This window comes from Cobetia sp. Dlab-2-AX, from assembly GCF_024124625.1.
Lineage (GTDB): Bacteria > Pseudomonadota > Gammaproteobacteria > Pseudomonadales > Halomonadaceae > Cobetia.
Map to the genome: position 1 here is coordinate 229,322 of NZ_JAMXRV010000003.1, position 56,526 is coordinate 285,847.

The window sequence follows — 56,526 nt, forward strand, 5'->3', positions numbered from 1 at the left end:
CCTGCGCCAGTGTGAGGTAGTCGGCAGCGCCGCGATCAAAGGCGCGGGCAACCTGCTGACGGCTCGTGGTAGGCGTAAATGTTGGCGTGAGCGGTGGCGTTGCAGGCTTTGCAGGCGGCATGCTGACGGCAATCGACATCTCAGGCCTCCTCGCTGATGCGCGTGGCGTGGTGGGTGGCGAGGCCCATGCGTGTGAGCAGGGCATCGGCAAGCGCCTCGGTCGCACTCAATGGCAGGCAGTGGCCGCCCTCGAATTCCTCAACCCTCTGACCCTGCGCGCGCAGCGCCGCACTCAGGCCCGGTGCCAGTAGCGGGTCCTGCTTGCCGAGCCAGAACTCGAGCGGTAGCTCTGATTGAGGCGCCAGCGACATCTGACGGCTAGCCAGTTCCGACAGTCCTGCCGCGAGCACCGCTTCGCGACTGACTGGGTGACGACCGATCAGTTCGCGCAAGTGTCTGAGGCAGTCACGTGCAGAGGCCTCACCACTGGCCTGCCAGCGCAGAAAGTGTTGCCAGCTGGCGGCAGGGTTGCGCGCGAAGGCTGCGCGGAAGTCCTCCAGCACCTCAGGTGCCAAGGCGGGGAGCGTCTGCTCCGCTGCGGCCTGATCGATGAAGCTTGGCCCCATCGCCAGCGAGACAAGGGCGGCCGGCGCTTGCTCTCTCGCCAGCGCCTCGGCCCGCAGGGCGCCCAGCGACCAGCCCAGCCACAGGGTATCGGCGCCGCCCAGTGAGGCTTGCGAGGTAGTCGGTTCTGAGCCTGCCCGTGACTCGGCCTGCGGACCTTCTTCTGGCCAGTCCGGCGTGATGACCTCCAGCGGGCGACTCTCTGTCTGATCATCTGCCCCGTCATTTGCCTCATCATCCGTTTCAGTGACGTGAGCGAGGCGTGCGTGCAGGCAGGTGATCAAGGGCTGCCAGATGCGCGCATCGATGCCCCAGCCGCTGAACAGCACCAGACGAGTCAGCGTCATGGCGTGACTCCTTCTGAGCTGATGGTTGGGGAGACGGAGCGGGGCTGGGCCTTTTCCGCTGTCAGTACCGCTTCGAGAGCCTCAAGCAGTTCCGCGATATCTTCGGCCGTGTGCTCGGCGGAGAAGGTGAAGCGCAGGCGCGAGCTGCCGGCGGGCACCGTGGGTGGACGGATGGCCGAGACCAGTACGCCGCGTTCGCGCAGTGCCGCGCTCCAGGCCAAGGCCCGCGCTTCGCTGCCCAGAATCAGCGGCTGAATCGGGGTCAGCGGAATGGAGGGTGAATCATTGATGTCGGCTGGCGACAGCCCGAGCGCGAGACCACTGCCCGCCAGCAGATGCGTGCAACCCTCACGGAACTGCTGCACACGCGCCTGCAATCGCTCACGGCGCTGCGGCTCGCCCGCGACGATTTCCAGCGCCGCCAGGCTAGCGGCGGCGACATGTGGCGGTTGCGCGGTGGTGTAGATGTAGGGGCGTGCCAGCTGGATCAGGCTCTCGATCAGCGCATCGCTGCCGGCGACGAAGGCGCCGCTGCTGCCGAGCGCCTTGCCCAGGGTGCCGACCAATACCGGCACGTCAGCCAGCGGGGTATCGCGCCCGACCAGTCCTTCGCCATGCTCGCCCAGCACGCCCAGTCCGTGGGCATCGTCGATCATCAGCCAGGCGCCGTGCCGGGCGCAGGCCTGGCTCAGGCCCGCGATATCGGCGCAGTCGCCATCCATGCTGAACACGCCATCGCTGATCACCAGCTTGTCATCGGCCCGGGAGCGCGCCAGCTGGCGCTCGAGGTCTTCAAGATCGCGATGGTGGAAGCGACGCGAGCGTACGGCAGTGGTGCCGGAGGACGCCAGGCGTGCGCCGTCGAGGAGGCTGGCGTGATTGAGGCGATCATGGAAGATCTCGAGGCTGCGACCGGCCTCGCGCGAGGCACTCGCCAGCGCATCGATCACGCCCAGATTGGCCATGAAGCCGGTGGAGAACAGCAGCGCGCGTGGTCGCCCGGTCAGCTCGGCCAGGCGAGCCTCCAGCTGGTGGTGAGCGCGCTGGTGGCCATTGACCAGGTGAGCGCTGCCGCTGCCGACACCGAAGTCACGCGCCGCGCGACAGCCGGCTTCGACTAGCGCCGGGTGGTTGGCCAGCCCTAGATAGTCGTTGGCGGTGAAGTTGAGCAGCGGGCGCGGCTCTGCATCGGCTACCTGCCCGGCGAGGCTGACGTGGGGCCCCTGTGGCGAATCCAGCGTCAGGCGCCGGCGATAGCGGCCGACCCGCTCACGCTGAGTGAGCAGGTCCTCCAGATGCGTGAAGCTTGCGCTGGATCGGGAGTTGGAGCGCGCGCTGATGGGCGTTTCGGTGGCCACGAGCGATCAGACCACCAGGCCGCAGGGCTTGCGTTCGCGCACCAGGCCTTCGCTGCTGGCGGGCGTCGCCTCGCGCGTGGCGTCATAGAACAGGCTGCCCTCGACATTGGCGCGTGCCTTTTCTTCCATGGCGGCCTTCAGGGCGGCCTCGCGCACTTCGTCACTGGCGACTTCCTGGCGGGTCTCCGGGTGCAGGCCGAGGCGCTCGAACAGCTCGCGGTCACGGTTGGCCTGCGGGTTGCCGGTGGTCAGCAGGCGCTCGCCATAGAAGATGGAGTTGGCGCCGGCGAGGAAGGCCAGTGCCTGGGTGGAATCGTCCATCTGCTCGCGGCCGGCGGACAGGCGCACGTGACTCTTCGGCATCATGATGCGTGCCACGGCGATGGCGCGGATGAACTCGATGGGATCGAGGTCATCGACATTCTCCAGCGGCGTGCCCGCCACCTTGACCAGCATGTTGATCGGCACCGATTCCGGCTGCGGCTCCAGATTGGCCAGCTGACGCAACAGGCCGGCACGGTCGGTGGTGGTCTCGCCCATGCCGAGGATGCCGCCGGAGCACACCTTCATGCCGGCTTCGCGCACGCTGGCCAAGGTATCCAGGCGCTCGCTGTAGCTGCGCGTGGTGATGATCTCGCCGTAGTATTCCGGTGAGGTGTCCAGATTATGGTTGTAGTAGTCGAGGCCGGCATCCGCGAGCTTCCTGGCCTGATCGGTATCGACCATCCCCAGCGTCATGCAGGTCTCGAGTCCCAGTGACTTCACCTGACGCACCATCTCGGTGACCACCTCGAGGTCACGCTCACGTGGGCTCTTCCAGGCCGCGCCCATGCAGAAGCGGCTGGCGCCGGCGTCCTTGGCGGCGCGTGCCTGTTCAACCACCTTCTCGATCTCCATCAGCTTTTCCTTGCCCAGGCCAGTGTTGTAATGGCCGGACTGCGGGCAGTACTTGCAGTCCTCCGGGCAGGCGCCGGTCTTGATGGACAGCAGGGTGGAGACCTGCACCGCATTCGGGTCGAAGTGCTGACGGTGCACCTGCTGGGCACGGAACAGCAGGTCATTGAAGGGCAGGGCGAACAGCGCCTCGATTTCCGCGACGCTCCAGTCATGGCGTACCACGCTGTCATCGCCAGGCGCAGGGATATTCGTGGCTTGTGTGGTCACGCGGGAGGCTTCTACGGTCATGAGCTTGAGGTCCTTCATCAGGCGGGCAGAGCGAGAGCGCGCTGGGCCGTTCATCCGTGGGTGAGTACGGGAGTCGGCAGCCGAGCTGGCAAGTGGCCAGTCAACGCATCGAGTAAAGTCAGGTTAACTGAGATGATAGAGTTTCCGCAGGCGCTGTCAACGATGAGAACTTTGCTGGTTGACCACTGGCAACTGTCGCGACCCTGTGCCTTCTGTCAACGTCAGCTGACGACGGCCATGCCCGGCGTGACCGAACGGCATAGCGCTTCAGTTTCACCTCCCCAGTCATTTTTCTCTCTAAAGACTGGTTCGCCTGATAAGCGAGAGCTGTCATCGCGCCGCGAGTGGTGCGACGCCTGCGAGGCGAGCATCGCGCGCAATCAGCATGCCTGTCCGCGCTGTGCTGAGCCTGTGGCCTCACTGGCCTTGAGTCAGCAGCCCTGTGCGCGGTGCCTGTCGTCACCGCCTGCCTTTGCACGCTGCTTTGCGCCGCTGCGTTATGAAGGGTTGCTGGCGGGGCTGTTCCAGCGCTACAAGGACCAGCATCAGCGCCGCGCCGGGCGACTGCTTCGCCAACTCATGCAGCGGGAGTTGACGCACTTCTGCCGCGACTGGCTTCAGGCGCACCCCTGCGGGGCAGTGCTGCTGGTGCCGGCTGACGCCTATCGTCGTCGCCAGCGCGGCCATGATGCGCTGGCGGAGCTGTGTCGCGGGCTGACACCGGTCATCGCCGGCCATCAGCGCGATATGGCGCGGGTGCGCGACAGACGCATGCCGCACGAGGCGTCTGTCGCGGTGGCCATGGCAGCGCCGGATCAGCGCCTGCGGGATAGGCGCGGGCGTCTGAAAGCGCAGCGTGGGCGTTATGACATTGACGGCCTGTTGTCCGAGCACGTGCTGCTGATCGATGACGTCATGACCAGTGGTGCGACGCTCGACAGTCTCGCTCAGGCCTGCCTGCGAGCCGGTGCGCGTGAGGTCGATGCCTGCGTGCTGGCGCGGACTCCGCTGTCCACGCGCGGGGTGCTGTGACCTGCAAACGCGACATGAAGGTGATCCGCACGACATGTGCCGCCAGGGCTCAACCTCCAAGCGGGCGTTGAACTCAGCGGGCAGGCGGGGTCAATCAGGCAGAAGACTGGCGTGCAGAGGGGCTAATCTCATAGCATGCAAGGTCCGGCAGCCGTTTGCTGGTCCATGCCCGAGGAGTTGCCATGCCTATTGATCCTGTTTCCCCCGATGACACGCAATCTTTTGGCACCTCGCGCGAGTTGGATGCGCGCTCCAATGGCAACACCTGGTCGACGACATCCGCGCCAGAGGGCCATGGAGACACGCGTTTTCATCCTTTCGATGCTCTCGCGCCGGACCGTGTCGTGGCCGCTGTCGAATCGCTGGGCTTCTGGTTGCCCGGCGAGCCGTTCGCGTTGAACAGTTACGAGAATCGTGTCTACCATCTCGCCGATGATGACCGACGCCGCTGGGTGGCCAAGTTCTATCGCCCCGAGCGCTGGAGCCGTGCCCAGATTCTCGAGGAGCACGCCTTCCTGGCCGAGCTGGATGAGGCCGGTGTGCCGGGCGCCCCCGCGTGGGCGAACGAAGCCGGCGAGACGCTGCATCGGTTCGAAGGCTTCGACTTCGCTCTCTTCCCGCATGTTGTGGGGCGCGCGCCGGAGCTCGAATCTGCCGAGCACCTCTATCAGTTGGGTGAGCTGATCGGCCGCGTGCACGCAGTGGGGCGCAAGAGCGCGTTTCGCGAGCGGGAGACGCTCTCGCCGCTGCGGATTCTGGAAGAGAGCTGCGCCAGCGTGCTGGCCTCTGACTGGCTGAGTGAGCGCCAGCGCTACAGCTACCAGCGCGTCATCGAGGCTTTGCGCCCGTTGATTGCGGAGCAGAGCTGGCCGGAAAGCGCCCTGATCCGTACCCACGGCGACTGCCACATCGGCAACATGCTGGGGCGTGATGACAGCTTCGCGCTGGTCGACTTCGATGACTGCCTGAGCGCCCCGGCGGTGCAGGACCTGTGGATGCTGTTGACCGGTCAGAGCGACCCGGAGCTGCACATGCAGCTGTCCGAGGTGCTGGAGGGCTACGAGCAGCATTGTGAGTTCAATCGCAGCGAGCTCAAGTGGGTCGAGACCCTGCGCACACTGCGCATGGTGCGTCACAGCGCCTGGGTGGTGCGGCGCTGGTCGGACCCCGCCTTCCCGCAGGCCTTCTCCCACGTGGCGAGCCTGGGCTACTGGGACGACCACATTCGCAGCCTGGAACAGCAGCGCGTCGCGCTGTCTGCGCCGCGTTGGCTGGCCTAGCGATCGCGACATGGCCTGGTAGTCGTGACAAGAGCTGGCAGTCGTGACATGACCTGAAGGTCGTCGCGAGGCTTGAGCCCCATTGGCGAAGTGAGTGACACCGTCCCTTCATGCGCCCCCATCGGTTACCGATGGGGGCGCATGTGTTGCACGGATACGACAATCGTGTGAACAGACCTGCGTTGACGGCACGCCTGAGGTAGAATCTGGCCCTGACATTGAACACGAAGTTATACGATTTCTTGCCATCTGATCGCTTTTGTATGACTTTTGTGCTTTACCCCTGCTGTGCGTGCGCTCGTACGCGCCCCTGACCGATACCATAGGCAGACGGATGACCGAAGAGATTGCCAACCACTACCGCCAGATCATCACCTCGTTGGGTGAGGATCCAGAGCGTGAGGGCCTGCTGGATACGCCCAAGCGCGCGGCCAAGGCCATGCAGTACCTGACTCATGGCTATCAACAGTCGTTGGAGGAGATCGTCAACGGCGCTGTCTTCACCTCCGAGACGGACGAGATGGTGCTGGTCAAGGACATCGAGCTTTATTCGATGTGCGAGCATCACCTGCTGCCGTTCATCGGCAAGTGCCACATCGCCTATCTGCCGTCTGGCAAGGTGCTCGGTCTGTCCAAGTTCGCGCGTATCGTCGACATGTATTCGCGTCGCATGCAGATTCAGGAAAACCTCACCAAACAGATCGCCGAGGCCGTTCAGCAGGTCACCGGTGCACGTGGTGTGGCCGTCGTGGTCGAAGCGCGTCACATGTGCATGATGATGCGTGGGGTGGAAAAGCAGAATTCCAGCATGAAGACCTCCGTGATGCTGGGCGCCTTCCGCGACAATCAGCCGACTCGCCAGGAATTCCTGACGCTGGTCAGCTGACAGCAGAGTGATGACGCCGCCTTTCGAGGCGGCGTTGTTGTATTGGAGTCATCTCGCGCGTTTCCCTGTTCAGGAGTTCCTGCCGATGCCGATGCATGCCTTGCACGATGAACATCTCGATCACGACCTCGCCACCATTCGCATCAAGAATCTGCGCCTGAGAACCTATATCGGGATCAATGAAGACGAGATCCAGAACCGCCAGGATGTCGTGATCAACGTGGTGATCCGCTATCGCGCGGCACGCGCCGTGCAGTTCAATCACATCAGTGAAGCGCTCAATTACCGCACCATCACCAAGCAGTTGATCCGTCATGTCGAGGAAGGGCGCTTCGCGCTGCTCGAGCGCATGACCCGTGAGGTACTGGATATCGTGATGGCGCATGAACAGGTGCTGACGGCGCAGGTCGAGATCGACAAGCCGCATGCCTTGCGCTTCTCGGACTCGGTGTCCGTCACCCTGTCGGACAGTCGCGAAGCGCATGATTAGTCGGCCCGTGCAGGCGTTGAGAAGCTCAGGCGTCGAGAAAGTCAGGTGTCGAGAAGCCCACATATCGAGAAAGTCATGCGCGTAAGCCAGGAGAGTCGGGAGACATGACGTGATCGGGGAAATCATCCATTTCGATGATGCAGAACAACAAGGCACCATTCGGGACGAGAAGGGCGGTGAGCACGCCTTCGATCTGGTCGGCTGGCGCGGGCGAGGTCTGCCGGGACCGGGAGTGGCCGTCGATTTCGAGGTGCGCGACGGGCGTGCAGTGCAGGTCTTCAATGCGCGTATCAAGCAGCAGAAGGCGCGTCGAGTCGTCTCGATGCCGCCCGAGAGCGAGTCCCCCGGGGCCACATCCAACGCTGCCAGGTCGGCGCTGCGCAAGCGCAGGTGGCTCGTCGGGCTGGCCATCGTGGTACTCGTACTGGCAGGGTTGTGGATCTAGCACCATGCCCGCATCTAAGCTATATCAGGTTAGTCTTGAGTAGTCCGGTCAAGTGACAGCGGCTGCCTCGACCCCCACGCATGCTTCTGGAGTCTTCATGGAACATCTCAACGATACCAGTCTGTTTCGTCCATTTGCCTATATCGACGGTGGCTGGGTAGCCGCGGATTCCGGCGAGCAGATCGAGGTCGACAATCCTGCCACCGGTGAGATCATCGGCCGCGTGCCTCGACTGGGGTACACCGAGACCCAGCGTGCCATCGAGGCCGCCCAGAATGCCTTCACCGACTGGAAGGAAACACCTGCGCTTGAGCGCGCCGACATCCTGATGAAGTGGTATGCCTTGATGCTGGAGCACAAGGATGATCTGGCGCAGATCATGACGCTGGAGCAGGGCAAGCCCCTCGCCGAAGCCGCCGGTGAAATCCAGTACGCGGCCAGCTTCCTGCGCTGGTTCGCCGAGGAGGGGCAGCGGGTCTACGGTGACACCATTCCCGCCGCCAAGCGTGATCAACGCATCCTCGTGCTCAAGCAGCCGGTCGGAGTGGTGGGGGCGATCACGCCATGGAACTTCCCGGCCTCGATGATTACCCGCAAGGCGGGTGCCGCGCTGGCCGCAGGCTGCCCGATCGTGGTCAAGCCGGCCAGCCAGACGCCGTTCTCGGCACTGGCGCTGGCGGTGCTGGCGGAACGCGCTGGCGTGCCGCGCGGCGTTTTCAACGTCGTGCCGGGCTCGGCCAAGGACATCGCCAAGGCGATGACCGATTCCAGCATCGTGCGCAAGGTGACCTTTACCGGCTCCACGGAAGTCGGGCGTGGCCTGATGGCAAATGCCGCTCAGCATATCCAGAAGATTTCGCTGGAGCTTGGCGGCAATGCGCCCTTCCTGGTGTTCGAAGACGCCGATCTCGATGCGGCGGTGGAAGGCGCGATGGCAGCCAAGTTCCGCAATGCGGGTCAGACCTGCGTCTGCACCAATCGCTTTTTGGTGCAGTCCAGCGTGGTCAATGCCTTCAGCGAGAAGCTGGCTGCCGCCATGAACGCCGAGCTGACCGTGGGCAATGGCTTGGAAGAGGGCGTCAAGGTCGGCCCGTTGATCGATGGCGACGCCGTCGAGAAGGTCACTGAGCACGTGCAGGATGCCCTCGACAAGGGTGCCGAATTGCTGCTGGGCGGCCATCCGCATCCGCTGGGGGGCAGCTTCTTCACGCCGACCCTGATCTCGCAGGTGACGCCGGAGATGAAGGTCGCCCGTGAGGAAACCTTCGGCCCGCTGGCAGCGATCTTCCCCTTCGAGAGCGAGGAAGAGGCCATCGAGATGGCCAACGACACCGAGTTCGGTCTGGCCAGCTATTTCTACAGCACGGATCTCAAGCGTGTCTGGCGCGTCTCGGAGGGGCTGGACTACGGCATGGTCGGCATCAATACCGGGCTGATCTCCAACGCCGCGGCGCCCTTCGGTGGCACCAAGGCATCGGGGCTGGGCCGTGAAGGCTCCAAGTATGGCCTCGAGGAGTACATGGAAACCAAGTATCTGTGTCTTTCGCTTGGCTGATTCATCGTCAACGGGTTTGCGCGGATGATCCTTGCGTGAGCCTTGCAACCTTGAGTTTTGCCTCCTGGAACCTTGCATCGCCGTTTGATGGCCAGTGCTCAAGGCAATGATCGGACACGCCATCAACTGGCAAAAAGCCCGCTCGGGAATCCGGGCGGGCTTTTTCATACCGTGCATTTCTCCCACCTGTCTGCGCCGAGTATGCCTGCAACTCGCCCATGGAATCTGCTCTGCTGATGAGAGCGACCTTTCGTTGCTGATGAGAGAGCGGCATGGACGAGAGGAGGGCAATCTCGCGTCAAGAGGCGCACAAGTCATTGGTCGTAGAGATGGAGTGTCTCGAGGGTCGATGGCACTATAAATGTCAGACCAAAGTGGCATGTCGCGGTCTTTTAGCGCAGATCAGGGCCAAAGACAGATGTGCTTTGTCGGCATTCTCTTACTTGTGGATATGCTTATTTACGCTACAGTCAAAGAGCGGGACCTGTGGTGATAGTCTTCAAGGATTGAAGACAGGGCGAGTGGCGTGGCGGACGCGACTCGCCCTTTTTTATGGCCGGATCTCGACTATCGTACCTCAACCCTCACGTCTCACCCCAATGGCGAAAGCCCCATTCCCGCCACCAGCCCTTCCAATGCATGCCGCCCGGCAATCGAGTTGCCGTAGCCGTCCAGGCGTGGTGACCAGACGCAGATGCTCATCTGCCCCGGCAGGATGGCGATGATGCCACCGCCGACGCCACTCTTGCCCGGCAGCCCCACTCGCCAGGCGAAGTCGCCTGCCGCATCGTAAAGCCCGCAGGTCAGCAACAACGCATTGAGCTGGCGTGTCTCCAGCGGCGAGACCACTTCCTTGCCATCCAGCGGATTGACGCCACGATTGGCCAGGAAGGCGAAGCTGCGCGCCAGTTCCACGCAGTTCATCGACACCGAGCAGCTGTGGAAGTAGGTATCCAGCAGGTCATCCACGTCGGAATGCACATTGCCGTAGGCCTGCATCAGGTAGGCGAGCGAGGCATTGCGTGCCTTGTGGTCCATTTCCGAGCGCGCGACCTTTTCATCGAAGCCGATATCGTCGCTGCCGGACAGACGCCTGAGCTGCTCACGCAGGGTGTTCTGGATCGAGACGATGCGCGACACCAGCAGGTCGGTGATCAGCAAGGCACCGGCATTGATGAAGGGATTGCGCGGAATGCCGTTCTCGACCTCCAGCTGCATGATCGAATTGAACGCCTGGCCGGAGGGTTCACGGCCAACGCGCGACCAGATCTCGTCGCTCTCCAGGCGCTGCATCGCCAGTACCAGCGCATGCACCTTGGAGATCGACTGGATCGAGAAGCGAGTATGCGCGCTGCCGGCGTACTGGACGCGGCCATCGACATGGCAGACGGCGATGCCGAACTGGTCAGGGTCAACCTGCGCCAGTGCCGGGATATAGTCCGCGACCTTGCCCTCGTTGAAGCAGCGGCTGGCATCATCGGACAGGCGTTCGAGCAGTGTCTGGAGAGCATCGGGGTCGAGTGGCGGCGTCATGGCAACCTTGAAGCAGCGGTAGAGGGAAAAGGGCGTGAAGCTGGCCCGGCCATCGTGACAAAGGCGCCATCGGGTGACAGGCCGATAATGGCGCCAGAGACCGGCAGAGCATTCTAGCGGATATGACCGCAGCTGGCGCGCTCGATGCCGCTGGCAGTCCCTGCCCTCAGGCCGGCTCAATCGCGTGATAGTTGACGCTTATCAGCCAGGTAGTGCAAAGTGATTTCTACATGCAGTTGAGAATCGTTATTGTTGGTACGTCAAAGCAGCACGCAGCTGCCTGACCCCATGACATGCGACGCGCTGAGGCTCAGCGTCTCGCTGAGTAGACCGCCCGGAGGGCAGCCAACATGATCAAGACATTGACCTTTGCCAGCATGCACTTCTCCATCGCCTTCGGTGTCACCTACCTGCTGACCGGCGATATCGTGGTCGGCGGCTTGGTCGCCATCGTCGAGCCGGCGGTCAACACCGTCGCCTTCTTCTTCCACGAGAAGGTCTGGAATCGCGTCACCGCGCGCCGCCAGCAGGCAGCTGAGCGCGAGGCAGACTCGCGAAATCCCATGAGCGGGGCGGCGCTGGCGGGCTGAAGCCGCTTGCGCGTGGCGAGGATGCGCCGCAGAATCGAGCGACCTTTTCCCGGAGCTCCCCATGCTGAAGCTTGCCCCTCGCACCGCCCGTTCCTCTCTCCCTGCCAGGGCCTCTTGTCCTGCCCGCGCCCGCCAGCGTCCTCTCGTCCAGGGGGCGTTGGCGTTGCTGCTGGGGCTTGCCGGCAGCCTGACTGCTCTCGAATCCGTGTCAGCCGACGAGACGCGCGATTATCACTACAGTGACGCCCATCTGCACTTCGTGGACTTCTTCCAGCAGGGTGAGGGGCTGGGGGCCTTGCTGGATGCCATGGACGAGGCGCAGGTCGATCACGCCCTGGTCACGGGCATCGGCGTCGCCAAGAAATGGCAGCAGGACGCACCCAAGAAACCACGTTACTACATGGGCGATGATGCGCCGGTCTACTGGTATTCCGGTACCGATTACATCCTGGCCGAGGCGCTGACTCGCGCGCCCGAGCCGGTACAGGCGCGTTTCTCGCCATTCATCACCGGCTTCAACCCCACCGATTTGAACGCCGCCGACGAGATCCGCCAGTTGATGGCGATCTATCCCGGCTTCTGGAAGGGTATCGGGGAGGTCTTCACGCGCCATGATGATCTGACGCGTCTGACCGAAGGCGAGACGCCGCGCGCCAATCATCCTGCCTTGATGAAGGTCTATGCGCTGGCGGCAGAGAAAGGCCTGCCGGTGATGATCCATTCCAATATCACCAGCAAACGGGAAGGGCATGAGGGCCTGTACCTCGAGGAATTCGAGAGTGCGGTGCGCGACAATCCGAACACGACCTTCATCTGGGCGCACGCCGGGACCAGTGCCGAGCTCAATCGCCGTCTGGGGCGCATGACCTGGCTATACGGCGAGGTCGAGCGCATGCTGGAAACCTATCCCAACCTGAATATCGACCTGTCCTGGTCAGTGCTGGAACCCTACCTGCTGGACGATGAAGGGCAGCCGCGCGCGCGCTGGGTCAAGCTGGTCGAGCGCTTCCCACAGCGCTTCGTGCTCGGCAGTGACGTGGTCGGGCGCTTCGGCTCGGTGGGCGATATCCTCGCCAGCTATACGCCCTTCCTCGATGCGCTGTCGCCACAGGCGGCGCGCAATGTTGCGCGCGACAACTTCCTGCGCTGGGTCAATCTGCCGGTCGAATGACCTCGTTCCTTGCCGTCTGCGCATGAAAAAGCCCCCGCCAGCGATTATTCGCTGACGGGGGCTTTTGCGTGAGCGCTAGTCTATACGCTCGTGCAAGTCACCGTGCTCGTGCATGCCACTGAAGTACTGACATCTGATCAGTGACGGAAGTGACGCATGCCGGTGAATACCATGGCGATGCCGGCTTCGTTGGCCGCATCGATGACTTCCTGATCGCGCATGGAGCCACCCGGCTGGATGACGGCAGTGATGCCGGCTGCCGCGGCGGCGTCGATACCGTCGCGGAACGGGAAGAAGGCATCGGAGGCCATCACGGAGCCCGGCACTTCCAGACCTTCATCGGCGGCCTTGATGCCGGCGATCCTGGCGGAGTACACACGGCTCATCTGGCCGGCGCCCACACCGATGGTCTGGCCATCCTTGATGTAGACGATGGCGTTGGACTTGACGAACTTGGCGACTTTCCAGGCGAAGGTCAGGTCGTTGAGTTCCTGCTCGCTCGGCGCACGCTCGGTGACGACCTTGAGCTCATCACGGCCGACCATGCCCTGGTCGCGGTCCTGGACCAGCAGGCCGCCGGTGACACGCTTGAAGTCATGACCGCCGGTACGCTCGGCCGCCCAGGCATCCGCGACGTCGAGCAGGCGCACATTGGCCTTGGTAGCGACGATGGCCGCCGCCTCTTCACTGATGCCCGGGGCGATGATCACCTCGACGAACTGACGCGAGACGATCGCCTGTGCGGTCTCGGCATCCAGCGGCACGTTGAAGGCGATGATGCCACCGAAGGCGCTGGTCGGGTCGGTCTGATAGGCACGCTCGTAGGCGGCCAGGGCAGACTCGCCGATGGCGACGCCACACGGGTTGGCGTGCTTGACGATGACACAGGCGGTCTCGTCGAAGGCCTTGACGCACTCGAAGGCGGCATCGGTGTCGGCGACGTTGTTGTAGGACAACGCCTTGCCCTGCACCTGCACGGCCGTGGCGACGCTGGCCTCGGTGGCACCGTCCTCGACGTAGAAGGCCGCATTCTGGTGCGGGTTCTCGCCGTAACGCATGTCCTGCTTCTTGCTCAGACTGACGTTGTACTGACGCGGCAGGCCTTCGCTGCCGCCTTCGACGCGCTGGCCCAGCCAGTTGGCGATGGCGCCATCGTAGGCCGCGGTGTGCTCGAAGGCGGCCACGGCGAGGTCGAAGCGCGCGCCATCGCTGACGGCGTTGTCATTGGCATCCATCTCGGCGATCACGCGGTCATAATCCGAGGCGTTGACGACAATGGTGGTGTGGGCGTGGTTCTTGGCGCAGGAGCGCACCATGGTCGGGCCGCCGATATCGATGTTCTCGATGGCATCTTCCAGCGAGCAATCCGGGTTGGCCACGGTAGCGGCGAACGGGTACAGATTGACGATGACCATATCGATGGGGTCGATGCCGTGCTCGGCCATCACCGCATCATCCTGGCCGCGACGACCGAGGATGCCGCCGTGGATCTTCGGGTGCAGGGTCTTGACCCGGCCATCCATCATTTCCGGGAAACCGGTGTGCTCGGACACTTCCGTCACGGCAAGGCCGTTGTCCTTGAGCAGGCGGAAGGTACCGCCAGTGGACAGCAGGGCGACGCCGCGGGCGTCCAGGGCACGAGCGAATTCGACGATTCCGGTCTTGTCGGAAACACTCAGGAGGGCGCGACGGATGGCTTGGGGCTTGGCTTGCATGATGCTCCACTCGTGGATCAACAAAAAGACGCCGGGGCACCTGTAAAGGTGCCCCGGCGGGGTCAGATCAGATCAAACTGCTTGAGCTTCTTGCGCAACGTGCCTCGGTTGAGGCCCAGCATGTCGGCGGCGCGAGTCTGGTTGCCCTGTGCGTGGGCCATCACCGCCTCCAGCAGCGGCGCCTCGACCTCGGCCATCACCATGGCATGCAGGTCGGTGACCTGCTCACCATCCAGGTGGGCGAAGTAGCGCGCCATGGAGTGCTCGACCGCCTCGCGCAGGGTCTGATGGTGCCGCACGGGCGTCATCAGGGTGGCCTGACTTGCGTCGTCGGGTGAAAGAGGGTGCCTGCTGGTCATGCTGCGTGACTTCCTTGCGTCTCTGTGCGGGCGATGCCTTCCGGCTCGCCGAACAGGCGGGTCAGGAACTGGCGCTGTTCTTCCGGCTCCTCGAGGGGATTGAAGTGGCGCTTGAGCTCACTGCCATCCTCGCGCGTCGCCAGATACCAGCCCACATGCTTGCGCGCGATGCGCACGCCCATGTAGTCACCGTAGAATTCGTACAGGGCCTCGAGGTGGGTGCGCATCACTAGGGCGCGTTCCGCATCGCTCGGGCCACAGGCTACCTGGCCGGTGGCCAGATAGTGATTGATCTCGCGGAAGATCCAGGGGTTGCCCTGGGCCGCACGGCCGACCATCACGGCGTCGGCGCCCGTATAGTCAAGCACATGTCGCGCCTTCTCGCCGCTGTCGATATCGCCATTGGCGAAGACCGGAATCGACACTGCGGCCTTCACGGCGGCGATGGTGTCGTATTCGGCTTCACCGGTATATTTCTGCTGGCGAGTGCGACCATGCACGGACAACGCCTGGATGCCGGCGTTTTCGGCCATGCGCGCGATAGTGATGGCGTTGCGTGTCTCTTCGCACCAGCCGGTGCGCATCTTGAGCGTGACTGGCACGTCCACGGCGCGCACCACGGCATCGAGAATCTCGCCGACGAGCTTCTCGTCGCGCATCAGGGCAGAGCCGGAGGCCTTGTTACAGACCTTCTTGGCTGGGCAGCCCATGTTGATGTCGATGATCTCGGCACCCATCTCGGCGTTGAGCGCCGCGGCCTCGGCCAGCATGGCGGCGTCACCGCCGGCGATCTGCACGGCACGCGGGCCGGGTTCGCCGGCATGGTTCATGCGCGTGCGGGACTTGACGGTATTCCACAGCCGCTTGTCACTGGTCACCATCTCCGATACCACCAGCCCGGCGCCCAGCTCACGACATTGCTGTCGAAACGGGCGATCGGTGACACCGGCCATCGGGGCCAGAATCACGCGATTGGGAAGCTGGTGTACGCCGATGCGGGGCAGGTCGGCGGGAAGCGGGGTATCGGTCATGGGGCTCGTGTCATGCGTGTGGTGTCAGGCGCGCGATTCGCCTTGGTGCCAACGGATTCGCGGGGGCGTCATGATACCTAGAGCACCGCAGGGTTTGAAGGGCTATTTCATCCACAATGCATCGCGGATGCGTTCTCCCTGTGCGGCTGCGGCGCTCACGGCGTGGCTCATACGTGTTTTATGGCGTGTCTTATAGCGAGCTTCAGCCCATCAGCGGACGCTGACCATTGAGGCGTACCCAGCCATCGCGCTCGGTGGGCTCTTCCATGATCAGGCCAGCCTCACGATAGGCGTCGAGCACCTCCCCCGCCTGGGGCGCGAGAATGCCGGAGAGCGCCAGCCGGCCGCCCGGGGCGACACTGGCAGCAATCTGCGGAGCCAGTTCGACCAGCGGGCCGGCCAGGATGTTGGCGACCACGATCTGATAGCCCGCGTCCGGCAGGCGGTCCGGGTAGCACAGGGTCAGCTGGTCGCTGACGTCATTGCGCTGGGCGTTCTCACGCGAGGCCTGCAGGGCCTGCGGGTCGATGTCGGTGCCCATGGCGTCCACCGCGCCGAGCTTCAGTGCGGCGATGGCGAGAATGCCGGAGCCACAGCCGAAGTCGAGCACGCTGTGCTGGGCGAGCTTGCCATCGACGGCCAGACCATCGAGCCATTCCAGGCACAGGGCGGTGGTCGGATGGGTGCCGGTACCGAAGGCCAGGCCGGGGTCGAGCATCAGATTGACGGCGTCGTGCTCCGGGGCATCGTGCCAGCTGGGCACGATCCACAGGCGCTGGCCCATCTTGAGCGGCTCGAAGCCATCCATCCATTCACGGGCCCAGTCACGGTCCTCGAGGATCTCGACCTCGATCTCCGGGCAGGGCTCATCGGGAATCAATGCCGCCCAGCCGGCCTTGACCCGCTCGCGCATGGCCTCGATGCCTTCGGTGCCATCCCACAGGCCGGTGAGGACAGTCTCGCTCCACAGCGGCGTGCTGCCGAGGTCCGGCTCGAACAGCGGTTGGTCTTCAGCATCCTGCAGCGTGATGGCGCAGGCGCCCTCTTCCATCAGCAGATGCTCGAGAATCTCGGCGTGGTCGGGGGCGATACGCGCCTTGAGTTGCAGCCAGGACATGGTGACTCCTGTCGATGGGCGATAAGAAAGGGGAGGAGGGCACAGACGACAGAAGGGCAGCCGAGGCCACCCTTCTGTCGTGCGTCCATCGGCAACCAGGTCACCGATCTCAAGCGGGGCGTCTTACAGGCCCAGCTTCTTCTCCAGATAATGGATGTTGACGCCACCTTCCTGGAAGCCGGCATCACGCACCAGATCCTTCTGCAGGTCAGTGTTGGTCTTGATACCTTCCACCAGCAGCTCGTCGAGGGCATTGCGCATGCGCGTCAGTGCGATCTCGCGGCTTTCGCCCCAGGTGATCAGCTTGCCGATCAGGGAGTCGTAGTGCGGCGGAACGGTGTAGCCGGAGTACAGGTGCGAGTCCATGCGCACGCCCAGACCGCCCGGCGCGTGATAGAGCTCGACCTTGCCCGGAGACGGCATGAAGGTGCGCGAATCCTCGGCATTGATGCGGCACTCGAAGGCGTGACCGCGCAGCTCGATATCTTCCTGCTTCACGGACAGCGGCAGGCCGGAGGCGATGCGCAGCTGTTCCTTGACGATATCGATGCCAGTGACCATCTCGGTCACCGGGTGCTCGACCTGAACACGAGTGTTCATCTCGATGAAGTAGAAGCCGCCGTTCTCGTACAGGAACTCGAAGGTGCCGGCGCCACGGTAGCCGATCTCGATGCAGGCATCGGTGCACGCCTTGAGTACCTTGGCACGCGCTTCTTCGTCCAGCTGCGGCGCCGGTGCTTCTTCCAGCACCTTCTGGTGACGACGCTGCAGGGAACAGTCGCGGTCATACAGATGGATGGCGTTGCCCTGGCCATCGGCCAGTACCTGGACTTCGACGTGGCGCGGGTTCTGGAGGAATTTCTCCATGTACACCGTGCCGTCGCCGAAGGCCGCGGCCGCTTCACCTTGAGTGATGCTCACCGAGGACAGCAGGCTGGCCTTGGAGTGCACCACGCGCATGCCGCGACCACCGCCGCCAGCGGCAGCCTTGATGATCACCGGATAGCCGATGCGCTCGGCGATGGCGTGCATCTCGTCTTCGTCTTCCGGCACCGGGCCGTCGGAACCCGGCACGGTCGGAACGCCGGCCAGCTTCATCGCCTCGATGGCCGCGACCTTGTCACCCATCATGCGGATGGTGTCAGCGCGCGGGCCGATGAAGGCGAAGCCTGAACGTTCGACCTGTTCGGCGAAGTTGGCATTTTCCGACAGGAAGCCGTAGCCCGGGTGGATGGCGTCGGCGTCCGTCACTTCGGCGGCTGCGATCAGCGCCGGGATGTGGAGATAGGATTTGGTAGAGGAGGCCGGGCCGATGCACACAGCTTCATCCGCCAGGCGGACGTGCATCAGGTCGCGGTCGGCCTTGGAGTGCACCGCTACCGTCTTGATGCCCAGTTCCTTGCAGGCGCGAAGGATGCGAAGGGCGATCTCGCCGCGGTTGGCAATCAGTACCTTGTCGAGCATGGTGACGTGTCCGTTGGGATCAGGAAATGACGATCATGGGCTGGTCGAATTCAACCGGCTCGCCGTCTTCGATCAGAATGGCTTCGACGACGCCATCCTTGTCGGCTTCGATCTGGTTCATCATCTTCATGGCCTCGACGATGCAGACGGTATCACCTTTCTTGACGCTCTGGCCGACTTCGATGAAGGCCTTGGAGCCGGGTGCCGGAGACCGGTAGAAGGAGCCGACCATCGGGGAGTTGATGGTGTGACCCTGCGGTGCAGCCGGTGCAGCCGGAGCGGCCGGTGCTTCAGCGGCGCCAGCGGCTGCCGGAGCGGCCTGCTGCATCGGCTGCTGCTGCATCATCGGGGCCTGCATCATCGGCTGCTGGGCGAAGCCCTGCGGATGGCGGCTGATGCGAACGGACTCTTCGCCTTCCTGGATCTCGATTTCGCTGATGTTGGACTCTTCGAGCAGCTCGATCAGCTTCTTGACCTTGCGGATATCCATGAAATTAATCCCGATGTGAATGTGGCTGGAAATGGGGTGTGCAGCCGTGATGGCGGCGGCTACGGGCGACAGCCCCGACGGCTGTCCCGACCATGGCGATGGCCGGTGAATCCTGGTGTCAGGCGGTGATGATGCCTGATGGTGGTGCGTGAACACCTCTCTGGACGTGCCCTTACTGCGCGAGATCGTCCAGGGCGGCGTCAAGCGCCATGTCATAGCTTCGAGCGCCAAAGCCCATGATCACGCCGCGTGCCACATCGGAAAGATACGAATGGTGGCGGAACGGCTCGCGGGCATGGGTGTTGGAAAGGTGCAGCTCGATGAACGGGAGTGCGATGCCGAGTAGCGCATCGCGCAGCGCAACGCTGGTATGGGTAAAGGCCGCCGGATTGATCAGGATGATGGCGGTGCCATCTTCACGGGCAAGGTGGATTCGCTCGATCAGTACATGCTCGGCATTGGACTGCAGCCAGTCCAGCTGATGGCCGGCCGCGCTGGCGCGCTGGACCAGACGCTGGTGGATATCCTCCAGCGTGGTGGTGCCATACACCTCGGGTTCACGGGTCCCCAGCAGATTGAGATTGGGGCCGTTGAGTACCAGGATGCGCGCCATGAAAGTCCCTTGTGTCAGCCGTGCTCGAGCACCAGGCTCATTGAGCTGTTAACCCATGAAGAAAATGCAAAGATACCGTCACTATCCACGACGTTTACCTATTGAGCGTAGGCTGTTGCCGTAGTGACGCGGATTTTGCCGAAATTCTCGAACGCTGTCCAGTTTGGCACTGAACCGAAGATTTTGCCGCATTCTTCGTCCTCGCGTGCGCCTCGGCAGCAACTGCCCCGCGCCGGGCGTGTGGCAGACACGCCGCTCAGTTCGCGCGCTGTGACGTGCCGCGCTGCTGATCCAGCACCGATGTCAGGTGCTGGCCGAGCTGGCTGGCGTTGACCTCCCCCTGAATGCGCGCCTCCTTGAGCTCGCGTTCATCGGCGAAGAACAGCAGGCTTGGAGGGCCGAACAGACCGTATTGCTTGAGCAGCGCCTGGGTCGCGGCCGCAGTACTGGTGACGTCGGCGCGAATCAGGTGGAACTGGCGCAACTGGCTGGCGACTTTGGGGAAGACCTCGCGCTCCATCACCTTGCACGAGATGCACCAGTCAGCGTAGTAGTCGACGAAGACCGGCTGGCCGCGGCTGGCGGCCAGTGCCAGTTCTCGCTCGAGCTCGCTCATGTTGCTGACGGTGGTGAAATCCAGTGACGTCTCGGTGGCCTGTCCGGGTGATGTGCCGCCAGTGAAGGGGGCCAGCGGGCGTAGCGGGTCACCTGCGCCGCCTGCCACGCCCAGCAGGCTGATCATGCCCCAGCCCAGCGCGACCAGTCCCAGTGCCTGACGGGCACGCGCCCAGCCTCGGGTCTGTGCGCTGAGCGCCCCCAGCGCCACGCCGGTGCCGATGGCCAGAATGGCCCAACCCAGCACCGCCAGAGAGGCCGGCAGCAAGCGCTCGATCAACCACAGTGCCACCCCCATCAGCAGGATACCGAAGGCCTGCTTGATGCCCTCCATCCAGGCGCCCGCGCGCGGCAGCAGGCTGGCACCGAAGGTGCCGACCAGAATCAACGGCACGCCCATGCCCAGCCCCAAAGCGAAGAGTGCCAGCCCGCCGGTCATGGCATCGCCACTGGCGGAAAGATAGACCAGTGCACCGGCCAGAGGTGCCGAGACGCAGGGCGATACCACGAGTACCGATAACGCGCCCGCCAGTGCCAGCCCGCCGGGGCCGGCGTTCATCAGGCGGCCTTGCAGCGTGTCGAGCCGTGAGTGCATGCCGCTGGGCAGGCGTAGAGTGAAGGCGCCGAACATGGCCAGCGCGAACAGCACGAACAAGGCAGCGAAGGGGATCAACACGGCAGGCGCCTGTAGATGCGCCTGCAGGTTGAGCCCCGCGCCGAACAGGCCCATCAAGGTGCCGGCCGCGGCGTAGGTCAGGGCCATGCCCAGGGCGTAGCTCGTCGACAGCAGCAAGGCGCGCGGGCGGCTGGGGCGCTGACCGACGATGATCGAACTCAGGATCGGAATCATCGGCAGCACGCAGGGCGTGAAGGTCAGCCCGAGACCGGCGAGGAAGAACAGCCCCAGAGCCGTCAGCAGGCTGGCATCCGCGAACAATGCGCTGAAGCCGGCATCGGTGCCGCTGATCGGGGCTGTTGTGGTGCGACTGTCCGTCGACGCCGTCGTATCGCTCGACTGGCTGGCGGTTGGCATCAGCTGCGTGAAGGGGGCAGGGGCACTCTGCTCGCCGGCCTGCAGAGTGACGGTCTCCGGTGGATAGCAGAGCCCGGCATCGGCGCAGCCCTGGAAAGTGATGGAGAGCGGGATCGGGCCGCTGGCTGGTGTGTCATCACGCACTGCCTTGCCAGCGGAGGCGCTCATGAGCGGGATACGAATGACCAGCGCATCGTGGAAGACATGCACCTCGCCCATGTAGGGATCGTTCTTCAGCTCTCCCGGCGGAAGGTCGGCGTCGCCCAGAGCGACCTGGTCGCTGGTGGTCGCGAAGCTGAACTGATGCCGGTAGAGGTAATAGCCTTCGGCACTGGTGAAGCCGACATACAGGGTGTCGCCCTCGCGCCAGCTACGCGGCTTGAAGGCTTCATTGACCGGCAGGAAATCGCCCTGATTGCCGCTGCCGAACAGGCTGGACGCCGCACTGCTGGAGCCGCTGCCGGCGTTTGAACTTGAGCCTGAACTGAACAGACCGGCATTGGCGGGCAGCGCCGTCATTGCCTGCGCGATCACCAGAGCGATTGCCAGCAGGGTTGCCAGCAATGCAGGGCCCAGCAGGCGTGAGAACGCGGAGGGGCGTGCGCGGCCCGTTGGCAGCGCCATGCTGACTTTCAAGAACGAACGAAGCACGGAAGCATCCTTATACAGTGCCGAAAGAACATCCTGCAGGCCTCAAGGCACCGCAGTCTCGCGCCGCCATCATCCTGCTCTGGGGTGAGCGCTGGATCGAGAGCAGGCCCATCATCGCCGCGCACGACTTGCACGCGGATGAATGTGCCACCATGTAGCAGACATCCCGCTCATGTGAGGGCGTGTGAGGACGTATCGGGGTCGAGTGGTGAAGCCGCCTGCGCGGTTGGCAGTCTGGCCCTCGGCTCTTACCGCGGCTCGGTCCTCGGCTCGGTTCACGACCAGGCCCGTGACCCAGCCCACAGTCCGGAGCGCATCGCACCTTGCTACAGAACCGGCACTTCACCGAGTGCGGCTGGCACGTGCAGGGGCGCATGATAGGATAGGACGTACGTCATGAGTACCGGCGCTGGATGCATCGGCGCGGCTCATATCCGTTCAGGCAGGTCTGACTCGTCTCTCACACGGCTTTTTCTACAAGGCTTCATACAAGGAAGAACGCATGGCCCTATTCGGTAAAGGCAGCAAGCGCGGCGCCAATCGCGATGTGCTGGAAACGCCTCAGTATGGCTGGATCTGGAAACCACTGATCGGGCTGTTCGTCATTTACCTGCTGGTCTGTGTTGGCCTTGGTATCTACTGGAGCAGTGAACCGGACGAGTTCAACATCGATCAGGCCACGCGCACCGAACTGGCTCGCGTGCATGGTCTGGCCGCGCCGGTGGCCAAGGTCGAGGGTGAAGAGCCGGCACCGGCTTTCGAGACCCTGCCGACAGGCACCGCGACCGTCGCCACCCTGATGACACTCAACGATACTCTGCTGCACAAGCCGGGTGGTTATCTCAAGAATGATGTGGCGCCGCCGGGGCTGATGCTCGACAACATGCCCAACTGGGAATATGGCGTGCTGGTGCAGGTACGTGACATGACGCGTGAGCTGCGCAAGGAATTCAGCCGCTCGCAGTCCCAGTCCAGCGATGACAAGGCACTGGGCAAGGCCGAATCCCTGCTGTTCATCGATGCCAATGCCTGGATGCTGCCGGAAGCCGAGCACGAATATGCCGACGCCAACCGTGAGCTGGGCGACTACCTGAAGCGTCTGAGCGATGACGCCCAGAACAACGGCCAGTTCTACGCGCGTGCCGACAACCTGGTAGCCTGGCTGTCGGATGTCGAGAATCGCCTCGGCTCCCTGTCCCAGCGCCTGTCGGCCAGTGTCGGCAAGTCGCAGCTCAACCTGAGCCTGGCCGGCGACAAGAGCGCCACCTCGGCCAAGAGCACCCAGACGGAAGAAGAGATCAAGACGCCGTGGCTCGAGATCGACGATGTCTTCTATCAGGCACGCGGCACCTCCTGGGCGCTGATCCATCTGCTCAAGGCGGTGCGTCACGACTTCCAGGGCGTGCTGGAAGACAAGAACGCGCTGACCTCTATCGATCAGATCATCCGTGAGCTGGAAGCGACCCAGACCGACATCGGCAGCCCGATCATCCTCAATGGCTCCGGCTTCGGCTTCTTCGCCAACCATTCGCTGGTGATGGCCAACTACGTCGCGCGTGCCAACTCCGCGATCAGTGACCTGCGCAGCCTGCTCGAGAAGGGCTGATCCCGTGACGTTCGATGCCGGCTGACGGTTCTCCCCACCGGTGTCGGGCGTGAGCTGGAAACGAAAAAGCCCCCGTCAATGACGGGGGCTTTTTGCATCGTGATGCCTGAATAGCGCATCACTTCGAAAGGACTCAGTCCTTCTGGTAGGCAGCGGCTGCCTTCTGGATCGCGGCACGGGCTGCATCAGCACCGTCCCAGGAATCGATCTTGACCCACTTGCCTTTCTCGAGATCCTTGTAGTTCTCGAAGAAGTGCGCGATCTGCTGACGCAGCAGTTCCGGCAGATCAGTGACTTCCTGGACGTCGTCGTACAGGGAGGTCAGCTTCTGGTGCGGGACGCAGACCAGCTTGGCGTCTTCACCGGCTTCGTCGCTCATGTTGAGCACGCCGACCGGACGCGCACGGATGACGCTGCCCGGTGCGACCGGATACGGGGTCACGACCAGCGCGTCGAGGGCATCGCCATCGTCGGCCAGGGTGTTCGGGATGTAGCCGTAGTTGGCCGGGTAGAACATCGGGGTGGCCATGAAACGATCCACCATGAGCGCATCGATGTCCTTGTCGATCTCGTACTTGATCGGCGCGTGATTGGCCGGAATCTCGATCGCTACGTAGACGTCGTTCGGCAATTCCTTGCCAGCGGGGATCTTGTCGAAACTCATTGTCGAGTCCTTGGGTTTGCGGGTTGAAGGCCTGCGGGTCAAAATTCCGCTGAATTATACGAACTGGCAGACCGTTTTGCCATCATGCCACGCTCGATCGCCTTGCGTTGCACCAACGAGTGGTGGCACTGCAGGCTGACTCGGGTAACACTTGGGGCCGTCCAGCGCGGCGCAACGGCGATTGCGCCTTTTAGCGTCGGGCTGACGCTGCGTCACCACCGCATGCATGAAACGTAACGGCAGGATCGAGACGCAAGGAGACCGCCTTGGCGGATGCAGAGCTTTCACTCAGTTACGGTCAGGCCTTCGTGGCTCCCGACCGCAAGCGTCATCGCAGCTCGATGTCGCTGGAGATACCGCTGGAGCGCGGCCCGCTGGCGGCCAAGGGTGGCTGCGCGCTGATCGCCGACACCACCAGCAAGAATGCGATTGCCAAGCAGGCCGGCGACCTTGCCGTGCGTGGCTTTCTGGCCGACTACTTCGCCACGCCTGACAACTGGAGCGTCAAGTATTCCGCGACCCGCGTGCTGCGGGCGCTGAACAGCTGGTGTTACAGCCAGAGTCGCTTCGTGCGGGGCGGCAGCTACGTGACCTCGATTTCCGCGGTCGTCTTCCGGGGCCAGTCGGCGCATCTGTTCCATGCCGGTGACACGGTGGTCTTCCGGCTGCGTGGCGGCGAATTCGAGCAGATCTCGCGTGATCATGTCACCGATCTCGGCGGCTATCGTTATCCGTCGCGGGCGCTGGGCATGGATGTCAGCCTCGACATCGACTACATCGAGCTGCCGCTCAAGCAGGGCGATATCTTCCTGTTCACCACCCAGGCGGTGCGCGGCACTCTGCTGCCTTCCGATTTCGTGTCACTGATCCGTGATGACGTCTCGGATCTCGACGCCGCCAGTGAGCGCCTGGCCCATGCCGCGGCGGACCGCGCCGATGAGCGCGGCTACACGGCCGATCAGTTCTGCTTCCAGCTGGTGCGCATTGACCGCCTGGCGACTGCCTCTGACGATACGCCGGGGCGCGTCTATGGCGACCTTCCGGTACCGCGTGAGCTGGAGCCGGGCGACCGCATCGATGGTCTGGAAGTGCTGGAAGTCATGTCACGCAGCGCGCGGGTACGCGTCTACAAGGTGCGTGACCTCAAGAGCCGACGCGTGATGGTGATGAAGGCGCCCAGCCCGGAGTTGTCGCTCAAGAACGCCTATCTGGAGCACTTCCTGCTCCAGCAGTGGGTGGTGGACCGTGTCAGCTCGCCCTTCGTGGTCAAGGTGGTGGAGCCGTCACGTCCGCGTGATCACCTCTACTACCTGCTCGAGCACCTTGAGGCGCAGACATTGACCGAATGGGCGCGCATGCACCCGCAGGCCAATCTCGAGCAGCGCCTCGACATCGCGCGCCAGCTCGGCAAGGCCGTGCATGCTCTCAATCGTCGTGAGGTGCTGCACCAGCTGATTCACCCCGACAACGTGATGATCGACCGGCATGGCAAGGTGGTGCTGGTCGATTTCGGCGCCTGCCATCTGCGTGAGGGGGATGGCCATGAGAGCGCCGGTCCGCTGGCACGTCAGGTCGGCCTCACCGAGCACAGCGCGCCGGAATATGCCCTTGGTGCCGATGTCAGTCGGCGCAGCGATCAATACGGCCTGGCTTCGGTGATCTACTGGTTGCTGACTGGCATGCAGCCCTACGCCCAGTCGATGGAGCAGCTGCGCACCCATACCGACCTCGAACTGCTGGAGTATCAGCCGGCCCGCATGCGCAATCCCCAGGTGCCACAGATACTGGATGATGCCCTCAGGCGCGCCCTGGACCCGCAACGTACCCTGCGCTATCGCCGCCTGTCTGAGCTGCTCTACGCGCTGCGGCTGCCGCAGCAGGACCCCGGCAAGGCGCTGACGCCCTCGGAAGCGATACGTGAACCGGCCAATTTCTGGCAGGGCGTCGCCGGCATCCTGTTGTTGCTGCTGGTGCTGTCCTGGCTGCTCAAGTGAGCGCGGAGACTGATGGGGGGCAAGGCCATGGTAGGAGGAGTAGGTGCATGGGCCAGACCGCGATCGTGATCGGGGCGACCGGCGTGGTCGGGCGCGAGGTGGTGACTGAACTCATCGCGTGCGAGGCCGTCGCCCGAGTCGTCACGCTGACGCGCCGGGCGGCGCCTTGCGACTCTGACAAGGTCGAGAACCATGTGGTCGACTTCGCGCGACTGGAAGACTGGGCCGATTGCTTCCAGGCTGACCTGCTGTTCTCGTGCCTGGGCACCACGCTCAAGCAGGCGGGGTCGCTCGAGGCGCAGCGGCGTGTCGACATCGATCATCAACTGAGTGCCGCCCGGCTGGCGGCCGCCCAGGGAGTGGCGCACTACCTGCTGGTCTCCTCCAGCGGCGCCAATCACGCGAGCCGCAATGACTATCTCAGGATGAAGGGCGAGCTGGAAGTGGCCATCAAGGCGCTGCCCTTTGCGCGTATCAGTGTCTTCCAGCCGTCATTGCTGGTGGGGGAGCGCAGCGAGTTCCGTCTGGGCGAGACGCTGGCGCGCCATCTGTTGCCGGCGCTTACCCGCTTGCCGGGCTTGCAGCGCTACCGGCCGATCCGTGGCGCTCAGGTAGCGGCGCGTATGGTCGAGGTCAGCCAGCGTCAGCAGCAGGCGCATGCGGTGTACCGGCTGGAGGAGGTGTTCCCCTCTACATCTGCATGACAACTGACAGCCATCAAAAAGCCCCGCACAGTCGCCTGTGCGGGGCTTTTTTACACTCGCTTCACTGTCAGCGACGGATCGCTCAGACGCGTCAGCGCCAGGCGATCAGACCGTGAACGGTGTCAGCTTCTTCTCGACCTTGGCCAGCGTGAGCCTGGCGACCGCCGGCAGGCCATTGACGAACGGCGGGAAGTCCTCGCCCTGGATCAGCGGCGACAGATATTCGCGGCAGGCGTCGGTGATGTAGAAGCCATCTTCGCTGATGAACTCCAGCGGCATGAACTTCTCATGGTTGGCGATCTTCTCCAGTGGCGCCTCGATGATATCCCAGGCGTAGTCAGCGCCATCGCCGAGGCGACGGATCGCCGGCATCACGGCGTTCTTGCCGGCCAGGGCCATCTCGACGGCGGCACGACCCGTGGCGTAGGCCTGCTCGACGTCGGTCTTCGAGGCGATGTGACGCGCTGCGCGCTGCAGGTAATCGGCCACCGCCCAGTGGTACTTGTAGCCCAGGTCCTGCTTGACCATGCCGGCCAGTGTCGGCGCGACGCCGCCCAGCTGACGGTGGCCGAAGGCGTCGGTGTTGCCGGCATCGGCCAGGAAGGTGCCATCTTCGTAACGCGCACCTTCAGAGACCACCACCACGCAGTAGCCGTGTTCCTTGACGCAGGCATCGACGCGCGCCATGAATTCCTTGCGGTGGAAGGCGACTTCCGGGAAGACGACGATGTGCGGCGGCTGGGTGGCATCTTCACCGGCCAGAGCACCGGCAGCGGCGATCCAGCCGGCGTGACGGCCCATGACTTCCAGAATGAACACCTTGGTGGAGGTGGCGCACATGGAGGCGATGTCGAGGCCGGCCTCGCGGGTGGAGGTAGCGATGTACTTGGCCACGCTGCCGAAGCCCGGCGAGTTGTCGGTGATCGGCAGGTCGTTGTCCACGGTCTTCGGCACGTGGATGGCCTGGATCGGGTAGCCCATGGTCTCGGCCAGCTGGGAGACCTTCAGGCAGGTATCGGCGCTGTCGCCGCCACCGTTGTAGAAGAAGTAACGGATGTCGTGGGCCTTGAACACTTCGATCAGACGCTCGTACTGGGTACGGTGGTCCTCGATGCTCTTGAGCTTGTAGCGGCAGGAGCCGAAGGCACCGCCCGGCGTGTGGCGCAGCGCGGCGATGTTCTCGTCGCTTTCCTGGCTGACGTCGATCAGGTCTTCGGTCAGGGCACCGATGATGCCGTTGTGACCGGCATACAGCTTGCCGATCTGGTCGCCGTTTTCACGAGCGGCTTCAATGACGCCACAGGCACTGGCGTTGATGACGGCGGTAACGCCACCGGACTGGGCGTAGAAGGCATTGTGCTGGGGCATGGGCTTCTCGTCTCTGCTTCCTTGTCATGGTCTTGAACGGGCTGGCGCTTACCCGCCGCATCATATCCGAAAGACATGACCCCTGCACGACGCCCGAATGCCACCGGGGGTGTCGTCCATCCCTGACAGGTCGCGTGCTACTCGCCGCCTGACGGGCATGCTAGGCTGCTCGGGCTTCCGGATTGGAGAAACAGATGCACCTTCACGTCATCGGTATTTGCGGTACCTTCATGGGCTCCCTTGCGCTTCTGGCGCGCGCGCGCGGTCATCGCGTCACGGGGAGCGATGCCAACGTCTATCCGCCCATGAGCACACAGCTGGCCGAGGCCGGTATCACTTTGATGGAAGGCTATGCGGCCGACAATCTCGTCCCCGCGCCTGATCTTACGGTGGTCGGCAATGCCGTCTCGCGCGGCAACCCTGAAGTCGAGGCGCTGCTCGAGCGTGGGCTGGCCTATACCTCCGGCCCGCAATGGCTGTGTGACGAGGTGCTGACCGGCCGCCCAGTGATCGCCATCGCCGGCACCCACGGCAAGACCACCACCGCGACCATGACCGCCTGGATTCTTGAATGTGCAGGCCTCGCACCGGGCTATCTGATCGGTGGCGTGCCGCCACAGTTGGGCGATTCCGCGCGTATCGGCGATCCTCAAGCGCCCTTTGTGGTCGAGGCCGATGAATATGACACGGCCTTCTTCGACAAGCGCTCCAAGTTCGTGCATTACCGGCCGCGCATCGCCGTGCTCAACAACCTCGAGTTCGATCACGCCGACATCTTCCCGGATCTCGCCGCCATCGAGCGTCAGTTCCACCACCTGGTACGTACCGTGCCGGCAGGCGGCAAGCTGGTGGTCGCGGCGGACGCCGTCGCCGGTGCCCAGGCACTGGAGCGCGTGCTGGATCAAGGCTGCTGGACGCCGGTGACGCGCTTCGGCGATGAGAGCGGTATCGAGAATGCCGGTGGCGACTGGCGCTATCGCCTGATCAGTGCCGACGGCAGCCACTTCGCGCTGGCATCGCCGTTTGATGACTCAGGCGAGGCGGAGCGCTTCGTCGAGTGCCAGTGGGCGATGCGCGGACGCCACAACGTGGCCAATGCCTGTGCTGCGGTGGCCGCGGCCGTCGAGTGCGGCGTGAGTGTCGAGGCGGCCCTGCAGGCGCTCGCACGCTTCGCCCCGCCCAGGCGTCGGCAGGAGCTGCGCGGTGAGGTGGCGGGCGTCAAGGTCATCGATGACTTCGCGCACCACCCGACCGCCATCGCCACCACGCTTGAGGGCCTCGCGCCCGGCGTGGCAGCTGAAGGGCAGGGCGGTCGCCTGTGGGCGGTGATCGAACCGCGCTCCAACACCATGAAGCTCGGCACCATGAAGGCGCGTCTGCCGGCTTCAGTGACCGCGGCCGACCGCGTCAGCTGGTTCGCGGGCCCCAGCCTCGGCTGGTCGTTGGAGGAAACGGTCAGCGAGTGCCGTGCGCTTGGCGTGGAGGCGGAGGTCGAGCAGGACATCGACGCCCTGATCGCGAAGATCGCCCATCAATCCCGCGCCGGCGACTGGGTGGTCGTGATGTCCAATGGCGGCTTCGGCGGTATCCACGAGCGCCTTCTGGCGGCGCTGGCAGCACGTGAAGGTGACGCATGAAAACGCAAGCGACAGCCCCGGAGGGCGAGTTCAAGTCGGCGGTCACCGTCGCGCTGACCGGGGCCTCCGGCGCCCAGTACGGTCTGCGTCTGATCGAGTGCCTGGTCGCGGCCGGGCATGAAGTGATGGTGATGGTCTCCAAGGCGGCGCACATGGTGATCGCCACCGAGACCGACGAGGAGCTGCCGGCGCGCCCGGCGCGTCTCACCGAGGTGCTCACGCAGCGCTACGCCGCCAGGTCCGGCCAGATTCGCTGCTTCGGGCGCGAGGACTGGATGGCCCCGGTGGCCTCCGGCTCCGGCGCGCCGAGCGCCATGGTGGTGTGCCCGTGTTCCACGGGCTCACTGTCCGCGATCGCGACCGGGGCCAGCAACAATCTGATCGAACGCGCGGCCGACGTGGCCCTCAAGGAACGCCGCACGCTGATTCTGGTGCCGCGCGAGACGCCGTTCTCGGCCATCCACCTCGAGCACATGCTGAGTCTGACGCGCATGGGTGCCGTCATCCTGCCCGCCGCGCCCGGCTTCTATCATCGTCCGCAGACCCTCGATGACATGATCGATTTCATCGTCGCGCGCATTCTCAACCAGCTGGGAATCTCGCATGCGCTGATGCCGCGCTGGGGCGAGGGGCATGTCAGCGGCGATTGAGGGGCGCTCGGTCGATCCGCTCAGGGGAGAGTCCGTCGGTGAGAGCTTGTCAGAGGCACCCCTCTGGCACTGCATCAGACTGTGCAAGGAGAGCAGGGAATGCTGAATTGGTCATTGTTGTCGGTGTTCGTACCGACGTTCTTTCTGGTCTCGCTGACGCCGGGCATGTGCATGACGCTGGCGATGACCCTGGGAATGACCCAGGGCGTCAAGCGCACGCTGTGGATGATGATGGGCGAGCTGCTGGGTGTCGGGTTGGTGGCGGTATCGGCGGTGATCGGCGTCGCGACCATCATGCTGCGCTATCCGATGGTGTTCTCGGCCTTCAAGCTGGCGGGTGGTGCTTACCTGGCCTGGCTGGGGATCCAGATGTGGCGCTCACGTGGTCGCCTGGCCCTGGGGGTAGCAGGGGAGGATGCGGAGGCACCGCGCGCCTCGCGCCGCGCGCTGGCGGCACAGGGCTTCGTTACCGCGATCGCCAACCCCAAGGGATGGGCGTTCTTCATTGCGCTGTTGCCGCCGTTTCTGGATGCCAGCCTGCCGCTGGCGCCGCAGCTGATCGCGCTGGTCGGCATCATCCTGACGCTGGAATTCACCTGCCTGCTGCTCTATGCCGGCGGTGGCAGCAGCCTGGCGCGTTGGCTGGGGCGTGGCTCGCGTGTGCGCCTGATGAACCGCGTGGCGGGCACGCTGATGATCGGCGTGGGAGTCTGGCTCGCAACCGGTTGATGTCGGCATGACCGAGCGAAGAATTTCATCTTGTGAACACACCAAGGCCCGCCAATGGCGGGCCTTGATGTGTTCAGGGGAGGTGTTGATTCAGCAGCCCCACTTCGAGTCAGTTGTGACTTCGGTTCAGCTGCGACGCAGGGTCTCAAGTGCTGCCGCCGCCACGATGAAGCTGCCGCCGACCAGTGTCAGCCAGGTGGGCACCTCGCCGAGAATCAGCCACGCCAGCAATACGCCGTAGACGGGTTGCAGGCAGCCGATCATGCCGACGGTCTTGGCCTTGAGGCCACCGAGGGCGAAGGTCATCAGCGCATGCGGCGCAGCCGTGAAGACGATGGCCAGCACCAGCATGGCGATCCCCGTCGAGGGGCTGGCATCCATGATCTCACCGGAGACGAACGGCAGCGTCAGCACCACGACCCCCAGCGCCTGCAGGCTCATCGACAGCACTGGATTGAGATGGCCGAGACGGTAGCGCACCAGTAGATTGCGTGCCGCGAACAACAGGCCCGAGAACACGCCCCATAACACTCCCGCCAGGCTGTCGCCCTGCGCGCTGCTGTCGCCGCCGGGAACGAGCAGCCAGACGCCTGCGCAGACCAGCCCCGCTGCCGCCAGGTCCTTCGCTTTCAGGCGCGTGCCTTCCACCCAGGGTTCCAGCAGCACGATGAAGATGGGATAGGTGAACAGCGCCAGCATTCCGGTGGCCACGGAAGACACCTGCATCGAGTGAAAGTAGCTCACCCAGTGCGCGGCCATCAGCGCGGCGGCGATGCCCAGCAAGGCCCAGTCGCGCCCACTCAGGCGCAGCGAGACATGCCACTTCAGGCGCGCCAGCCACAGCAGGAACAATCCTGCCAGCAGGCTGCGCCAGGTGGTGATGTCGAGCGCCGAGAGAGGCACGCCTTTCGAGAACAGCGCCGTACCGCCGAGCAGCGCGATGCCGAGATGAATCGACATCAGTGCCTGGGGCTGGTTGGCGGGAGGGGCAGCAGGGCCGGGCATGAGGTTCCTCGTCATCAGGGGGTAGTGATAAAGCCGCCATCCCAGGCGGCTCATCGGTTTACCGCGTTATCACGGCAACGTTATCGCGAAGGCCTGAGCGGCAGCAGTCTGATCGCGACAGCCTAGAGCGGCAGCCAGACGAAGCGTGCCGCCAACAGCAACAGGCTCGCCATACTCAACCACAGCAGCGGGGCCGGCGAGTCTAGGGGGGGCGAGGGCTGGCGCACGAAGGCGGGGTAGCTGATGCGCACCAGCGCACAGACCAGCAGACCCAGGCAGGCGCCGCCCAGCACATCGCTGAGGTAATGGACGCCAAGCGTGATGCGCGACAGGCCCATCAGCGTACAGGCGGCGATGGCTGCCCAGTAGATCCAGCGGCGTCGCGAGGAGGGCTGGCGCTCGGCGATGAAGGCGGCGGCCAGTCCGAACACCGCTACGCTGCCGGCGGCGTGGGCGCTTGGGAATGACATCGACCCTTCCAGGAAGGCGGGGGTGTCCGGACGCGGGCGCTGAATCAGGTGCTTGAGCACGGTATTGGCGCTGGCGATGCCCAGCCAGGCCGCCGTCAGATGCAACCATACCGCGTGGCGACCCTTGAGCAGCAGCCATACCAGCCACGGAGCCACGAGCGCCGCCAGGCCGGTACCATCGGCGAGGCGAGACAGCCCGAGGCTTGCCTCGCGCAGCCAGTCCTGGGGCAACAGTGAGGAGAGGCTAGCGGCCAGCGAGGCGGCCACGCGGTCGATCCACCAGGGCTCGGGATGGGCCAGCACCGCCAGACTCATGGCGGGCACGCTGATCACCGCGAAGATCAGCAGTGCCATCGAGGCGAGCGGGAATTCGCCCTCGGGGTCGGGATGGCGCAGCTGCCACCACAGACGCCGCCCGGAGGGGCTGCGACGCATGCGACGCGCCAGCCAATGATAGAGGCGGCCCTCGCGGCCCAGCTGGCGGCGTAGGAAGGAGAAGGCGAAGGCACAGGCGATCAGGCCGCTGGCCAGTCCGACCAGCAGGCCGTCGGCGCCTTCCGGAAGGGTAAATAGCGACTGCCAGGTCTGGCCCAGCAGATAGCCCGGCAGCAGGTAGGCCGGTGCCCAGGCCAGTGCCGAGAGGCCATTGACCAGGAAGAAGCGCGCCGGCGGCATGTCGAGCATGCCGGCGACCAGCGGGATGATCGGGCGCACCGGGCCGACGAAGCGCCCGAAGGCGATCGACCAGCTGCCGTGGCGATGAAAGAACTGCTGACCATGCTCGATCCACTCTGGATGGCGCGAGAAGGGCCAGCGGCCGGGCAGTTGATCGCGATAGCGGATGCCCAGCCAGAAGCTCACGCCATCGCCGATGATGGCGCCCAGCGCACCGACAGCCAGCAATATCGGCAGCGAGAGTTCGAGGTGGCCGGCCAGTGAGGCGCCGGCGGTGAGAATGACCACGCCCGGCACCAGCAGGCCGATGATGGCGAGCGATTCAAGCAGTGAGACCAGGCCGATGACGGCGACAAGGGCTGCCGGGTGATCGCTCAGCGTGGTCATCAGGATATCGATCATCACACTGGGGTTCAGCCAATGCAGCAGTGACGCAAGGGTGTCGCTCATTCATTGAGATCCATCAGGGCAAGCTGGCTGGCCAGCAGGCGTTGCTCGAGTTTCTGGGTGGTGTCATCGGCCTTGTACGTCACCAGGCGCGCGCGGGCAATGATGGAGCCGGTTTCCGGCTGTGTGGCCGCTGCCAGCGCCGCGGTCAGGCGCTCGCGCATGATCAGTGCTCCCGCCTCGCCGGTATTGGGCAGCATCAGCCAGAAGGAGGACTTGTCGCTGCGGCACAGCAGGTCGCCCTGGCGCGAGACCTCCTGCATCACGTTGCAGGCCATCGCCAGGCATTCGACGCGCCTGTCCTCGCCGAACTGCTCGCCGAGCATGTCCAGTTGCGGCAGATAGACGACCAGAATGCTGAACGGTTGGTCCAGCGCCCGCGCACGCGCCGCCTCACTGATCAGTCGTTGCTGACCGGTGCGGGCGTTGAAGGCGTTGCACTCGGTTTCCTCGCTGGCGGTCAGGCTCATGATCCCCGCCTGCAGGCTGTTGATGACGAACGGCTGGCTGGCCACCAGCAGCAGACACAGGTAGCGCAGTATCTCGCCGAAGTTGTCTTCCTGCTGACCCAATAGCCATAGCCACAGCGGTGCCAGCACCAGATTGAGCAACATCGCCGGTGCCAGGGGCAGCAGCAGCAGCGTCAGCACGCTGGGCAGCCCCAGCCACAGCGACATGCCCGGATAGGTGCCCGGCGCCTCGAGTGCCAGCATCAGATAGCTGGCGATCAGCGTCAGGTAGGAAGGCAGCGGCTGCTCATCATCGAGGTGATTGAGGCCGGCGGCAATCGCCATCAGCAGGGTGGCCAGCACCGGCGTCAGGATATGCTCGAAATCGCCCACCAGGTAGCGCCACAGGGCGTAGGTGGCGATCACCGCGGCGGCCAGCAGCATGATCAGTGTCTTGCGATTGGCGAGTTCCCGACGCTCGCTGTGCGCCAGACTGTGCAGAGGAGACATCAGTGATCATTCCCCCGCGATGGTGCCACGGCGACCTTGTCTGCCGCGCTGGCCTGTTTCAGGGTGTCTCGTCCGTCGTCTGACCGGGCTTCGTCTGAAAAAGCATCAGCATCGGCAGGCTTGCGAGGCAGTGGCGGCAGCAAGGTGATCGGATGAGGTTCATCGCTCAGATGGGCACTGAGGCGCTTGAGGTCCAGCGCTCCGGGATCACTGTCGTTGAGAGGCTGCACACGGGCGCGGACCGGCATCGCGAGATGCTCGATCAACTGGCGACGACGTAGGCTGGCCATGCGCTCGCCGCGGGTGACCAGCAAGACGGCCAGTGCCCCGTCATCGAGCTGGTAGCGGGTTTCATGCGGCAATGCGGCGCTGTCGAGGGTATTCATCAGGCGACGGTTGGCCAGGCGGCCGGTCTTGACCGGTGCGAGCAGGATCAATTCGATATGGATGTCCTCGCGATCGGCACGGGCAATTTCCCGCGGCAGGTCTCGCATCAGCTGGTACTGTGACCAGATCGCGCGGCTGGAATCACGCCGACCACGACGCTCCAGCTGCATCCAGACCTGCTGCTGGCGTCGCCCACCGATGGCACCGAGCGCCATCAGGGTCGCGGTGATACCGATGCCCAGGCTCAGCCAGTCACTGCCCAGCTGGCTGAGCGCCAGCCAGGTGGTGACCAGCCCGATCAGTGCGCAGGCCGGTGCCAGCCAGCGTGGGCGCGGATAAAGCAGCAGGACGGCAAAGCCCCACAGCCACATCAGGTGCTGTTGCGGGGCCAGCAGCACCAGTGCACTCATGATCAGCGCGACGCTGAGCATCACCAGCGTACGGAACCAGCGCAGGGTGAACAGCTCGTGGGCGAGAGAGACCACCAGCAACATCGTGCCGCCCACCGCCAGCAACAGGGCAGTGAGCGTCAGGCCGATACTGATCTGTCGTGCCGCTTCCAGCAGCAGCAATACAGAGCCGAGCAGACAGACGAACTGACTGAGACGGACTTTGAACTTGATCTCCATGGTGACTTATATTGGCACCTTTGCCGTGGATGGCGCGAAATCGGCCGAATTCCCTGGCCGAACGGTCTGTGACGTGGGTATTGCCTGCACGCTTGCAGGATGCGACGGTGCTCCGATCATGCAACGTCGTCTGCAATAATGGCAGCATACCCCAAACGGCGAGTGACAAAAGTGTCTACGCCTCTCGGGTCTTCACATAAGACCTTCACATCAGGTCTTCACGTCAGGGCTTCTCTGGGGAATGCCCTCGCGGGGCCCGGGCGATGATGAAATGAGTGCGTGGACACTGACAACCAGCGAGATTAGGCACATGAGTGAGCAGGGCAAGCACGACACCACGGACGTCGTGGCGTACATGAATCGTCTGGGGCACGCAGCGCGCGCGGCAAGCGTCGTGATGCGTCGCGTCGACAGCGGCATCAAGAATCGTGCTCTGCAGTCCATGGCGCGTCTGATCGATGAGCGTCGCGAGGCACTGGCAGAGGCCAACGCCGAGGACCTGACGCGTGCACGCGCCAATGGGCTCTCGGAGGCGATGGTCGATCGTCTCGCGCTGACGCCTGCGCGTATCGACGCCATGATCGAAGGGCTCGAGCAGGTCGCGGCGCTGCCGGACCCGGTCGGCGAGGTCGATGGTCTGCGCTCGCGTCCGAGCGGCATTCAGGTCGGCCACATGCGCGTGCCGCTGGGCGTGATCGGCATCATCTTCGAGTCACGCCCCAACGTGACCATCGAGGCGGCCAGTCTGTGCCTGAAGTCCGGCAATGCCTGCATTCTGCGCGGTGGCTCCGAGGCCGCGTCCAGCAACCGTGCGTTGAGCGAGATCATCAGCGAGGCGTTGGTGCTCTCCGAGCTGCCGGCCACGGCAGTGCAGGTCGTCGCCACCACGGACCGCGCCGCGGTCGGCGAGCTGATCGCGATGCCCGAGTTCGTCGATGTCATCATCCCGCGTGGTGGCAAGAGCCTCATCTCGCGTATCTCGCGTGACGCACGCGTGCCGGTCATCAAGCACCTTGATGGCATCTGCCACGTCTATATCGATGCCACGGCAGACCTGGCGATGGCGGTCCGGATCGCCGAGAACGCCAAGACCCATCGCTATGGCACCTGCAACACCATGGAGACCCTGCTGGTCGATGCGCCGGTTGCCGCCGAGGTCCTGCCGCGTATCGCCGAGCGTCTGGCGGCACATGAGGTCGAGATTCGCGGTTGCGAGCGTACCTGCGAAGTGCTGCCGCAGGCCGTGGTTGCCAGTGCAGAAGACTGGGACACCGAATATCTCGCGCCGATTCTGTCGATTCGCGTCGTGGAAGGCGTCGATGAGGCGATGGCGCATATCGAGCGTCACAGCTCCGGGCACACCGAGGCCATCATCACCGAGAACTATGCGCTGGCGCGTCGCTTCATGGCGGAGGTCGATTCCAGCTCGGTGATGGTCAACGCCTCCACCCGCTTCGCCGATGGCTTCGAATATGGCCTGGGTGCCGAGATCGGCATCTCCACCGACAAGCTGCATGCGCGTGGCCCGGTCGGGCTTGAGGGCCTGACGACCCGCAAGTACATCGTGTTCGGTGATGGGCAGATTCGCCAGTGAAGGATCAGGTCTCACCCGCCGAGGATCAGGCCGCGCCCGCGCAGACCTTGACGAACGAGAAGGCCCTGTCGCCCGAGGCGCTGGAGGACACCCAGTGCCCCTTGAATGCCGATGGTCTCGCGCAGGAGCGTGAGGCCCTGCATCACGGCGCCGAGTCGGCACATGATTCGCGCTCAAGGACTGACACGGCAGCGGAGCCGAGTTTCGAGGGCTGCCTCGGCCCGGTACCGCGTGTCGCCATGCTCGGTGGTACCTTCGATCCCATCCATCACGGCCATCTGCGCAGTGCCATCGAGCTGCGCGAAGCGCTGGGGCTGGATCATGTGCTGCTGGTGCCTTCGCATCAGCCGCCGCATCGCGCCGCGCCCGGCGTCAGCAGTGACCAGCGGCTGGCGATGCTGGAAGCCGCGATAGAGGCAGAGCCGGGCCTCAAGGCCGATGGGCGTGAGCTGCTGCGCGGTGGGCCTTCCTACAGTGCCGACACCTTGGCCAGTCTGCGCGCCGAATACGGCCCGCAGGCGCGGCTGGTGATGGCCATCGGCCATGACGCCTTCCTCAAGCTCGGGGAGTGGCATGCCGCCGATCGTCTGTTCGATGACGCCCATGTGGTGGTGATCGAGCGACCGGACCATGATGCACCGCTGCCCCGGGCGCTCGAAGCGTTGATCCAGGGGCGCGAGGTCGACTCGGTGGCGGCCTTGATGGCGCGCCCGGGTGGCCACCTGTTGCGCCTGTCGCTGCCGACACGCATGGCCATCAGCGCCACCTTCGTGCGTGAGCGTCTCGCGCTGGGCGACAGCGTGCGCTACCTGCTGCCGGAAGCGGTGATCCGTCATATCGAGGCGCATGGCCTCTACTGTCCGTCATCGAGCTGAGCCCACTATCGAGCTGAGCGTTGTGGCTCTGAACGTCCTGTCGCGTGCGAGCGTGGCACCATGAGAGGGGCGTCACTGCCGCGATCCCTCATCGCCGTGCGTGGCGCTCCTTTGGCGAGTAAATGACGATGCCCATAGGCGCGCGCATCGCCAACGGGTAGAATGCGCCCCCTGCCGAACAAACTCCCGAGGAATCATGCAGACCGAAGCTCTTAAAAACCTGGTTGTCGACGCCCTTGAAGAACTCAAGGCCCAGGAAATCAGCGAGATCAATGTCTCCAAGCTGACCAGCGTCACCGATGTGATGGTGATCGCGACCGGTACGTCCAGCCGCCATATCTCCGCGCTGGCCAACAACGTGCAGGTCACCGTGAAAGAAGCCGGCGTCAAGCCGCTGGGCTGTGAAGGCGAAAACGGCTCCGACTGGGTGCTGCTGGATCTGGGCGATGTCGTCGTCCACGTCATGCTGGCCGAAACCCGTGCCCTGTACGACCTCGAGCGCCTGTGGAGCGATCTGCCCCGCGAGACGCGTGAAGAGTACGAGCAGAGTCATTGATCCTGCCAGCCTGACCCGACGGGTTGCTCGTCGGGGCATGCCAACCGCGCGTTACGTCCTTGCCGGTCGCGATGTCGCGGGCAGGGAGTATCCGATGGAAGGACCGCGGGCTTGCCCGGCGTTCTGACACAGCACGGGACAGGACATGAAGATCCGAGTTTTGGCGGTCGGGCAGAAGATGCCGGACTGGGTGGAGAAGGGTAGCCGGGAATATCTCAAGCGCATGCCGCGGGATTTTTCGCTTGAGTTCATCGAACTGGCGCCCGGCAATCGCGGCAAGAATGCGGATATTGCCCGTGCCATGGCCAGTGAAGGCGACCGGATGCTTGAAAAACTCAAGGGAAATGAACATGTTGTCGCCCTTGATGTCCTAGGTAAGGCTTGGAGTACCGAGCAGCTTGCCCAGCATGCCGATGATTGGCGGCAGGGAGGGCGAGACGTGGCCATCCTCATCGGTGGCCCGGATGGGCTCGACCCACGCCTGCTGGCACGTGCCGATCAGCGCTGGTCGCTCTCGGCACTGACGCTGCCGCACCCCCTGGTGCGCATCGTGCTGGCGGAACAGCTTTACCGCGCCTGGACATTGCTGGTCGGGCACCCCTATCACCGGTAAGCGCCTGCCGCTTGCGACACGACACTGGTTGCGAGACCCGCCATGCGCCAACGCCGGGCGACGATAAAGAATCCTCAACAGGAAGTGCGGATCTTTCGCCTTCGCAGCATCGTGGCTGCCGGCCTCGTGCTGGTGCTGGCCGGATGTCTGCTGGCGCGACTGCTCTTTCTGCAGGTCGTGGAACACGACATCTACACCACGCGCTCGGACAAGAACCGTGTGCGTGTCGAGCCCTTGCCGCCTACTCGCGGCCTGATATATGACCGCAACGGTCAGCTGCTCGCCGAGAATCGTCCCAACTACAATCTCACCATCGTGCGCGAACGCGCCGGTGATCTCGAGACGACGCTGGAACGCCTGGTCGAGATTCTCGATCTGCCGCCCGATGAAGTCGAAGACTTCAAGGAGCGCTCGCGTCAGCGTCAACGCCCCTATCAGCCCGCCCTGTTGATGAGTGAATTGAGCCAGGAGCAGATCGCTCGTCTGGCCGTCAATCGCTATCGCCTGCCCGGCGTCGAGGTCGAGGCGCAGCTGCTGCGCTACTACCCGGATGCCAAGCCGCTCTCGCACACCCTGGGCTATGTGGGGCGCATCAATCAGGCCGAGCTCAAGACCCTCGACAAGGGCAACTATTCGGGCACCCACTTCATCGGCAAGACCGGCATCGAGCGCTTCTATGAAGAGGAGCTGCACGGCCAGGCCGGCCTGCGCAAGGTGGAAACCAATGCGCGGGGTCGCGTGCTGCGTGAGCTGTCGCGGATCGACCCGGTGCCGGGCAAGGACCTGACGCTGACCATCGACCGCGGCCTGCAGGATCTCGCCTATCGGCTGCTCAAGGGGCGGCGTGGTGCCATCGTGGCCATCGAGCCCGAGACGGGTGACATCTTGGCGATGGCCTCCGTGCCGGGCTTCAACTCCAATGAGTTCGTCACCGGCATCAGCGTCAAGAGTTATCGCGCGTTGCAGAATGATATCGACCTGCCGCTGTTCAACCGTGCCATTCGCGGCCAGTACCCGCCGGCCTCGACCGTGAAGCCCTTCATGTCGCTGGCGGGGCTGGAGAACGGTGTCATCACCACCAGCACTTCCTTCTACGATCCCGGCTATTTCCAGCTGCCCAATGACAGCCACAAGTACCGCAACTGGCTGCGCTGGGGGCATGGGCGCGTCAACATGCGGCGTGGCATCGCGGTCTCCAATGACACCTTCTTCTACAACGTTGCCTATCGCCTGGGGATCGACCGCATCAGCGAGTACATGCACAAGTTCGGTTTCGGTGAGCAGACGGCGCTGGACGTGCAGGGCGCGCTGCCCGGTCTGATGCCGTCCAAGCAATGGAAGCGCAATCGCTACGACAAGCCCTGGTACCCCGGCGAGACCATCTCCATCGGTATCGGTCAGGGCTACTGGCTTGCCACACCGTTGCAGCTCGCCTCGGCGGAGGCCGTGCTGGCCAATCGCGGCAGGCACGTGACGCCTCACCTGGCCAAGCGCATCGGCGACGAGACGGTATTGCTGCCCAGAAGCGAGGAAAAACCGGATGTGGTGCTGGACAATCCGGCGTGGTGGGACGATGTCATCGCCGCGCTCGAGGACGTGGTCAGCGGGCGAGAAGGCACGGCGCGCAAGTATGTCGGGCCCGGTCTCAAGTACCGCATGGCCGGCAAGTCCGGTACCGCCCAAGTCTTCACCCTCGGACAGGACCAGAAATACAACGGCGAGGAGCTTGCGGAGCGTCTGCGTGACCACGCCCTGTTCGCCGCCTTTGCGCCGGTCGAGCACCCGGAGATAGCCGTCTCCGTGGTGATCGAGAACGGCCAGGGCGGCAGCTCCGTGGCGGGTCCGATGGCACGCGCCGTCACCGATTACTGGCTGTTGCCGCGCATTGACCCCGAAGCGCGTGAGGCGGCGCTCACGCTGGCTGCCGCTCTGGCACCGCCGGAGGCACCGGCGGGCGAGAGTGAGCAAGGAGAGAACGATGCCGACTGATTATCAGCGCTCGATGCGTGGTGTAGGTGGGGATCTCAGTCATCGCCGCCGCACCAGTCTATGGGAGCGTATCCACCTCGACCCCTGGCTGCTGCTGCTGTTGTTGGCCGTGCTCGGCTGCGGGCTGATCGTGCTCTATAGCGCCAGCGGTCAGGATATCGATTTCACGCTGCGCCAGGCCTCACGCCAGGCGCTGGCGCTGGTGATCATGATCGGGCTCGCCCAGTTGTCACCCGCCACGCTTTACCGTTGGGCGCCGGTCGCCTATGGCGCTGGCTTCCTGATGCTGGTGGCAGTGGAGGTGCTGGGGGATGTCGGCATGGGCGCCCAGCGCTGGCTGGTCATCCCCGGGGTGGTGCGCTTTCAGCCCTCTGAGCTGATGAAGCTGGCGATGCCGATGATGGTCGCCTGCTGGCTCGGGCAGCGCCCGTTGCCCCCTCGCTGGCGAGATCTGGTCATCTGCGCCGTGATCATCGTCGCGCCGGTGCTGCTGATCGCGCGCCAGCCGGACCTCGGCACCTCGTTGCTGGTCGCTGCGGCGGGCGTGTTCGTGATCCTGCTGGCAGGGCTTTCCTGGAAGCTGATCGCCTTCTTCGGTGCCTTGATCGCCTCGGCATTGCCGCTTCTGTGGATGGTGATGCACGACTATCAACGCCGCCGTGTGCTGACATTCCTCAACCCGGAGTCTGACCCGCTAGGCGCGGGCTGGAACATCATCCAGTCCAAGACGGCCATCGGCTCGGGCGGCATCTTCGGCAAGGGCTATACCCTGGGGACCCAGTCCCAGCTCGAGTTTCTGCCGGAGCGCCATACCGACTTCATCGTCGCGGTCATCGGGGAGGAATTCGGCCTGATCGGCATGAGCTTCTTCCTGGGGCTCTACGTGTTGATCGTGCTGCGCGGGCTGGTGATGTCCAACAATGGCCAGGACAGTTTTGCACGGCTGACGGGGGGCGCGATCATCCTGACGTTCTTCGTCTACGTCTTCGTCAACATCGGCATGGTATCGGGTATCTTGCCGGTCGTTGGCGTCCCGTTGCCGCTGGTCAGTTATGGTGGGACCTCCAGCGTGACCTTGCTGGCAGGCTTCGGTATTCTCATGAGCATTCATACCCACCGGCGCCTATTGTCGCGATGACGTGGCGGCCAGTTGCCGAGTGGCAAGGACATTCGCGAGCCCAAGCTCGCAGACAGGCAAGGAGAGAGTCGATGACGGTGATCAATGCGTGTGGGCGACGTCTGAAGCACTGGGGCGCAGCCCTGGTAATGGTGGCACCGCTGCTGGGAATGTCAGGCGTGGCCAAGGCGGCGCCTGATGGCTTCGCCCCGGCGACTCACCCGGAAACGGCCAGGCTGGTCGACGAGCTGGTGGCCAAGGGGTTGGATCGCGATCGCGTGACCGAGCTGATGAATCAGGCCGATTACAGCCAGAAAGTGCTGGATGCCATGTCGCGTCCGGCGGAAGGTCATCTGCGCTGGGACCAGTACCGCGCCATCTTCATGAAGCAATCACGCATCGAGGCTGGGGTGAAATTCATCGCCGAGCATCGTGAGACCTTCGATCGCGCCCAGGCCGAGTATGGCGTGCCGCCGGAAGTCATCGCCGCCATCATCGGTGTCGAGACCTTCTTCGGCAAGCACACCGGGACTCACCGCGTGATCGATTCACTGTCCACGCTGGCCTTTGATCACCCGCGTCGTGGCAAGTTCTTCCGTGGCGAGCTGGCAGCCTTCCTGCAGCTGACGATAGAGCAGGGCATCGACCCGCTCTCCATCAAGGGCTCCTACGCCGGCGCGATGGGCTATCCGCAGTTCATCCCGACCAGCTATCAGGCCTATGCGGTCGATTTCGATGGCGATGGCGTGCGTGATCTGTGGCACAACCCGGTCGATGCCATCGGCAGCGTCGGCAACTACTTCGCGCGTCATGGCTGGAAGGCCGGTGCGCCGGTGGTCAGCGCCGCAGATGGTCCCGGGACGCCGCCGTCGTCCGTCACCTTCAACAAGACGAAAAAGCCGTACATGAGCGTTTCCGCGCTTGAGGCGGCCGGTGTCCAGGTGGCAGACGACGTGGCCGGCAATACCCAGGTGATTCCGTTGGCGCTGGACCTGAAACAGGGCTACCGCTATGCCGTCGGCTACGACAATTTCTACGTCATCACGCGCTACAACCACAGTCACATGTATGCGATGGCCGTGGATGAGCTTTCCCGTGCGATCAAGCGTCGTCTCGAGGACGGAGGTGCGGGTTGAACTGGTCACGCGCGCTACCGCTGACCCTCGCGCTTGCCCTGCTGGCTGGCTGTGCCAGCAGTGGGGGCGGCACCCAGGTCAGTGATGGTGCCTCGGCGAGCACCGGCAAGAAGGCGGGCAAGAACAGCCGCTACGAGTTGGACAGCGATGCCTATCCCGATGATGCGCCGGATGTCTCGGCGGTGCCCGATGAGGTACCACGTGTCGAACCCTATACCCGCAGCGGCAATCGCAGCGAGTATGAGGTATGGGGCAAGACCTATCGCGTAATGGATGATCCGCGCGGTTACGTGGCCGAGGGCACTGCTTCCTGGTATGGCAAGAAGTTTCATGGCTACGCCACCGCCAGTGGCGAGATCTATGACATGTACACCATGACGGCGGCTCACAAGTCGCTGCCATTGCCGACCTATGCGCGTGTCACCAATCTGGACAACGGCAAGCAGGTCATCGTCAAGGTCAACGACCGTGGCCCCTTCCATGAAGATCGCCTGATCGACCTGTCCTACAGCGCGGCGTGGCGCCTGGACATGCTGGACCACGGCACTGGGCACGTGCGTGTCGAGGCCCTCGATGCCACGACCTGGAAGCCGGGCCCGAGCCCGACCCAGGGCACGGCAGAGTCCGAGCGTCTGCTGGTGCGCAGTCAGGCGGTACGTCGCGAACAGGGCATTGCCGGACTCGACGCGATGCAGGCAACCGGCGGTTCCGTGGCCTCGAGCGCTTCCGGCGCGAGCGTTGCCGCCAAGCCCGTGGTAGCCTCTGCTGCGCCGAGCAGCACGCCCTCAGTGGCGAGCGGGGAAGCTACCTTCCTGCAGGTCGCGGCGGTCAGTGATCTGAGCAAGGCCGACAGCATTCGTGCCAGTGTCAGCTCCCGTCTTGGGAGACCGACTCGCGTGCTGGGTAGCGGCGACCTCTACAAGGTTCAGGTCGGTCCGCTGGAAGACAGTGTCCGTATTGAATCGCTCAAGTCGGCGCTGGCCGATGCTGGCTATGCCGGGGCTTTCAGTGTCACGGCAGAGCGATAAGGGCCGCAGGCCCGTTTTCATCCATCATGCGCTTCGTGAAGAGGCGCAACCTGGCCGAGGCGCAAGCCTCGGCTTATGCATGAGTGTCAAAGAGATTCCAACATGTCCCTGAAAGCCCGACTTCTTCCTCTTCGGCGTCGATTCTCCGCGCTGATGGCGGCCAGCGGCATTGCGCTGTTCGCAGGCGTTGCCGCCACCCCGGCCCATGCCATCGAGACGGATACCCTGATTCCGGCCGCGCCGCAGCTGGCGGCGTCTTCCTGGATCCTCATGGACGCCAATTCCGGGCGCATCCTGGTCGAGCACAACGCCGACAAGCGCCTGCCGCCGGCCAGCCTGACCAAGATGATGACGGCCTACCTGGTCGAGAGCGAAATCGACGACGGCAAGCTGAGTCCGGACGAAGACGTACGCATCAGCGTCAATGCCTGGAAGACGGGTGGCTCGCGCATGTTCATCCGCGAAGGCACCAGCGTCAGTGTCGATGACCTGCTGCACGGTGTCATCATCCAGTCCGGCAACGACGCCAGCGTCGCGCTGGCCGAGCGTATCGGCGGCAGCGAGGGCTCCTTTGCCGACCTGATGAACCAGCACGCCAAGCGTCTGGGCATGAAGAACACCCACTACATGAACGCCACTGGCCTGCCGCACGCGGAGCATTACTCCACGGCGCACGACCTGGCGATTCTGGCGCGTCGCATCATCAAGGATTACCCGGATCACTACGAGATCTATTCCCAGAAGTACTTCACCTGGAACGGTATCAAGCAGCCGAACCGCAACAAGCTGCTGTGGCGTGACAAGGACGTTGATGGCCTGAAGACCGGCCACACCGAAGAAGCCGGCTACTGCCTGGTGGCATCCGCCAGGAAGGAAGATACCCGCCTGATCAGTGTCGTGATGGGTACCAAGTCCGAAGAGGCGCGTGCGCAGGAATCCCAGAAGCTTCTGACCTACGGCTTCCGCTACTTCGAGAGCAAGAAGCTCTATGACAAGGGCGCGGTACTCAATCAGGCGCGTGTCTGGGGTGGCGAGAAGGACCAGGTACGTCTGGGCATGGCCCAGGACGTCTTCCTGACCGTACCGAGTGGCCAGGCTGACAAGCTGACCGCGCGTCTTGATCTCAAGGACACCATCAAGGCCCCGGTTCAGGCCGGCGAGCAGTACGGTACCCTGCAGATCAAGCTGGACGACAAGGTGCTGGCCGAAGAACCACTGGTCGCACTGGAACCGGTGGAGCAGGGCGGCCTGTTCAAGCGTCTGTGGGATGCCCTGATGCTGTTCTTCCACGGCCTGTTCAACTGAGACAGTCGTCTGGCTGTGTGACGTGACGCGGCCGATGACATGATTCAGTGATGGCAGTGGGGTGCGCGTGCTGGCGGTGCCAGGCGCGCGCCCCTGAATATCGCGGTCGTGTACTCAACAAAGGGCGATCCGGCTGACGGATCGCCCTTTGTTGAGTAGAATGGTCGGAAATAGAGTTACCTGAAGGGCTATCCCCATGGCCAAGACGCCAGCAGCTGGTGGGCAGACGCCCCCGAAGATTGAATTCCCGTGTGATTTCTCCCTCAAGATCGTCGGCACCGCCGCAGAAGATCTCGTCGAGGTGGTTTGCAATATCCTGGAAGTGCATGCGCCGGGCTTCGATGCGACGGCCATTACCTGGCAGGACAGCAAGAACGGCAACTACCGCAGTATCCGTGTGGTGATCCGTGCCACCGGTACCGATCAGCTGGATGCGCTGCACCGTGACCTCAAGGCCACCGGTCGCATCCACATGGTGCTGTGATCCAGGCATGAAACGCTGGATTTCCTTGTCTTGCGCCTTGATGACAGGAGCGCATGCATGAACACGATTCACGTCTACCACCTCGGCCTCAAGGCCTATGATGAGGTGTGGTCGGCCATGCGCCACTTCACCGATATGCGTGCGGCCGATGCGCCGGACGAGCTATGGGTGGTGGAGCACCCGCCGGTCTTTACCCAGGGCCAGGCGGGCAAGCCGGAGCATCTGTTGATGCCGGGCGACATTCCGGTGGTTCAGACCGACCGTGGCGGCCAGGTGACCTATCATGGGCCCGGCCAGCTGGTGCTCTACCCGCTGCTCAACGTCAAGCGAGGCAGCATCGGCGTTCGCCAGCTGGTGACGGCGCTGGAAGAGACGGTGGTGGCAGCGATGGCCGAGCACGGCATCGAGGCCTATCCGCGCCCGGACGCGCCAGGCGTCTATGTGAAGAAGGCGGCGCAGCGTGGTGATGACCCGCGTCGTTCGATGGAAGAGGCCAAGATCGCCTCGCTGGGACTGCGCATCCGGCGTGGTTGCAGCTTTCACGGCGTGGCGATCAATCTGGACATGGACCTCGCGCCCTTCGGGCGCATCAATCCCTGCGGCTATGCCGGCATGGCGATGACCCAGCTGCGCGATCTCGTTCGCGCACCGGTGGATCTCGCCAGCGAGCGTGACCGCCTGGTGCGTTGTCTGGGCGCAAGCCTGGGCGATGTGACCCTGACTCCGGTGAGCGGCCTGCCCGCGGCACTGGCTGACATTTCTCGAACAGCAGGACAGAACTGATGACCGAGACCATCGCTACCACGAAGCCCGCTCCCTCCGCTGCTCCTGCCCGCAAGGAGCGTGGCGTGAAGCTGCGCGGCGCCGAGAAGGTTGCCCGCATTCCGGTCAAGGTGATTCCCACCGAGACCTTGCCCAAGAAGCCGGACTGGCTGCGTGTGCGCATGCCGGCCTCGCCGGAAGTCACGCGCATCAAGCAGACGCTGCGCAAGCACGGTCTGCACACGGTCTGTGAGGAAGCCTCCTGCCCGAACCTGGGTGAGTGCTTCAGCGGCGGCACCGCCACCTTCATGATCATGGGGGATATCTGCACCCGTCGTTGCCCGTTCTGTGACGTGGCGCACGGTCGTCCCAATGCATTGAACGCCGACGAGCCGCGCGAGCTGGCCGAAGCCATCGCCGAGATGCGCCTGAATTACGTCGTCGTGACCTCCGTCGACCGTGACGACCTGCGCGATGGTGGCTCCAACCACATCGCCGAGTGCATCCGCGAGATTCGCGAGAAGTGCGACGGCACCGAGATCGAAGTGCTGGTGCCCGACTTCCGTGGCCGCATGCAGGTCGCGCTGGACGTGCTCGAGCAGACACCGCCGGATGTCTTCAACCACAACCTGGAAACCGTGCCGAGCCTTTACCGTCGCGTGCGCCCGGGTGCCGACTACCAGTGGTCACTTGATCTGCTCAAGGGCTACAAGGAGCGTCGTCCGGAAGTGAAGACCAAGTCCGGTCTGATGCTGGGGGTCGGCGAGACTGACGAGCAGGTGCTCGAGGTCATGCAGGACCTGCGCAACCACGGCGTCGACATGCTGACTCTGGGTCAGTACATGCAGCCGTCGCGCAACCACCTGCCCATCGATCGCTGGGTGCATCCGGACACCTTCGATTGGCTCGGCCAGAAGGCGCGCGAGATGGGCTTCTCGCATGTTGCCTCCGGCCCGCTGGTGCGCTCTTCCTACCACGCCGACAAACAGGCGCACGGTGTGGAAGTGAAGTAAGCCGCACTGCTGACATGCCGTCAGTAGCCTGAACGAAAAACCGCCATGGAGCTTGTTTCCATGGCGGTTTTTTCATGTTTTTCATGTGGTCTGTGTCATCAGGACGCTATGTTCATTGCTCGGTCGCCAGCGGCAGGCAGGCCACGCTGTGCCCGGGGATGGGCTCCATCGGCGCGCTGAAGTGCGCATTGAGCTCCGGCAGCAGCTCGCGCACGAAGCGCAGGAACAGCTCGGTGACCGGCGTGGGGTAGCGGTCCTTGGGGTAGACGGTGCACCAGCTGCGTCTGAGCGGGAAGCCCGGCAGCGATGGCGAGGCCAGCAGGCCTGAGGCCAGCTCGAGCTGAACCGACAGTCGCGGCAGGATCGCCACGCCCAGGTGTGCCATCACGCCTTGCTTGATGGCCTCATTGGAGCCCAACTCCAGCGTATGGCGCAGCGAGACACGCTCGCGTGCGGCGAACTCCTCGAAGGCGGTGCGCGTGCCCGAACCGGGTTCACGCATCAGCATGTAGTACTGCGCGAGGTCTTCCAGGGTGATGCCCTTGACCTCCAGCAGCGGATGACCGGGCCAGACGACGGGGATCAGCTCGTTGTCGAGAATCGGCATGAAGGCCAGATTGGCGTCATCCGGCACCATGCCCATGATCACGAGATCATCGCGCCGCTCGGCGAGGCGTTCGAGCGCCTGGCCGCGATTGCAGACGCGCAGGCGTACCGACACTTCCGGATACCGTGCCCGAAAGCGCGCCAGAATATGCGGCACCACGTACTGTGCGGTGGACACGGCCGCCAGGTTGAGCTCGCCGCGGATGGTGCCGGCGATCTCCGACAGCTCCATCTGCAGGCTCGAGACCTCGCCGAAGATCGACTGCACCGAGTTTGCCAGGGCATCAGCCGCCGGCAGGATATGTAGCGTCTTGCCGGCATATTTGAACAGCGATTGCTCGAGTGCCTGCTCCAATTGACGAATCTGGGCACTGACGGCGGGTTGCGTCAGGCCAAGTTGCTCGGCCGCACGGGAGTAGGACTGCTGGCGATGAACCGCTTGGAACACCTGTAACTGTCTGAAAGTTAAGCGATTCAACAAGTTTGGACGCGACATGACACACCCAGTCATAAGGTTTTACTTATAGATTGGCAAAAAAATATCAACTTTTCTATTGGTCTCTCGCTGGGTAGCGTGGAACGCATGCTACCTCGTGTCTTTCAGCGCCGTTGTCGCGTCTGGCGGTCAATGACAAGCGCACGACCGGAGCACCACAACAAGATCACGCGTCACGTCCGGGAGAGTCACCATGTTTCGCAAGTTGCTGATTGCCAACCGAGGGGAAATCGCAGTGCGCATTGTACGCGCCTGTGCCGAGATGGACATCCGCTCAGTCGCTGTCTACACCGAACCGGATCGTTTCTCCTTGCACGTCAAACGCGCCGATGAAGCGCATTTCATCGGCGAAGACCCGCTGGCCGGTTATCTGGACGCCCGCCGCCTGGTCGATCTCGCGCGCGAGACCGGCTGTGATGCCATCCATCCGGGCTACGGATTCCTGTCGGAGAACGCCGAATTCGCGGCCATCTGTGAAGCGGCGGGCATCGCCTTCGTGGGGCCGGCCAGCAGTGTCATCGCCCGCATGGGCGACAAGACCCAGGCCCGCGATGCCATGAAGGCGGCCGGCGTGCCGGTGACGCCGGGCTCGGCCGGCAATCTGGCCGATGTCGAGGAGGCGCTGAGTGTCGCCGAGCAGGTAGGCTACCCCGTCATGCTCAAGGCTACCTCAGGCGGTGGGGGGCGCGGTATCCGGCGTTGTGATGATGCTCATCAGCTCGAGCAGGCCTGGGAGCGCGTGATCTCGGAAGCTACCAAGGCCTTCGGCAGTGCCGATGTGTTCCTCGAGCGTTGCGTGGTCGACCCGCTGCATATCGAGGTGCAGATCTTGGCGGACCATCACGACAACGTGATTCATCTGTTCGAGCGTGACTGCTCCATCCAGCGTCGCAACCAGAAGCTGATCGAGATCGCCCCCAGTCCGCAGCTCACACCGGAGCAGCGCTCCTACGTCGGCGAGATGGCAGTGCGTGCCGCACGCGCCGTCGGCTATCGCAACGCCGGTACCGTGGAGTTTCTGGTCAAGGGCAACGAGATCTACTTCATGGAGATGAACACTCGCGTGCAGGTGGAGCACACCATCAGTGAGGCCATCACCGGCGTGGATATCGTGCGCGAGCAGATCCGCATCGCCTGGGGCCACAAGCTGGCCTTCCGCCAGGAAGACATCCGCCATCACGGCTATGCGATCCAGTTTCGCATCAACGCCGAGGACCCCAAGAACGACTTCCTGCCAAGCTTCGGGCGCATCACGCGCTACTATGCGCCGGGCGGGCCTGGCGTGCGCACCGATACCGCGATCTATACCGGCTACACCATCCCGCCGTATTTCGATTCCATGTGTCTGAAGCTCATCGTGTGGGGGCTGACCTGGGAAGAGGTCATCAATCGTGGTTCGCGGGCCCTCAGTGACATGCGCCTGCAGGGCGTCAAGACCACGGCGCCTTACTATCAGGAAATCCTCAAGCACCCTGATTTTCGCAATGCGCACTTCGATACCGGCTTCGTGGCCGCTCACCCGGAATTGACTCAGTACTCGGTCAAGCGTCTGCCGGAACAGACAGCGCTGGCGATCGCGGCGGCCATCGCGGCCCACGCCGGGCTCTGATGCGCACCTGTTGCCCCTGATGTCGTGAATCTCCCCTGATCTTCACCCGGTTCACGTAGCCAACAATGAGAAGGACCCCAGACATGACAGCTGCAACTCCCAACACCCCCGCCGTCGATCACTTTGATCGCGTCAAGGTCACCGAAGTCGTGCTGCGCGATGGCCACCAGTCGTTGATCGCGACCCGCATGCGCACCGAGGACATGCTGCCGATCGCCGCGCGTCTTGATCAAGCCGGTTTCTACAGTCTCGAGGTGTGGGGCGGTGCAACCTTCGATGCCTGCGTGCGTTTCTTGAAGGAAGACCCCTGGGCGCGTCTGAAGGCGCTCAAGGAAGCCATGCCCAGCACTCCGCTGCAGATGCTGCTGCGCGGCCAGAATCTGCTCGGCTATCGTCACTACGCCGATGATGTGGTGGAGGCCTTCGTCGAGCGCGCTGCGGCAGGTGGCATCGATATCTTCCGTGTCTTCGATGCCTTGAATGACCTGCGCAACATGGAAACCGCCATGCGCGCGGTCAAGAAGGCCGGCAAGCACGCCCAGGGCACCATCTGCTACACCGTGAGCCCGGTGCATACGCTGGAAATGTACGTCGAGCAGGCGCGCAAGCTGGTCGAGATGGGGGCCGATTCCATCGCCATCAAGGACATGGCCGGCCTGCTGACGCCGTACGCTACCTATGATCTGGTCAGCGCGCTGGTCGAGGCGGTCGAGGTGCCGATCCACCTGCACAGCCACGCCACGGCGGGCCTGGCGCCGCAATGCCAGATCAAGGCCGTCGAGGCGGGCTGTCGCCATATCGACACCTGCATCTCGGCCTTCGCCGGCGGCACCAGCCATCCGGCCACCGAATCCTTCGTGGCCTCGCTGCGCGGCACCCAGTGGGATACCGGCCTTGAGCTGGAGTCGCTGCGTGAGATCGGCGATTACTTCCAGGAAGTGCGCAGCAAGTATGCGGCCTTCGAGAGCGAATTCACCCGCGAGGATGTCTCGGTCCAGATCAGTCAGATCCCCGGCGGCATGATGTCCAATCTGGCCAGCCAGCTGAAGGAGCAGAATGCCCTGGAGCGCATCCGCGAGGTGTTCGATGAGATTCCGCGTGTGCGTGCCGATCTCGGCCATCCGCCGCTGGTCACCCCGACCTCGCAGATCGTCGGCACCCAGGCGGTACTCAACGTGCTGACCGGCGAGCGCTACAAGAGCATCACCAACGAGGTGAAGCGCTATCTGCAGGGCGGTTACGGACAGGCGCCGGCACCGGTCAATGAAGAGGTGCGCTCGCGTGCCATCGGTAACGCGCCGGTGGAAGTCGGGCGCCCAGCCGATCTGCTCGCGCCGGAGATGACGCGCCTCACCGAGGAGCTGGGCGAGCTGGCCGAGTCCCCCGAGGACGTGCTGACCTTCGCCATGTTCCCGGAGCTGGGACGTGACTTCCTCAACGAACGCCGCGCCGGCACGCTCACACCGGAAATCATCCCCCAAGGCGAGCCGGAACGCCCGGTGACCTCTGGCGTGCCGACCGAGTTCGTCATCGACGTGCACGGCGAGTCCTACGCGGTGCAGATCACCGGCGTCGGCGGTGCCAAGGGCAGCAAGCGTCACGTCTACCTGACCCTGGACGGCATGCCGGAAGAGGTGGTGTTCGAGGCCAAGGACGATTACGTGGCGGGCGGCCAGAGCGGCGGACGTGCCAGCGCCTCGGCGCCGGGCCATGTCACCACCGCGATGCCGGGCAACATCGTCGAGGTGCTGGTCGCGGTCGGTGACAGCGTCACCGCGGGCCAGTCAGTGTTGATCAGTGAAGCGATGAAGATGGAGACCGAGATCGCCGCGCGTGTCGACGGTACCGTCAAGGCCATTCATGTCGCGCGTGGCGATCGCGTCACGCCGGGCGAAGTGCTGATCGAGATCTCATGAGGCCAGCGGCGGCGAGGTTGTAAAAACCGGCCGCCGTCACCATCTGCTAGGCATCAAATTACCAGGGGCGGCAGGGTACCTTCGATGTCTCGCCGCCCCTTCCTTGAAAGGGACTGACATGACAGCACATTTCGAACAGGCACCCGGCCTGAGTGAACAGATCGACCCGGCGACCCGTGGCTACGTCTTCAACCAGACCATGCTGCGCATCAAGGACCCCGAGCGCAGCCTTGATTTCTACACCCGCGTGATGGGCATGCGTCTGGTGCGCAAGCTCGACTTCCCGGAAATGCAGTTCAGTCTTTATTTCCTCGCCTATCTGGATGATGACCAGGCCAGTCAGGTGCCTGGTGATGATCTCAAGCGCACCACCTACACCTTCGGGCGTGAGGCGATGCTTGAACTGACCCATAACTGGGGCACCGAGAATGACCCGGACTTCGCTTATCATGACGGCAACGCCCAGCCGCAGGGCTTCGGTCATATCGGAGTGAGTGTGCCAGATGTCTACGCGGCCGCCGAACGCTTCGAGTCGCTGGGCGTCGAGTTCGTCAAGCGTCCTGATGATGGCAAGATGAAGGGACTGGCCTTCGTGAAGGACCCCGATGGCTACTGGATCGAGATCCTGCGCGCCGATACCTTCGAGCGTCAGGCCAACGGCGAAGCCTGAGACAGGCGGCCGCTGTAAAGAACCGCCACCACCGGCATGCCCGGGGTGGCGGTTTTTCGTTCATCCGAAACTCCGCGTTGCAGGGGTGTCAGCGGCATTCGCTTGCTGCAATGATGATGTCTGACTGACACTCGCAAGGCGCTCATTATTGATCGCCCTTGAGATCGATCGCCCATGATGAAAGAGGAGATAGCCATGTCTGAGAATGCACAGCGGTTGAGCGGCAAGGTGGCGGTAGTCAGTGGGGCTTCACGCGGGATCGGTGCCGGGATCGCGCAGCGCCTGGCGGCTGACGGTGCTCACGTCATCGTCAATTATCGCAGCGACAGTGATGGCGCCTTGCAGGTCGTGACGGATATCGAGTCGCGGGGCGGCAAGGCGATCGCCGTTCAGGCCGATGTCGGTGTCAGCAGCGACGCGGCACAATTGTTCACCGAAGCCCGGCGCGTGTACGGCGGCGTGGATATCCTGGTCAACAATGCCGGCATGAGCCTCTACAAGCCCATCGCCGATTTCACGGATGACGACTTCGCCAACCTGATGCAGGCCAATCTGACCGGTTCCTTCAATCTGATGCGTGAGGCGGCGCGGCATCTGCGTGATGGCGGACGCGTGATCAACATGTCCACCTCGGTGACGCGGCAGATGTTCGCGACCTATGGGCCCTATGCGGCTTCCAAGGCCGCGGTGGACCAGCTGACGCGGGTGCTGGCCAAGGAAGTCGGTGAGCGAGGCATCACGGTCAATGCCGTGGCGCCGGGCCCGACGGACACCGGCCTGTTTCGTCATGGCAAGAGTGAAGAGACCATCGAGCGTCTCAAGGGGATGGCGGCGCTGGGACGCATTGCAGATCCGCAGGATGTCGCGGCGGTGGTGGCCTGGCTTGCCAGCGAAGATGCCGGCTGGGTAAGTGGGCAGGTCATTGGCGCCAATGGCGGCTTTGCGTGAGATCACCGAGGTGGGTTTTGCCTAACACCGCCTCTGTTTACGGCTATGCTGTTGTCAGGATGAGGTTTGTTCAGACATCGGCATGAGGGGCTGGTATGAAGGTGACAGCTAGCGAAGTCCACGGCGATATCTCGCCGCAGGGCGTGATCCCGGATTCCGATGGTTCGTGCGTGGGTTATCCCGGGCGCCTTGGGGGGTACTCGCGCGAGTGTGCGCTCAAGCTCTATGCCAACGACGCCCAGCTCAAGGCCTACGCAGGTATCGAGGAGGTCATCAGAGCACTGGCGGAAGGCGAGATCGATACCGCCGTGGTGCCCTGGTCGCGTGGGCATCAGCGTCCAGTGCGTACCACGCATCAGGCCCTGGCCTTCTGGACGGGCATCTGCGTCGAGCGGCGGGTCTTCCGTGCCATCAGTCTCAGTCTACTCGGCCCCCCCGGGGCTTCGCCGTCGGCGGTGAGGCGTATCGTGGCACGGGAGGCTCTGTTCGAAGAGTGCGATGCCTGGCTGCAGCAGAACCTGCCGGAGGTCGAGCGGGTAGAGTGTCTGCACATGGCGGATGCACTGGACATGGCAGAGAGTCGCGGTGATACGCTGGCCATCGCGCCGCCATCACTGGCACGCCGTCCGGGGCTTGTGTGCCTCGCCCAGCGCATCGAGGATGACCCCGGTCGTGTGGCGCAATTCGCGGTGCTGAGGCGTGATCACGCGCGGGTGCGCGGCCAGTGCTTTTCCTGTGACGCCACGGTGGATGAAGGGCAGGGCAACGCCGTGCTGTCCGGTGCCAGCGAGCCCACCGGGTGAGGGTCGCCGCTCGGCCCTGGGTTCCGTTATGCTGAAGGCCATTCGTCATCAGAGGCCTTTTGCATGGTGTCTTCCGACCAGCGCTCATCCGCATCCTTTACACTAGAGACGCAAGACGCCGCGACTTCATCCGATGTCGCGGCGTCTTGCGTGGTGCAACGCATTCCTGCCACTCCCGCCGAGTGGAAGACCCCCGGCGAGCTTGATGCCCGCCTGCCGGTGCGGCCGGCCGTGGTGCCGGTCTCGCTGCCGACGGCCGGGCTGATCATCGTCGATGAGATCAATGGCTTCTGTCAGGTCGCAGGCGGTGCGCTGGCGCCTCAGGCGCCCAATGCTCAGGTCAGCAGGATGATCGCCCTCAGCGATACGCTGGCGCGGACCTTCAGTGAGCGCAGGCGCCCCTTGCTGGCCTTCATTGATTCCCACGCGCCGGGCAAGCCGGAGCCGCCTTATCCCGCCCATTGTGAGCAGGGCAGCGGCGAGGATGAGCTGGTGGCGGAACTTGCCTGGCTGGAAGAGGAGCCGCAGGCCACGCTGGTGCGCAAGGACTGCATCAATGGCTATGTCGGCGCGATTGATCCCCATACCCAGGTCAATGCGCTGCAGGAGTGGGTGAGCGACGAAGGGCTGGAAACCCTGGTCGTGGTCGGCATCTGCACCGATATCTGCGTGATGGACCTGGTATTGACGTTGCTGTCGGCGCGCAATCACGACCTGCTGAGCGAGGTGCGTGACATCGTGGTACTGGAGCCCGGCTGTGCCACCTACGACCTGCCGGCTGAAGTGGTTGAGCAGCTGGGGCTTCCCGTTACGGCGACGCATCCCCAGGCAGACAGTCATCACATCGGGCTTTACTGCATGGCGGCGCGCGGTGCGGTCATCGCCAGTCAGCTTGAGCTGATGTCCTGATCTGACGTTATGCAATGACGGCCCGTGACAAGCCCCCTGTGCGAGGTCGGCGCAAGAGTGTCACCAGAGGTTCGCAAGGCAGGTCGCTGGGTGCGCGTAAAAGGTAGTTTGATTACAACATCCGGTCATGAAAAGGAAAACGCCGCCTCTCTTGTGAGCAGGCGGCGTTTTCCTTTTCATAGGGCAACAGCCAGCGCCATTCAGGCGCGGGTGCTGACCCAGTCATTGGCGTCCGGCACGGCCACTTCGACTTCCTCGGAGATCAACTTCGAGTGGAAGAGGAAGTCCGCGCTGGCCGCATTGCTGGCGACCGGCACGTTCCACAATGCAGCCAGGCGCAGCAACGCCTTGACGTCAGGATCATGCGGCATCGGCGCGAAGGGGTCCCACAGGAAGACCAGCAGGTCCAGATTGCCTTCGGCGATACGCGTGCCGATCTGCTGATCACCGCCCAGCGGGCCGCTCAGCAAGCCCTCGACCTCGAGCCCCAGTTCCTTGCTGATGCGGCGGGCAGTCGTGCCCGTGCCCAGCAGCTGGTGGCGGGATAGTTCATCGCGCCAGCGATTGGCCCACGCCAGCATTTCATTCT

The 56,526-nt window shown here is 63.8% G+C and carries 53 protein-coding genes (2 of these 53 only partly in view); 32 read left to right on the plus strand and 21 right to left on the minus strand.

The genetic code is table 11. From position 1 onward, the window contains the following. The 4 genes in view from NH396_RS06670 to bioB are tightly spaced (at most 6 nt apart) and all read right to left on the minus strand, a layout consistent with a single transcriptional unit that may run on beyond the window. Window positions 1-139, minus strand: the beginning of a protein-coding gene (locus NH396_RS06670; protein ID WP_253062388.1) for a methyltransferase domain-containing protein. Its footprint begins 728 nt before the window's first position; the window shows 139 of its 867 coding nt (coding positions 1-139); its start codon is at window positions 137-139; its stop codon lies beyond the left edge, outside the window. Window position 140: 1 nt separating this feature from the next. Continuing rightward, on the minus strand, window positions 141-971 hold the full coding sequence (locus NH396_RS06675; protein WP_253062390.1) for an alpha/beta fold hydrolase: 831 nt from the start codon (window positions 969-971) through the stop codon (window positions 141-143). Further along, complete coding sequence (locus NH396_RS06680; protein WP_253062392.1) at window positions 968-2,329, minus strand: 8-amino-7-oxononanoate synthase; 1,362 nt, start codon at window positions 2,327-2,329, stop codon at window positions 968-970. The genes NH396_RS06675 and NH396_RS06680 overlap by 4 nt, the downstream gene beginning before the upstream one ends. Before the next feature lie 6 nt (window positions 2,330-2,335). Further along, on the minus strand, window positions 2,336-3,514 hold the full coding sequence (gene bioB, locus NH396_RS06685; protein ID WP_253062394.1) for a biotin synthase BioB: 1,179 nt from the start codon (window positions 3,512-3,514) through the stop codon (window positions 2,336-2,338). Window positions 3,515-3,940: 426 nt separating this feature from the next. Here bioB and NH396_RS06690 point away from each other — a divergent pair, with 426 nt between their 5' ends. The 6 genes from NH396_RS06690 to NH396_RS06715 all read left to right on the plus strand — a co-directional run bounded on the left by NH396_RS06690 (window position 3,941) and on the right by NH396_RS06715 (window position 9,202). Next, on the plus strand, window positions 3,941-4,546 hold the full coding sequence (locus NH396_RS06690; protein WP_253062396.1) for a phosphoribosyltransferase family protein: 606 nt from the start codon (window positions 3,941-3,943) through the stop codon (window positions 4,544-4,546). A 182-nt stretch (window positions 4,547-4,728) separates the two neighbouring features. Then, entirely contained in the window at window positions 4,729-5,826 is a 1,098-nt protein-coding gene (locus tag NH396_RS06695; RefSeq protein ID WP_253062408.1) for a serine/threonine protein kinase, read from the plus strand. Window positions 5,827-6,160: 334 nt separating this feature from the next. After that, window positions 6,161-6,712: a GTP cyclohydrolase I FolE gene (gene folE / locus NH396_RS06700; RefSeq protein WP_176676363.1), complete on the plus strand. Its 552-nt coding sequence runs from the start codon at window positions 6,161-6,163 to the stop codon at window positions 6,710-6,712. Window positions 6,713-6,797: 85 nt separating this feature from the next. Beyond that, window positions 6,798-7,202 carry a dihydroneopterin triphosphate 2'-epimerase gene (folX, locus tag NH396_RS06705; protein WP_175088383.1) on the plus strand — a complete coding sequence of 135 codons (405 nt, stop codon included), beginning with the start codon at window positions 6,798-6,800 and terminating at the stop codon, window positions 7,200-7,202. A 109-nt stretch (window positions 7,203-7,311) separates the two neighbouring features. Beyond that, window positions 7,312-7,647, plus strand: coding sequence for a hypothetical protein (locus NH396_RS06710; protein WP_253062410.1), 336 nt, complete (start codon window positions 7,312-7,314; stop codon window positions 7,645-7,647). 97 nt (window positions 7,648-7,744) lie between these two features. After that, the gene (locus NH396_RS06715; protein ID WP_176676365.1) at window positions 7,745-9,202 is read left to right on the plus strand and encodes a succinate-semialdehyde dehydrogenase; all 1,458 of its coding nucleotides are present in this window, start codon (window positions 7,745-7,747) and stop codon (window positions 9,200-9,202) included. 591 nt (window positions 9,203-9,793) lie between these two features. On the opposite strand, the gene glsB is transcribed toward NH396_RS06715, so the two are convergent. Continuing rightward, a complete protein-coding gene (gene glsB, locus NH396_RS06720) occupies window positions 9,794-10,735 on the minus strand; it encodes a glutaminase B (RefSeq protein ID WP_054555045.1) in 942 nt (313 codons plus the stop codon). A 350-nt stretch (window positions 10,736-11,085) separates the two neighbouring features. On the opposite strand from glsB, the gene NH396_RS06725 reads away from it, so the two are divergent. Both NH396_RS06725 and NH396_RS06730 read left to right on the plus strand, forming a co-directional pair. Continuing rightward, on the plus strand, window positions 11,086-11,325 hold the full coding sequence (locus NH396_RS06725) for a DUF2061 domain-containing protein (protein WP_176676366.1): 240 nt from the start codon (window positions 11,086-11,088) through the stop codon (window positions 11,323-11,325). A 61-nt stretch (window positions 11,326-11,386) separates the two neighbouring features. Continuing rightward, on the plus strand, window positions 11,387-12,496 hold the full coding sequence (locus NH396_RS06730) for an amidohydrolase family protein (RefSeq protein ID WP_253062412.1): 1,110 nt from the start codon (window positions 11,387-11,389) through the stop codon (window positions 12,494-12,496). Between the two features lie 137 nt (window positions 12,497-12,633). Here the strand turns inward: NH396_RS06730 and purH are convergent, their stop codons facing one another. From purH to dsbD, 8 genes are all read right to left on the minus strand, one after another. After that, on the minus strand, window positions 12,634-14,211 hold the full coding sequence (gene purH, locus NH396_RS06735) for a bifunctional phosphoribosylaminoimidazolecarboxamide formyltransferase/IMP cyclohydrolase (RefSeq protein WP_176676368.1): 1,578 nt from the start codon (window positions 14,209-14,211) through the stop codon (window positions 12,634-12,636). 62 nt (window positions 14,212-14,273) lie between these two features. Further along, a complete protein-coding gene (gene fis, locus NH396_RS06740) occupies window positions 14,274-14,519 on the minus strand; it encodes a DNA-binding transcriptional regulator Fis (protein WP_225348107.1) in 246 nt (81 codons plus the stop codon). Window positions 14,520-14,566: 47 nt separating this feature from the next. Then, on the minus strand, window positions 14,567-15,601 hold the full coding sequence (gene dusB, locus NH396_RS06745; protein ID WP_253062414.1) for a tRNA dihydrouridine synthase DusB: 1,035 nt from the start codon (window positions 15,599-15,601) through the stop codon (window positions 14,567-14,569). A gap of 202 nt (window positions 15,602-15,803) precedes the next feature. Then, entirely contained in the window at window positions 15,804-16,718 is a 915-nt protein-coding gene (prmA, locus tag NH396_RS06750; protein WP_253062416.1) for a 50S ribosomal protein L11 methyltransferase, read from the minus strand. A gap of 123 nt (window positions 16,719-16,841) precedes the next feature. Then, the gene (accC, locus tag NH396_RS06755; RefSeq protein WP_176676371.1) at window positions 16,842-18,182 is read right to left on the minus strand and encodes an acetyl-CoA carboxylase biotin carboxylase subunit; all 1,341 of its coding nucleotides are present in this window, start codon (window positions 18,180-18,182) and stop codon (window positions 16,842-16,844) included. A gap of 19 nt (window positions 18,183-18,201) precedes the next feature. After that, a complete protein-coding gene (gene accB, locus NH396_RS06760) occupies window positions 18,202-18,672 on the minus strand; it encodes an acetyl-CoA carboxylase biotin carboxyl carrier protein (RefSeq protein ID WP_248379355.1) in 471 nt (156 codons plus the stop codon). Window positions 18,673-18,844: 172 nt separating this feature from the next. Continuing rightward, window positions 18,845-19,285, minus strand: a complete 441-nt coding sequence (gene aroQ / locus NH396_RS06765) for a type II 3-dehydroquinate dehydratase (RefSeq protein WP_253062418.1) — start codon at window positions 19,283-19,285, stop codon at window positions 18,845-18,847. A 256-nt stretch (window positions 19,286-19,541) separates the two neighbouring features. Further along, window positions 19,542-21,557 (minus strand): protein-disulfide reductase DsbD, encoded by a 2,016-nt coding sequence (gene dsbD / locus NH396_RS06770; protein ID WP_253062420.1) that lies wholly within the window; start codon window positions 21,555-21,557, stop codon window positions 19,542-19,544. A gap of 529 nt (window positions 21,558-22,086) precedes the next feature. On the opposite strand from dsbD, the gene NH396_RS06775 reads away from it, so the two are divergent. After that, window positions 22,087-23,190, plus strand: coding sequence for a DUF2333 family protein (locus tag NH396_RS06775; RefSeq protein ID WP_253062422.1), 1,104 nt, complete (start codon window positions 22,087-22,089; stop codon window positions 23,188-23,190). A 133-nt stretch (window positions 23,191-23,323) separates the two neighbouring features. Here the strand turns inward: NH396_RS06775 and ppa are convergent, their stop codons facing one another. After that, the gene (gene ppa, locus NH396_RS06780; protein WP_253062424.1) at window positions 23,324-23,854 is read right to left on the minus strand and encodes an inorganic diphosphatase; all 531 of its coding nucleotides are present in this window, start codon (window positions 23,852-23,854) and stop codon (window positions 23,324-23,326) included. 266 nt (window positions 23,855-24,120) lie between these two features. Between ppa and NH396_RS06785 the strand changes: the two genes are divergently transcribed. Beyond that, window positions 24,121-25,848 (plus strand): bifunctional protein-serine/threonine kinase/phosphatase, encoded by a 1,728-nt coding sequence (locus NH396_RS06785; protein WP_175088252.1) that lies wholly within the window; start codon window positions 24,121-24,123, stop codon window positions 25,846-25,848. Between the two features lie 47 nt (window positions 25,849-25,895). Then, on the plus strand, window positions 25,896-26,552 hold the full coding sequence (locus NH396_RS06790; protein WP_253062426.1) for an NAD(P)H-binding protein: 657 nt from the start codon (window positions 25,896-25,898) through the stop codon (window positions 26,550-26,552). Window positions 26,553-26,657: 105 nt separating this feature from the next. Here the strand turns inward: NH396_RS06790 and NH396_RS06795 are convergent, their stop codons facing one another. After that, window positions 26,658-27,920, minus strand: coding sequence for a diphosphate--fructose-6-phosphate 1-phosphotransferase (locus tag NH396_RS06795; protein ID WP_176676376.1), 1,263 nt, complete (start codon window positions 27,918-27,920; stop codon window positions 26,658-26,660). Between the two features lie 194 nt (window positions 27,921-28,114). Here NH396_RS06795 and mpl point away from each other — a divergent pair, with 194 nt between their 5' ends. The 3 genes from mpl (at window position 28,115) to NH396_RS06810 (ending at window position 30,936) form a co-directional block, all read left to right on the plus strand. After that, window positions 28,115-29,557 (plus strand): UDP-N-acetylmuramate:L-alanyl-gamma-D-glutamyl-meso-diaminopimelate ligase, encoded by a 1,443-nt coding sequence (mpl, locus tag NH396_RS06800; RefSeq protein ID WP_253062438.1) that lies wholly within the window; start codon window positions 28,115-28,117, stop codon window positions 29,555-29,557. Further along, on the plus strand, window positions 29,554-30,207 hold the full coding sequence (locus NH396_RS06805; protein WP_176676378.1) for a UbiX family flavin prenyltransferase: 654 nt from the start codon (window positions 29,554-29,556) through the stop codon (window positions 30,205-30,207). Before mpl ends, NH396_RS06805 begins: the two co-directional genes overlap by 4 nt. Before the next feature lie 99 nt (window positions 30,208-30,306). Then, window positions 30,307-30,936, plus strand: a complete 630-nt coding sequence (locus NH396_RS06810; RefSeq protein ID WP_253062440.1) for a LysE family translocator — start codon at window positions 30,307-30,309, stop codon at window positions 30,934-30,936. Between the two features lie 126 nt (window positions 30,937-31,062). On the opposite strand, the gene NH396_RS06815 is transcribed toward NH396_RS06810, so the two are convergent. The 4 genes from NH396_RS06815 to NH396_RS06830 all read right to left on the minus strand — a co-directional run bounded on the left by NH396_RS06815 (window position 31,063) and on the right by NH396_RS06830 (window position 35,508). After that, window positions 31,063-31,941, minus strand: coding sequence for a DMT family transporter (locus tag NH396_RS06815; protein ID WP_253062442.1), 879 nt, complete (start codon window positions 31,939-31,941; stop codon window positions 31,063-31,065). A 122-nt stretch (window positions 31,942-32,063) separates the two neighbouring features. Next, window positions 32,064-33,536, minus strand: coding sequence for a bifunctional DedA family/phosphatase PAP2 family protein (locus NH396_RS06820; RefSeq protein ID WP_253062444.1), 1,473 nt, complete (start codon window positions 33,534-33,536; stop codon window positions 32,064-32,066). Beyond that, window positions 33,533-34,492: a diguanylate cyclase gene (locus tag NH396_RS06825; RefSeq protein WP_253062456.1), complete on the minus strand. Its 960-nt coding sequence runs from the start codon at window positions 34,490-34,492 to the stop codon at window positions 33,533-33,535. Before NH396_RS06825 ends, NH396_RS06820 begins: the two co-directional genes overlap by 4 nt. Next, entirely contained in the window at window positions 34,492-35,508 is a 1,017-nt protein-coding gene (locus NH396_RS06830) for a hypothetical protein (RefSeq protein WP_253062458.1), read from the minus strand. Before NH396_RS06830 ends, NH396_RS06825 begins: the two co-directional genes overlap by 1 nt. Before the next feature lie 310 nt (window positions 35,509-35,818). Between NH396_RS06830 and NH396_RS06835 the strand changes: the two genes are divergently transcribed. From NH396_RS06835 to lipA, 12 genes are all read left to right on the plus strand, one after another. Beyond that, on the plus strand, window positions 35,819-37,102 hold the full coding sequence (locus tag NH396_RS06835; protein ID WP_253062460.1) for a glutamate-5-semialdehyde dehydrogenase: 1,284 nt from the start codon (window positions 35,819-35,821) through the stop codon (window positions 37,100-37,102). Window positions 37,103-37,341: 239 nt separating this feature from the next. After that, the gene (gene nadD, locus NH396_RS06840) at window positions 37,342-37,977 is read left to right on the plus strand and encodes a nicotinate-nucleotide adenylyltransferase (RefSeq protein ID WP_253062748.1); all 636 of its coding nucleotides are present in this window, start codon (window positions 37,342-37,344) and stop codon (window positions 37,975-37,977) included. A 196-nt stretch (window positions 37,978-38,173) separates the two neighbouring features. Then, window positions 38,174-38,533 carry a ribosome silencing factor gene (rsfS, locus tag NH396_RS06845; protein WP_176676385.1) on the plus strand — a complete coding sequence of 120 codons (360 nt, stop codon included), beginning with the start codon at window positions 38,174-38,176 and terminating at the stop codon, window positions 38,531-38,533. Window positions 38,534-38,678: 145 nt separating this feature from the next. After that, complete coding sequence (gene rlmH / locus NH396_RS06850; protein ID WP_253062462.1) at window positions 38,679-39,146, plus strand: 23S rRNA (pseudouridine(1915)-N(3))-methyltransferase RlmH; 468 nt, start codon at window positions 38,679-38,681, stop codon at window positions 39,144-39,146. Between the two features lie 42 nt (window positions 39,147-39,188). Further along, window positions 39,189-41,135 carry a penicillin-binding protein 2 gene (gene mrdA, locus NH396_RS06855; protein ID WP_253062464.1) on the plus strand — a complete coding sequence of 649 codons (1,947 nt, stop codon included), beginning with the start codon at window positions 39,189-39,191 and terminating at the stop codon, window positions 41,133-41,135. After that, window positions 41,125-42,273 (plus strand): rod shape-determining protein RodA, encoded by a 1,149-nt coding sequence (rodA, locus tag NH396_RS06860; protein ID WP_175088240.1) that lies wholly within the window; start codon window positions 41,125-41,127, stop codon window positions 42,271-42,273. Before mrdA ends, rodA begins: the two co-directional genes overlap by 11 nt. Before the next feature lie 71 nt (window positions 42,274-42,344). Beyond that, the gene (mltB, locus tag NH396_RS06865) at window positions 42,345-43,388 is read left to right on the plus strand and encodes a lytic murein transglycosylase B (RefSeq protein WP_176676387.1); all 1,044 of its coding nucleotides are present in this window, start codon (window positions 42,345-42,347) and stop codon (window positions 43,386-43,388) included. Continuing rightward, entirely contained in the window at window positions 43,385-44,416 is a 1,032-nt protein-coding gene (locus NH396_RS06870; RefSeq protein WP_253062466.1) for a septal ring lytic transglycosylase RlpA family protein, read from the plus strand. The genes mltB and NH396_RS06870 overlap by 4 nt, the downstream gene beginning before the upstream one ends. Window positions 44,417-44,518: 102 nt before the next feature. Beyond that, complete coding sequence (locus NH396_RS06875; protein WP_253062468.1) at window positions 44,519-45,721, plus strand: D-alanyl-D-alanine carboxypeptidase family protein; 1,203 nt, start codon at window positions 44,519-44,521, stop codon at window positions 45,719-45,721. 196 nt (window positions 45,722-45,917) lie between these two features. Then, complete coding sequence (locus tag NH396_RS06880) at window positions 45,918-46,205, plus strand: DUF493 domain-containing protein (protein WP_043331948.1); 288 nt, start codon at window positions 45,918-45,920, stop codon at window positions 46,203-46,205. Window positions 46,206-46,262: 57 nt separating this feature from the next. Then, on the plus strand, window positions 46,263-46,988 hold the full coding sequence (gene lipB / locus NH396_RS06885) for a lipoyl(octanoyl) transferase LipB (RefSeq protein WP_253062470.1): 726 nt from the start codon (window positions 46,263-46,265) through the stop codon (window positions 46,986-46,988). Next, entirely contained in the window at window positions 46,988-47,980 is a 993-nt protein-coding gene (gene lipA, locus NH396_RS06890; RefSeq protein ID WP_052384342.1) for a lipoyl synthase, read from the plus strand. Before lipB ends, lipA begins: the two co-directional genes overlap by 1 nt. 112 nt (window positions 47,981-48,092) lie before the next feature. On the opposite strand, the gene NH396_RS06895 is transcribed toward lipA, so the two are convergent. Beyond that, window positions 48,093-49,082 carry a LysR family transcriptional regulator gene (locus NH396_RS06895; RefSeq protein ID WP_043331946.1) on the minus strand — a complete coding sequence of 330 codons (990 nt, stop codon included), beginning with the start codon at window positions 49,080-49,082 and terminating at the stop codon, window positions 48,093-48,095. 193 nt (window positions 49,083-49,275) lie between these two features. On the opposite strand from NH396_RS06895, the gene NH396_RS06900 reads away from it, so the two are divergent. The 6 genes from NH396_RS06900 (at window position 49,276) to NH396_RS06925 (ending at window position 55,937) form a co-directional block, all read left to right on the plus strand. Further along, on the plus strand, window positions 49,276-50,691 hold the full coding sequence (locus NH396_RS06900) for an acetyl-CoA carboxylase biotin carboxylase subunit (RefSeq protein WP_253062472.1): 1,416 nt from the start codon (window positions 49,276-49,278) through the stop codon (window positions 50,689-50,691). Between the two features lie 83 nt (window positions 50,692-50,774). Beyond that, a complete protein-coding gene (gene oadA, locus NH396_RS06905; protein WP_253062474.1) occupies window positions 50,775-52,607 on the plus strand; it encodes a sodium-extruding oxaloacetate decarboxylase subunit alpha in 1,833 nt (610 codons plus the stop codon). Window positions 52,608-52,725: 118 nt separating this feature from the next. Continuing rightward, on the plus strand, window positions 52,726-53,277 hold the full coding sequence (gloA, locus tag NH396_RS06910; RefSeq protein WP_176676392.1) for a lactoylglutathione lyase: 552 nt from the start codon (window positions 52,726-52,728) through the stop codon (window positions 53,275-53,277). Window positions 53,278-53,472: 195 nt separating this feature from the next. After that, on the plus strand, window positions 53,473-54,225 hold the full coding sequence (locus NH396_RS06915) for an SDR family oxidoreductase (RefSeq protein WP_253062476.1): 753 nt from the start codon (window positions 53,473-53,475) through the stop codon (window positions 54,223-54,225). Between the two features lie 95 nt (window positions 54,226-54,320). Further along, a complete protein-coding gene (locus NH396_RS06920; RefSeq protein WP_253062477.1) occupies window positions 54,321-55,028 on the plus strand; it encodes a prephenate dehydratase domain-containing protein in 708 nt (235 codons plus the stop codon). Between the two features lie 150 nt (window positions 55,029-55,178). Continuing rightward, the gene (locus NH396_RS06925; RefSeq protein ID WP_253062479.1) at window positions 55,179-55,937 is read left to right on the plus strand and encodes an isochorismatase family protein; all 759 of its coding nucleotides are present in this window, start codon (window positions 55,179-55,181) and stop codon (window positions 55,935-55,937) included. 200 nt (window positions 55,938-56,137) lie between these two features. Here the strand turns inward: NH396_RS06925 and NH396_RS06930 are convergent, their stop codons facing one another. Then, window positions 56,138-56,526 carry the 3' portion of a methylglyoxal synthase gene (locus NH396_RS06930; RefSeq protein ID WP_176676395.1) on the minus strand. The gene runs 85 nt beyond the window's last position, so 389 of the gene's 474 nt are visible here — the last part of the coding sequence; its start codon lies off the right edge, out of view — the gene reads right to left on this strand; the stop codon is at window positions 56,138-56,140.

Excerpts from the sequence above, each read along its gene's own strand:
- aroQ (WP_253062418.1), bottom strand. The coding sequence starts at position 19,285 with ATGGCGCGCATCCTGGTACTCAACGGCCCCAATCTCAATCTGCTGGGG.
- NH396_RS06825 (WP_253062456.1), bottom strand. The coding sequence starts at position 34,492 with ATGTCTCCTCTGCACAGTCTGGCGCACAGCGAGCGTCGGGAACTCGCC.
- NH396_RS06805 (WP_176676378.1), top strand. The coding sequence starts at position 29,554 with ATGAAAACGCAAGCGACAGCCCCGGAGGGCGAGTTCAAGTCGGCGGTC.
- bioB (WP_253062394.1), bottom strand. The coding sequence starts at position 3,514 with ATGACCGTAGAAGCCTCCCGCGTGACCACACAAGCCACGAATATCCCT.
- oadA (WP_253062474.1), top strand. The coding sequence starts at position 50,775 with ATGACAGCTGCAACTCCCAACACCCCCGCCGTCGATCACTTTGATCGC.
- NH396_RS06790 (WP_253062426.1), top strand. The coding sequence starts at position 25,896 with ATGGGCCAGACCGCGATCGTGATCGGGGCGACCGGCGTGGTCGGGCGC.
- NH396_RS06900 (WP_253062472.1), top strand. The coding sequence starts at position 49,276 with ATGTTTCGCAAGTTGCTGATTGCCAACCGAGGGGAAATCGCAGTGCGC.
- prmA (WP_253062416.1), bottom strand. The coding sequence starts at position 16,718 with ATGTCCTGGCTGCAACTCAAGGCGCGTATCGCCCCCGACCACGCCGAG.
- NH396_RS06830 (WP_253062458.1), bottom strand. The coding sequence starts at position 35,508 with ATGGAGATCAAGTTCAAAGTCCGTCTCAGTCAGTTCGTCTGTCTGCTC.
- NH396_RS06715 (WP_176676365.1), top strand. The coding sequence starts at position 7,745 with ATGGAACATCTCAACGATACCAGTCTGTTTCGTCCATTTGCCTATATC.
- rodA (WP_175088240.1), top strand. The coding sequence starts at position 41,125 with ATGCCGACTGATTATCAGCGCTCGATGCGTGGTGTAGGTGGGGATCTC.
- NH396_RS06730 (WP_253062412.1), top strand. The coding sequence starts at position 11,387 with ATGCTGAAGCTTGCCCCTCGCACCGCCCGTTCCTCTCTCCCTGCCAGG.
- mrdA (WP_253062464.1), top strand. The coding sequence starts at position 39,189 with ATGCGCCAACGCCGGGCGACGATAAAGAATCCTCAACAGGAAGTGCGG.
- mpl (WP_253062438.1), top strand. The coding sequence starts at position 28,115 with ATGCACCTTCACGTCATCGGTATTTGCGGTACCTTCATGGGCTCCCTT.
- lipB (WP_253062470.1), top strand. The coding sequence starts at position 46,263 with ATGAACACGATTCACGTCTACCACCTCGGCCTCAAGGCCTATGATGAG.
- NH396_RS06880 (WP_043331948.1), top strand. The coding sequence starts at position 45,918 with ATGGCCAAGACGCCAGCAGCTGGTGGGCAGACGCCCCCGAAGATTGAA.
- NH396_RS06835 (WP_253062460.1), top strand. The coding sequence starts at position 35,819 with ATGAGTGAGCAGGGCAAGCACGACACCACGGACGTCGTGGCGTACATG.
- dusB (WP_253062414.1), bottom strand. The coding sequence starts at position 15,601 with ATGACCGATACCCCGCTTCCCGCCGACCTGCCCCGCATCGGCGTACAC.
- rlmH (WP_253062462.1), top strand. The coding sequence starts at position 38,679 with ATGAAGATCCGAGTTTTGGCGGTCGGGCAGAAGATGCCGGACTGGGTG.
- NH396_RS06725 (WP_176676366.1), top strand. The coding sequence starts at position 11,086 with ATGATCAAGACATTGACCTTTGCCAGCATGCACTTCTCCATCGCCTTC.
- NH396_RS06775 (WP_253062422.1), top strand. The coding sequence starts at position 22,087 with ATGGCCCTATTCGGTAAAGGCAGCAAGCGCGGCGCCAATCGCGATGTG.
- accC (WP_176676371.1), bottom strand. The coding sequence starts at position 18,182 with ATGCTCGACAAGGTACTGATTGCCAACCGCGGCGAGATCGCCCTTCGC.
- fis (WP_225348107.1), bottom strand. The coding sequence starts at position 14,519 with ATGACGCCCGTGCGGCACCATCAGACCCTGCGCGAGGCGGTCGAGCAC.
- NH396_RS06895 (WP_043331946.1), bottom strand. The coding sequence starts at position 49,082 with ATGTCGCGTCCAAACTTGTTGAATCGCTTAACTTTCAGACAGTTACAG.
- dsbD (WP_253062420.1), bottom strand. The coding sequence starts at position 21,557 with ATGGCGCTGCCAACGGGCCGCGCACGCCCCTCCGCGTTCTCACGCCTG.
- folE (WP_176676363.1), top strand. The coding sequence starts at position 6,161 with ATGACCGAAGAGATTGCCAACCACTACCGCCAGATCATCACCTCGTTG.
- rsfS (WP_176676385.1), top strand. The coding sequence starts at position 38,174 with ATGCAGACCGAAGCTCTTAAAAACCTGGTTGTCGACGCCCTTGAAGAA.
- accB (WP_248379355.1), bottom strand. The coding sequence starts at position 18,672 with ATGGATATCCGCAAGGTCAAGAAGCTGATCGAGCTGCTCGAAGAGTCC.
- folX (WP_175088383.1), top strand. The coding sequence starts at position 6,798 with ATGCCGATGCATGCCTTGCACGATGAACATCTCGATCACGACCTCGCC.
- lipA (WP_052384342.1), top strand. The coding sequence starts at position 46,988 with ATGACCGAGACCATCGCTACCACGAAGCCCGCTCCCTCCGCTGCTCCT.
- NH396_RS06915 (WP_253062476.1), top strand. The coding sequence starts at position 53,473 with ATGTCTGAGAATGCACAGCGGTTGAGCGGCAAGGTGGCGGTAGTCAGT.
- NH396_RS06820 (WP_253062444.1), bottom strand. The coding sequence starts at position 33,536 with ATGAGCGACACCCTTGCGTCACTGCTGCATTGGCTGAACCCCAGTGTG.
- nadD (WP_253062748.1), top strand. The coding sequence starts at position 37,342 with ATGCTCGGTGGTACCTTCGATCCCATCCATCACGGCCATCTGCGCAGT.
- ppa (WP_253062424.1), bottom strand. The coding sequence starts at position 23,854 with ATGAGTTTCGACAAGATCCCCGCTGGCAAGGAATTGCCGAACGACGTC.
- NH396_RS06810 (WP_253062440.1), top strand. The coding sequence starts at position 30,307 with ATGCTGAATTGGTCATTGTTGTCGGTGTTCGTACCGACGTTCTTTCTG.
- NH396_RS06695 (WP_253062408.1), top strand. The coding sequence starts at position 4,729 with ATGCCTATTGATCCTGTTTCCCCCGATGACACGCAATCTTTTGGCACC.
- purH (WP_176676368.1), bottom strand. The coding sequence starts at position 14,211 with ATGCAAGCCAAGCCCCAAGCCATCCGTCGCGCCCTCCTGAGTGTTTCC.
- glsB (WP_054555045.1), bottom strand. The coding sequence starts at position 10,735 with ATGACGCCGCCACTCGACCCCGATGCTCTCCAGACACTGCTCGAACGC.
- gloA (WP_176676392.1), top strand. The coding sequence starts at position 52,726 with ATGACAGCACATTTCGAACAGGCACCCGGCCTGAGTGAACAGATCGAC.
- NH396_RS06795 (WP_176676376.1), bottom strand. The coding sequence starts at position 27,920 with ATGCCCCAGCACAATGCCTTCTACGCCCAGTCCGGTGGCGTTACCGCC.
- NH396_RS06815 (WP_253062442.1), bottom strand. The coding sequence starts at position 31,941 with ATGCCCGGCCCTGCTGCCCCTCCCGCCAACCAGCCCCAGGCACTGATG.
- mltB (WP_176676387.1), top strand. The coding sequence starts at position 42,345 with ATGACGGTGATCAATGCGTGTGGGCGACGTCTGAAGCACTGGGGCGCA.
- NH396_RS06920 (WP_253062477.1), top strand. The coding sequence starts at position 54,321 with ATGAAGGTGACAGCTAGCGAAGTCCACGGCGATATCTCGCCGCAGGGC.
- NH396_RS06875 (WP_253062468.1), top strand. The coding sequence starts at position 44,519 with ATGTCCCTGAAAGCCCGACTTCTTCCTCTTCGGCGTCGATTCTCCGCG.
- NH396_RS06675 (WP_253062390.1), bottom strand. The coding sequence starts at position 971 with ATGACGCTGACTCGTCTGGTGCTGTTCAGCGGCTGGGGCATCGATGCG.